Genomic DNA, 57,671 nt, shown 5'->3' on the forward strand with positions numbered 1-57,671 from the left:
CGTAAAGGTGCTACTCCGGCCGGTAAGGGAGTGATGGGTATCATTCCTGGCTCTATGGCTACTCCGGGGTTTCTGGTAAGAGGAAGAGGAGAACCGGAAGCCATTCATTCTGCATCACACGGTGCCGGCCGGTTAATGAGCCGCACGCAGGCAATTAAAACCTATACCAGAGGAACTTTAAATAAAATATTGAAAGAAGAAGGAATCACCCTGATCGGTTCGGGAATGGATGAAGTGCCGATGGCTTATAAAGACATACATACTGTTATGGCCGAACAAAAAGATCTGGTAGATGTTGTGGCAACTTTCCATCCGAAGATTGTTAGAATGGCAGATGACGGAAGTAAGGAAGATTGATCAATGAACTGTGAAGAATTAGAAAATATGAATTTGAGTGTATCATTCTGAAATGCTTTTTAATATGAATCAACAAAACCCATTAATAAATCAAGTGTTCTTAATTTATTAATGGGTTTATATTATAGCGTCTCTTACTTTTCACTCTTCACATTCCATTCAAGAAATTATCTTTTTAACGGAACTTCTCTGTTCATTTCAAGAATGTCAACGTCGTTAATTTTAGAGTCTCCTAATAAATGTTCTGCAAAGTAATCAGCCATTTTCCAGAAGAAATATTCAGTCATGTTGCCGAAGCCGTGTGCCTGACCAGGTAATAATAAGAAATCAAAACGTTTATTGGCTTTAATCAAAGCTTCAGCCATTCTGATGGTGTTAGCAGGGTGAACATTGTTATCAACATCACCGGTTGCTAATAATAATTTACCTTTTAAGTTTTTAGCCAGCTCAGTATTTTTTTCGATTGCATAAGTAAAAGTAGTGTCGCCTTTAGCACTTACTACTTCTTTTACACCATGGTGTCTTTCACTCCACCAGCGATTATAGATATTATTTTCGTGATTACCTGCACCTGATACTGCTACTTTGTAGAAGTCAGGATAAACAAGCATTGCTGCAGTAGACATAAATCCACCACCTGAGTGTCCGGTAATACCTACTTTGTTGATATCGATAAATGAATAACGATTGGCTAATTGTTCAACTGTTACTTTTTTATCATCCAGGCCGTAATCTCTTAAATTACCATATCCATAAGTATGATACCATTTAGAACGCGCAGGGTGTCCGCCTCTGTTACCTACAGTTACTACTACAAATCCTACTTGTGCTAAACGATCGATACGATCCATACTACGACCAAAAGCTTTGTTTACTGACTCTGTTTGAGGGCCTGGATATACATACTCGATGATCGGATACTTTTTAGTTGAATCGAAATCAAATGGTTTGTACATTACGCCATACAAGTCTGTAACACCGTCACCGGCTTTTACTTTGAACGGTTCCGGAAATTTGTATCCTGCAGCAAAAAGAAGTGATAAATCAGCCTCTTCCAGTTTCATGATTAACTGTCCTGCTGAATTATAAAGAGCAGATGCCGGAACTGTATTTACTCTTGAATAGTTGTCAATGAAAAATTTACCGCTTTCGCTTACAGAAACCTGGTGATCAAAGTTGCCTTTATTTAACAACTTCGGTTCTCCACCTTTGTACGACAGTGAATAATGGTGTACATAATACGGGTCTTCATTCTCTTCTTTTCCGTTTGCGGTGAAAGTGAATGTTTGTGTAGCATCATCGTGACCGGTAATTCTTTCTGTGTTATAAGAACCTCTGGTTAACTGGCCCACCAGACTTCCGTCTGCATTGTAAAGGTAATAATGTCCCCAACCGTCTCTTTGCGACCAATGGATGAATTGTTTACCATTATTGATGAAGTAAGGTGCGTTGATATCTAAGTATACATTTGAACGCTCTTCAACCACTGTTCTTACTTTACCGTCAGTGCTGATAGCAATAATGTCAATTCTCTTTAAATCTCTGCTTGCTCTTTGTGCGTAGAATTCGTTATTTGTACCTAACCAATACCAGATAGGAATTTTTCCAACGTAAGAATCTTTTTTGAAAGGCTTACGGAAGCTTCCGATAGTTTGGTTTTTGAAGGCACCCACATCTATTCTTTTAAAGCTATTGCCTGCTACATTATAAATATAGAATTCTATTTCAGTTGAATCAGACTCTCCCGGCATTTGATATTTGTAGGTTTCTAATGAAGGCCTTTTGCTACCTACATTATTGATTACCCATAATGGGCTCAAATGACGGCTGTCTTTTCTGGTAATGGTAAAATGTTTACCGTCAGGAGACCAGGTTACGCCGATACCTTTTCTTTTTTTGGTTTCATCTTCGGTATTGTCGCCGCCGGTAGTGATGCTGTAAGAGTCACCGCCCCATGCGTAGTTAAGAATACCGTCGGTGGTAATCTGATGTTCTATGATCGTACTGTCTTTTTCGTCTTTTAAAGCTTTTTCATAGTTTACTTTATCCATCCAATACAAATTATAATTCTTAGCGAAATATACTTTTGATGTATCCGGGTTAAAAGTTGCCCAGCTGGCGTGGCGACGATCTTTCAAAGAATCAGCAATTTCTCTGAGTTCACGTGTAGCAATATTATACTCTAAGTAGTAAGTTTTCTTTTTAATCGTATCGCTTTTGTTTTTCAGTTTTTCTATTTCTTCTTTGGTTTTAACAGTGTCTTTGGTGCTACGCACTTCAAAACGGATGCTTTTTTCATCATCAGTAAAAGTCAACCCATTAATCTCTAAATGTTGTGCATCAAAAGGGTTTTTTACGATATTGGTGATTTTAGCAGCAAGATCGGCATTGTCGAAAAGCGATTGTTTTGTTTTCGCAGCCGGATTTACTAAATACCAGTTTTTTCCTGCCGGTGTAGAATATACATACCAGAATTTGTCACCGTTGTTAATCCAGTTAGGAGAAACGGCAGTAGAGAAAATCAGGTTTTGCAGTTTGGTAGGGGAAAATTTAGAGGCCTGGTGGTAGTTGGCTTTTACTTCAGAGCCATTATTTTGTGCCACTAAGCCCATACTTAATAATAAGAACGTGCTTACAAGTAGGTGCTTCATGAAAAATGATAATTTTGGTTGATGAAATCTAAAAATAGACAAAAAAGAACAATTCCTTTTACCTCTTTTACAAGCGGTATCGAATAAAGGATACCTGAATCTGCTTATTTCCTTCTAAATATATTTTCGTGTTTCTGCTAACCGCACTAAGGCATTGAATCAGGTTGCAGACCAGCTGCAGGTATTTTTTTCTTCATTAGCGGTAACTGGGTATTTGTGAGATGTATTCTTATCATGATCTTTTCTTCATTTTTTTGTCAGAAATCAAATCTGTGTTATCGATTAAAAACTTTTAGATACATCAATTGTTATCATATTTTAAGTGTAGGAACGCTTTATTCACTATAAATCATTAGCATATGAAGTTTAGAAGAGCTGAAATGAAAGATGCCGGAATGCTTGCAGAGTTTATGTTGCTGGCAATGAAGGATATCGTATATAAGTTTATCGGCAAAGAGGATGATAAAGAAGCACTTCGTTTTATGACTCATTTTACTGCTCAGGAGAATAATCAATATTCTTTTAATAATTGTTGGGTAGTTGAATTGTCGGGAGATCCGGTAGCTGTTGCGAATGTGTATAATGGTGCAGACCTGATCTCACTGCGTCAGCCTGTTTTGAATTATATTGCTGCAAACTATACTGAGCTGTCTTCGCTGGAAGAGGAAACTACGGCAGGAGAGTATTATCTTGACACGATTGCTGTTTCTCCGAAAGCACAGGGTAAAGGCGTTGGTAGCAAATTATTACAGTCATTGATCAGCCATTTTGTAGCAGAAAAGCAGGCTGTGCTCGGACTATTGGTAGACGATGACAATCCGAATGCCCGGAAACTGTATGAGAAAATGGGCTTTCAATTTGTGCAGGCTAAAAAGCTGGTCGGAAAATCATTGGCGCATCTCCAGTATCATCCTGATTATCTTGTAAAATTATAAATCTTGTTTATGTATAACAGAATTGCATCTTTTGCGCTGGTGGTGAAAGATTATGATGAAGCAATCGATTTTTATGTGAATAAGCTTGGATTTGATTTGATTGAAGATACCGTGTTATCTCCTGCAAAAAGATGGGTTCAGGTAGCTCCGAAAGGTGCAAAGGAATGTACCATCTTATTAGCAAAGGCATCCTCAGAAATACAAGAGAAGTGTATCGGTCACCAAACCGGGGGAAGGGTAGGGTTTTTTATGTTTACCGATGATTTTGATCGTGAGTATACCCGTATTACCCAAAATGGCGTTGAAATTGTTCGGCCACCGGTAACGGAAACTCATGGTAAAGTAGCCGTTTTTAAGGATTTGTACGGAAATCAATGGGATCTCATCGAACCTACAGTTGTTAATAAAGGATTATCTATAGCTCCGTGACTTTAATTACTTCAAACGAATACGGCAATTAAATTATATTTGCAGGCTCCGTTAAAGGAGACAATTTTATGTTGTATTCCATCTTCGATCTGAAACAAAAGATTAATTATAAAAACGAAATTTTAGCCGGTTTAACCGTTGCAATGACAATGATTCCGGAATCATTGTCATTTGCTATTGTAGCCGGTTTACCTCCCCTCACCGGTTTGTATGCCGCATTTATTATGGGGATTGTGACAGCCATTTTAGGGGGGCGTCCCGGTATGGTTTCCGGTGGTGCAGGTGCTACCATTGTTACTATGGTAGCTTTAATCGCCACACACGGTATTCAGTACTTATTTGCTGCCGTTATTTTGGCCGGCACTATTCAGATATTAGTAGGCGTGTTGAAGTGGGGAAAGTTTATCCGCCTCATTCCACAACCAGTAATGTATGGTTTCCTGAACGGATTGGCTGTAATCATCTTTATGTCGCAGATAAGTCAGTTCAAAAATACATCCGGCGATTGGTTAACCGGAACTCCTTTGCTGATAATGGCAGGATTAACTTTGTTGACGATATTGATCGTGCACTTTTTTCCTAAAATTACTAAAGCGGTACCGGCTTCACTGGTGGCAATTCTTGTAGTGTTCGGAGTAGTAATCGGACTGGGTATTGAAACTAAAAAAGTAATCGATATTGCCGGCATCAGCGGCAGCTTACCTTCATTCAGTATTCCTTCTATTCCTTTTACATTTGAGACCTTACAAATTATTTTTCCTTACGCGTTGGTAATGGCAGGTGTGGGTTTAATTGAATCATTACTTACTTTATCAATGGTAGACGAAATCACTGAAACAAGAGGTAATACGAATCGTGAATCAGTGGCACAGGGAACAGCCAATATCTTCAATGGATTTTTCGGTGGTATGGGCGGCTGTGCAATGGTTGCACAAACTCTGGTAAACCTGAATGCCGGATCCAGGGCAAGGCTATCGGCAATCGTCGGAGCGCTTACCATTTTATTTATTATACTCGTAGGTGCACCCGTTATAGAACAAATTCCGATGGCTGCGTTAGTAGGAGTGATGATGGTGGTATCTCTCAGCACGTTTCAATGGATATCTTTCAGGATTACGAACAAAATGCCGAAGTCGGATATTATTGTGGGTGTTACTGTAGCATTAATTACAATCGTATTACATAACCTGGCTCTCGCTGTATTGATAGGGGTGGTAATTGCTGCGCTGGTTTTTGCCTGGGACAATGCAAAAAGGATTCGTGCAAAAAAAACAATAGATGATAAAGGTCGTAAAGTGTATTCCATCTACGGACCTTTATTTTTCGGTTCAACAACAGCTTTTTTAGAAAAGTTTTCGCCCAAAGAAGACCCTGATGAAATCGTTATTGATTTTAAAGAAAGCAGGGTGGTAGATATGAGTGCACTGGATGCATTACATAAAATCACTGCAAAATATATAAAGGAAAATAAAAAAGTGACTTTAATCAATCTGAGTCGTGACTCTATGCGTCTTATTCATACAGCCAAAGAGGTGATTCAGGTAAATATAGAAGAAATCAAATCATAATATATGTTATTTAACGTATGCAAAATGTTTGGTTAACGGTTTCTGAGATTGATGAAATTTAGGTAAATTGAAAATAAAATGTCTATTCAGTTATTAAATCCGACAGATGAACATTTTGAACTGATTGACGATTTGATACAGGCTGCATTTGACAGAAAGGCGGAGGCCGAATTAGTTCGAAAATTAAGACTGAACTCAAATGTTTACGATCCGTTATTAGAGTATCTCATACTTTCGAATAACACACCTGTTGCACATATTCTATATACACATAATAGAATTATACAGGGAGATTTTGTTCATTCAGTTTTAGTAATGGCACCTGTTTCGGTACATCCTGCTTTTCAAAGACAAGGCATCGGAACGAGAATTATTACAGAAACTTTACAGGATCTTGCCGATCGTAATTATGAAGCGGTTCTGGTATTAGGTCATGCTGGTTTTTATCCACGATTTGGATTTCAATCAAGTACTTTGTGGCAAATTGAAGCACCCTTTCCGGTACCGGAGGATGCATTCATGGCTTTAGAGTTGAGACCCGGATCATTAAGCAATAAATCGGGTGTGTTACAATATGCAGAAGAGTTTTATTCTACCGTAGCGTAAATAGTTGTAATAACAATAGTAAGCAGGCGAATGATGGTTTATGTAACTATCGTAACAGTACTTGCCGGATATTCAAGAAATACGAATAGGATTGATGAACATTAAATAGTTCAAGTGAAACCTGATTTTAGGCTCCATGCATTAACATCTTTGTATATATACGATAGTTACTGATATATTTGGTCAAAATGTGTTTCGATGCCGACCTATTATATCAATTCCAGACAACTGGTTTTTTCCAATAAACATGATGTACACATCAGAGCCTGTTATTTTTTTCCTACCGATTATGAATCTATAGGAGAATTCTTCCATTGTCAGCCCGCTTTAGAAAAAGCTACCAAACTCTTTCCCCGTTGGGAGGTGGTTCCCTGCCCGCACTGTTGCCAGGAATGTATTGGTACTTCTGAAAATTAAATGTTCCTGAACATTGTTTACATTTGATGTGAAAACTTTAGTTTATATCAAATTAGATTATTTCATGATGGAGATCGTACAGCTACCTGCAACTACTGTTGCTGTTATACCTGTTTCCTGTGGTTTTGAAGAGTTATCTGTATTGGTGCCGCCGGTTTTTCAAAAATTAAGTGCTCCCGATTATCTAAGTGGGCTAAAGAAAAACCCTCTCGAACTCATTTGTATTACCAAAGATATTCAAGAGGGAATATTTAACGAGGGTGTCGGCTTTTTGTTGAATGATTCAGCAACTTTACCGGTTGATATGGAGTTATGGACTATTCCTGCCGGAAGATTTGTTAAATACCGCCATGAAGGTTTAGATACGCCTGCTTCGTTTCATAAAATCTTTGTATGGATGAAGCAGCATCAGCTGGAGTTTACTCCCGATCATAATGATCATCCGCATTTTGAAATCTACGATTTAACCAGCCATCAGGCCGATTATTTCGTATTTGATATATATGTAAGGATATTAGAAGTAACCGGTTAAAGCGCAAAGTTCAATTTTAATAATCCCATCATTCCCCTCAGTTCATACACTGCGTGGTTTTGTACAATGGAATTTAGTGAATAGGTTTCGAATCTGCGAACATTTGTAAGATTATAAAGCATCAGTTCCAGTTCATATTTTTTATTCATTTTGTAACGAACAGATGCGTCCAGGAAATGATAGTTCCAGTTCATCTGGTTGCTTTGTTGCACATGGTGAAACTTCCATGACATGCTTGCCATAATTTTTCCCAGCGCAATGTAGCTTAATCTTGTATCCAAACGGTTTGCAGTAAAATTGGTAGCCGGAATTTTGTCATTCAATTCCCGTAATTTATTGCTGCTGTTTTGATGTGTCCAGGAACTGGTGAGTGTAGTTTTTGATCCAAACTCCTGGGTTATTTTGAATTCTACATTGGATGTACGTTGTATATACGCATACAGGTCGTTATTTAAAAACTGATTATAGAAAGCCCAGTTTGATTTTAAATTCAGATTAATATTAGTTTTTGTGCTATGTACAATTTTACTTGTGCCTGCACGAGCTTCCCAGTTGTCTACTTTATTATCCATAGGAATTGTAAAGTTTTCAATTCCATTTTCAGTAAGTCTGGATGAAATGATAAAATTGGCCGTTTGAGAAAAATAAGTACCACCGGCATTCAGATAAAATAAACTCATCGCTTCAGAGAATTTCCAGTCTAATATACCCATGTAAGCATTTTTATAGTTTAACGAGTTAAGCTTTTGCTCCATTGTTCTGTAATTGGTCAGAATAGGACTTCTGTACATGGTATTGATTCCTTCGAATCGCTTATTAAAGGCGCCTGTTAGTTGTATGTAATGATGATCATGGAAACTGTATTTTGCAAAGGCTCTCGGTTCGGCATACCATCTGTTTTCATTGTTGCTGTAACTGGCAATAGTATCTGTCAGGTTCCAGTTGCCATAGTTAAACGGTATTCCTATACTGAATTGCCATTTATCTTTTTTATAGAACAAATTGGGTTTTAATGAAGCTCTTTGTTCTCTCCATCTGAATTGGTTTAACCAAAGTGCATTAAACGTATTCTCATAATTTCCAAGTAATGAATGAAGGTTTTGATTCGTATATGTATAATCTCCACCTAATGAAAGATTAAAGTTTCCCACTTTCTTCATTAGAGATGCATTCACCGTGGTGTTCCAGTTCGGCAACTTCACAGATTGCTGAAGGTCTGCATTACTTAATTGTTCAATGGCAATATTCGGTGAAACGAATAGATCTTCCGTACCCTGGATGCTATTAAATTTCCAGCCGAAGTTCAGGGTATAACCTTTTTTCAGTGATTTATTGTACTCAAGGTTATTCGATAAATGCATATGACGGTTACTGTATTTCTGATCAACAGGCTGATCGTTCAATAAACTGTTAGAGGTTAAATGATGCTGCCGGTATAAAAACTGAGTTTTGTTTCTGAAGAAATGTGTAAACTCATTTGATTCAATAGTGGCACCAATATTTGCTGCTAAAGGTTTGCTTCTGAATGATTGTTGTTCTGTATAAGTGTAACTATCATTTTCAAGCAGGTATTTTTGTTGATTCTGACTTCCGAATATTTCTTTATCGGCAAAGAAACCTCCCTGAAGATTAAAGTCATATTTCTTTAAAAGTTTCTTTGAAAAAGCAGTTGAATTGGCCCACGACTGGTTATTGTAATAGCGATTCTTATCAATGGAAGGGGTACTGGCTGTAGAACCGTTAATCATATTGGTGAAAGTGTTCTCAGGTGCGATGTCTTTTCCGATATTATTGAAACTGGTACTGCTGATGAATTTGAAACGTTGATTAAAAGCGGTTAAGTCAGACTTTACATCGTAGAGTTTTGGATAACCAACCCCTAATTGGTGTAAACTGGTAAGCTTAACCGGAAGATTTTCTTTCAACCTTAAATTCACTGCAAGTTCTTCACTTTCCGTTTTTCCTTTCATCATTTTTTTATCATGATAATCGCTGATTACTTCCAGATCTTTTACCTGATCTTTACGAATAGCGTCACCTCCGAGTTTAGTATTGTTGCCCAGTATTTTGTCGCCTTCTACCAGCAAGTTGTTTACTCTTTGACCATTGTAAAATATTTTACCGTCATCAGTATATTGCATTCCCGGCATCCTGTTCATCACATCTCCGATACTTCTGTCTTCCTCTTTGGCAAAAGAGCTTACATTGTAACTCATGGTATCACCTTTTTGTTTTACCATTGGCCGGCTTTTAACCACTACCTGATCAAGCAGGCTTTTATTTTCTTCAAGTTCTATTTTGTAATCTTTTTTACTCCAGTCTATGGTAACCTGTTTTTTTTGATAACTAATATGTTGAATCTGCAAATATCTGGCAGTTTTTTTAAGGCTGTCAGATACGGGTATAGAAAACCTTCCCTGATCTGAACTGGAAACGGTTTTAATTACCTGCAGCTCTTCATTGAGCAGGTTGATGGTGGCAAAAGAGATCGCACTCCCTGTTTTATTGACAATGGAGCCTTCTATATTTTGAGAAAAAAGTGCAAAGGGGCCTAATAAAATGCAAATCAGCAGTATATTTATTTTCATTGCTATAGATTAAAGTTCTATCCGGTTATTGTTTCTTTTTTTGTCTTCTTCCGCACTTTGTTTCATTATTGCCTTCATCTCGTCTATTGAAATTTCACGACTGTCGCCGCCGTTTGGACTACTAATCATGATTTTAGAGTTAGGATTACCGCTGGTTAAACTTTCCAGGTAAGCGCCGGTATTATCCTGAAACTTTTCCTTGGTGGTTAAAAAAATCTTATAACTAACTGTTTTGGGAGTACCCTGGAAAATAGTTAAAGGACGCGGTTCGTCAAACATGTCGAATCCTTCATAGGTGATCGAAATGTCACCGCTTTTGTCGGTTACTTCAAGTACTAATCCCGGAAGGCCGGTGAATTTCCACGGACCGGTTGTGAATGGGAGCTCTTCCGTAAACCATACTTCATAATCACGCCCTTTCCAACTGATGGTGGCTTTCTTCGATTCATATCCACCAATTTCTTTCTTTTCTTCTGTTATATTCCATTTTGTAGGACGTTCATCTACTAAAGCTGTGAACTCTGAACCGAATTGTCCTAAAGCCATTAATTCATTAGACTTAAACTTGTAATAAAATGGTTCAACTATAGGACTACTGCCTGAAACAAATGCCATGCTTCTGCTGGTTACTATAGATGAATTTCCTTTATTTGGTGTAGGTTCTTTTTCTTTGGGAAGTATAAGCGTATAAAGACTAAATTCCTTACCAATAACGGTATAAATATTTGTTTCATAAAAGTTCGTTTTGTTGGTAGTGTCATTTACAAACTTTATATGATATTTTACATAAGCCAAACCATTTTCTACGGTTTGCGCTTTTAGTGAGTATATACAGAACAAAGCTGATGTTAGTAAAGCGATTCTTTTCATGACCTATCTTTTTACAAAATGACACAAAATGGAGTTACTAACTTTATTTCAAGTGTTAATTAGTGTTGCAGTTTTTGAATAATGTTAAAAACTGTTACAAATTGTGAAATTGTGTTACAGACTCTTTTGGTTCAGAATACTTACGCAGGTATGCTTAACTGTAAGTGTTCTGACAGTTGAATAACTTTTGTTGTTGTTCTAAAACAGGGTAGTTTTTTAAGGTTGGATTTTTATCAGTTGCCGGATGATTGGCAGTAAACAAGAGGACCATTGCTTTTTGTTAGCAATGGTACCTTCTATGTTTTGAGAAAACAAGCTGCCCGAAAGCAGAAGAATATGAACAGCAAACAGGCTTGTTTTCATGGCTATATCTTAGAATTCTACGGGGTTATTATTTCTTTTTTTACCATCTTCCGCACTTTTCTTCATCATTGCCTTCATCTCGTCAATAGACATTTCCTGGCCGTCTTTACCTTTGATGGTAATTTTTGCCCCCGGATTGCTGTTCAGCATATTGTCCAGATGACTGCCGGCATTATCCTGAAACTGTTTACGTGTTTTTACAAAATCTGTATAGCTTACCAGCTTCGGAGTACTGTAGTATAGCGTGAAAGGACGTGGTTCGTCAAATTTGTCGAATCCTGCATATTCTATATGAATATCACCACTTTTATCTTTTACTTCTAATACTAATCCCGGAAGGCCCACAAATTTCCATGGTCCGGTAGCGAAAGGAATCTCTTTGGTAAACCAAACTTCATAGTCTCTTCCCTTCCAGTGAATAGTTGCTTTCTGTGCATCATAGCCACCGATTTCTTTTGTTTCTTCGGTAATGTTCCATTTGGTAGGTACCTGGTCAACAATAGCCATAAAGTCAGAACCGAATCTGCCTATAGAGATTAATTCATTCGACGGAAATTTGTAAAAGAACGGTTCCATGATAGGTGGTGCTCCGGCAGCGTAAGAAACATTGCTGGTTACTCTGACCGTACCACCGCTGGATAGATTTGTTTCCGGTGCAGGCGGCTCAGGAAGACGCATGGTATAAACACTGTATTCCTTACCGATTACTGTGTATATATCAGTTTCAAAATATTTTGCTCTGTTATTGGTGTCGTTCGCAAATTTGATATGATATTTTACATAGGCCAGACCCGGTTCTGTAACCTGAGCCTGTAGGGTGGTTATACCGAATAATACTGCTGCAATTAGAACAATCTTTTTCATGAATCTTATTTTTTACAAAAAGAAAGAAATCCGCTAAGCCCGCTGAATTTCAAGTGTTAATTAGTGTTACTATTTTTCTACAGTGTTAAAAAGTGTTACAAATTGTGAAATTGTGTTATAGTGTTCTGTTCTTTTGTAGTTAAGTCATAGATTTGACAGATGAAAAAGGGTAATGACTTAAAACGTATCTATCTGCTGATAGGCGCCGTACTGGTGCTTCTATTGGTATATCAGGGATACCTCCTGAACCGTCAGTACCAGCTTTTGAAAGCGAAAGTGTATGAGGTCGTGTTGAATAATTTCAATGATTTGAACGCTCAGTACAGCGAGATGCAGCGAACCAGATTTTTCAGAACCGCCGGTACTACTAACCTGACTTTTGGAGAAGTGAAAGGAACCGGTAAAATAAATACTAAAACAAATATTACCATCAGAGGCATCACCAGCCCGGATACTATAAGAAAGATTTCTGCCGATAGTCTGAAGATCATTGGTACCAAATCTACTGCCAGGATTAGTTTTGATTATAAGTATGACTCCGTAGCAAAGCCGGATTCAGTTATTAATCTGGTATTGAATAAAAGTAATCCTGATATTAATTTGGACGGGCTAGACCCGCAACGGATAAAAAGCGTACATGTAAATAAGAACGTAAATAAAGACACCCCAAAGTGCGATACCTGTAGTGATAAAGGATCTGACAGAGACATCGTAATTCAGATTGTATATGATGATGAAGACTACCGTGATAAAATGAAGCGAATATATAAAAGTCTTGATACGGTACTTGAGAAACTATACACACCATATGAAGAAATTTTTGAGTATCAGTATGGAGTAGGAAATGTAAATGAAGATTCGGTGGTGTATTATAGTGGTGATTTTGTAGAGAGCGTTGATGATTACTTTTTTAAAAGAGAACTAGGTCAATCTGAGCCCGTCATCTTCTACCTGAATACTACCATGAAGTCGGGCTACTGGGCTAAACATATTCTGTTCGGTATATTTATTTCATTGTCAGTAGTGGCGGCATTGGTTTTATTGTTTTATCAGTTATTCAGAATTATCAATAAACAAAAAAGGTTAGACTCGATGAAAACCGATTTCATCAATAACATGACACATGAATTCAAGACGCCGATTGCTACCGTATCACTGGCACTTGAATCGATTCAAAATTTCGGTGTGCGCGACCAGCCTGAAAAAATGGATGAATATCTTGATATCGCACAAGGTGAGCTGAAGAAAGTTAACAGAATGATTGAGCAGGTGTTGAATATTTCGAAAGAAACTACTTTCAAGCTGAAACTGACACCCACTCATTTACCTGAACTCATCGGCAAATCGATCGATCAGATGAAAACATTGGGTAAAGCACATAATGCTCATTTTGATCTGCAGGTGGAGAATGATATACCAATGATCAATGTAGACCAATTCCATCTGAACAATGTATTTGTGAATTTGATTGACAATAGTTTTAAATACAAATCTGGTGATCCGGAAATAAGAATAAGAGTAACTAAAAACGAATCAAATGTTGTTATCACTTTCCGTGATAACGGACGAGGCATCAGTGAACAATATTTACCTTATATTTTTGATACGTTTTTCCGTGTTCCTTCCGGCAATGTACATAATGTGAAAGGTTTTGGCGTGGGTTTGAGTTATGTTTCTAAAATAATAGCAAACCACCAGGGAACTATATCCGTAGAAAGTGAACCCGATTCTTTTACTGAATTTACAATTACTCTACCTATTCTTTAAATATGAAAATATACGTATTACTGGCAGAAGATGAACCTTTGTTGGGGAAAATCATAAAAGAAACGCTTGAAAGCAGAGACTTTTTGGTGGAATGGACAATTGATGGTGTGAAAGCATTTTCAAAGTTCAAAAACCAAAAATTTGATATCTGTGTGCTCGATGTAATGATGCCCCTGAAAGACGGATTTTCATTGGCAAAAGAGATAAGGGCTGTTAATAAAGACATACCGATTCTTTTTTTAACGGCTAAATCTACTACAGAAGATGTGATTGAAGGTTTTAATGCCGGCGCAAATGATTATCTGAAGAAGCCGTTCAGTATGGAGGAGCTGATCATCAGAATGCGTCACCTCACTAAAAATTTAAGCTATCAGGAAATTCCGGAAACAGAAACTGTTGTACTAGGCGAGTACTCTTTTAATTTCAAAAAACAAACCTTATTAATAAAAGGCGAAACCATTGAACTTTCTTATAAAGAAGCGATGCTGTTAAAAATGCTTTATGAAAATAAAAATGATGTATTAGACAGAACCATTGCGCTTGAATTAATATGGGGAACAGCATCTATGTTTAATGCCCGGAGTATGGACGTATATATTACTAAACTCAGAAAATATCTGAACGAAGACCCGCAAATAAAAATTATCAATATCAGAGGAATAGGCTATAAACTTTTAATTGAAAGTTAAACCTGTTTTTTACTTTTCATTTACATTTCTCAATTTCCAATTCCGGAATTATTTAATTAATTTCAAGTATGAATTGGGAACATTTAGATAATCCGGTATGGTACGCGTTATGGGATGTACAAGATCAACAGGCTGCATTATTTCCGCACTTGCAGGCCTATTTACCTGAGTATGCAGACTTCGCGGCATCTTTGTATCCCAACAAAATTGCGAATTCATTGGAAATTTATTCCCAGTTAAGTCCTCATTTTTACTTTGTCGGAGACAAGCCTTCACTCCCCAAAAGTTTATCTATTAAAAAAGAACTTCCATGTGATCAGATGGTGTGGAAAGGTGCTCAGCCATTTGATAATATTGATCCGGTAGTTACTTTGTTAAATGATTCAAATCGTAAAGAAATTGTTGAGCTGATCAGCCTTGTTCAACCGGGTTACATAAAAGAACAAACCCCCGATCTGGGAAATTATTATGGAATTTTTGATCAGGGTAAATTAGTTTCGGTAGGCGGTCAACGGATGCAGACGAATAACTTCATAGAGGTGAGCGGATGTGTAACACATCCGGATTATCAGAAGCGCGGATTACAACGTAAAATTATTCAGGCAGTGGTAAATGATATTCTGCTAAAAGATAAAATTCCTTTTTTGCACGTTTTGTCGGCTAATACCGGCGCTATAGAATTATACAGGCAATCGGGGTTTGAGTTCAGAAGGCAAATCAGCTTTTGGGAGATTCAGTAATATTTCCGGCCAGCTCCGCTCCGTCCGTTTTCTTTAATCTCAGAAACAACAAACTCGATAATGCAGTAATGATACCCATGGTAAGAAATGTATCATGGAAAGGTTGTAGATTGGTGTAGCTTTCTACTCCTCTGATTTCTCTGAAAGTTGAAATAAGAAAAGCTCCTACGGAAATTCCTAAACTCATAGACAACTGTTGCATAACCATCAGAATACTATTGCCTCCTGAAGCTGTTTGCTGGTCAAGGTCGGATAGTGATAATGTATTCATTGCAGTTAACTGTATTGAATTTACTGCACCGAAAATTACCAGTAATGGAATCAGATTAGGCAGTGGGGTAGATGTATCAGTGAAAGAAAAGAGACTGATAACAACAGCTATAATAATCGTGTTTATTAAGAGTGTTTTTTTGTATCCGAGGAAACGTACAATCGGTACTACCCATTGTTTAATCAGTACTGCACTGAGTGCTACAGGTATCATCATCATGCCTGATACCATGGCGCTATGTTGTAATCCGACCTGAAATAATAAAGGAAGCATCAAGGGCATTCCCCCTATGCCTAGCCGGGTAAGAAGATTTCCGAAAATACCTATCCTCAATGTTCGGATACGTATCAGATGAAGATTGATAATCGGACTTTCTGTTCTTTTGTAATGCCAGTAGTATAAGTTCATTAATAAAAAACCTAATCCGATAATGGCGAGTAGCCACCATTTGGCAATTACCTTTTCACTTCCCAACTCAATGCCGACGGTTAACAAAACCAGCGATCCGCCGAATAGCAACATACCCGAAAAGTCAAATTTCTTCTTTGCCTGTTTATAGTCTGGCATTACTTTCCTTGCCCATAAAACTCCTATTACACCAATGGGAATATTGATTAGAAAAATCCAGTGCCAGGAGGCAATATCTACCAGCCAGCCTCCGAGGGTGGGCCCTACAATCGGCCCCACCAATCCGGGAATGGTGATAAAATTGATAACTGTTAAAAGTTTATCTTTTGAATAAGTATAAAGAATGGCTAAACGTGATACGGGCACCATCATCGATCCACCCACTGCTTGTAAAATTCTGGAAGCAACCAGTTCGGGTAGTGTTTGCGAAACGGCACAGGCAAATGAACCTAATGTGAAAAGTGACATCGCCAGTATGAAAACTTTTTGCGATCCGAACCTGTCAGCTAACCAGCCGCTTAAAGGAATCAGTAGCGCCAATGTCAATGTATAACAAACAATAACAGATTGCATCGACAATGCGGAGCGGTTAAGATCTCTGGCAATAGAAGGTAAAGCTGTATTGAGAATAGTGGCATCTAACGACTGCATGAACATTGCAAGCGCTGCAATCCAGGGTAGGTTTTTCTGAATCTTCTCATCGGGTAATGTAACACTGGTCAAGATATATCATTTCAAAAGTGAATACAATTATTATTCCTCCGGCAACAACATCAGGTGTGTAGAAATGGGTGGAGGTACAAATATAAAAAACCCCCAATGATCCTGGGGGTTATTGACTAAAACTTCTATTGATAATAGGAATCAAAATAAGTATTCAAATATAATTAAATTAGTTGTAATTTAAAATTATTTCTAATCGTAATTAATTTAAAAAAAACTCATCTTGAAACAAGATGAGTGGTGGATAAAGTTTAATGGCATTATTTAGAATAATAATAAACAAATGTTTCCGGTGCCCGTGCTTATTTAAATTTAAGCTAAACTGCTCAATAAAAATAGAATTGAATGAGGACAAAAGGCGGACATTTGATATTGTTTATTTATGAAATATAAAAAACATTAAAAGGCAGTGTTTTACGAAATGGTTTAAGAGATTTTTTTCAGCAATTCTTCAAGGTCTATCGGACCGTTTATCATAAGACGATGGCGCAGCCTGCGCTTACTTCGGGCCACACTGTCTTTACTGATGCCCAGTGCATTTCCTATTTGCTGATGGTCAAGGCCTAATACAATGAGCGATAATAACCTTTGCTCGGCAGGGGTTGGATGAGGGAGATGCTCTTTCACCACTTTTTGAAAGTGAGGGTATACTTTCAGAAATTCGAGCTTAAACCGCTCCCATTCTTTTTCTGTTATTAAGGTTTGTTCGAATAAAGATTGATTCAATTCTGTTTTCTGACTGATGTTAACTTTTGCGGATAGCTCCTCAATCAGTTTATTTTTTTCAATGATGTTATTCTTGAAGTTTTGTATTTGTGCTTCTGAAAAAGCCATTTCAATAGCAAAGGTTTCTTTTTCTTTTTTGCTCATTAACACACGGTGTTGATTTCTCATTCGCATACGTAAAGTAATAGCGACGGCGATGATGAAAAGAAAAAGAAAGAGGTATGTGATGTTGTTTCTTTTAACTTTTTCTTTCTCCAATTCGGCTTTTGATTCGGCAAGAGCTCCCTGTGTACGTTCAACTTGTTGAATCGCCTGCAGGCGGTTCAGGTTAATCAGATCGAGATATTGCTGATGTTCCTGAGTAAATCTGGTAAAAAGTTGTTCGTATTCAAGTGCTTTTTGATAGTGTTTTTGCTGAATAGAAAGATCTCTGAGTTTGTTAGCGGCATACGAAGCGTAAGCATGGGCCTGATTGAGCTGCGCTGATTCTAATGCGAGGCGGAAATATTTCTCTGCAGCGGTGTATTCTTTTTCCCGAAGATATAAATCTCCCAGCCTGTTGCCGGCAATGGCAATATTCAAATGATCTTCATATTTGAACGCTGTATCAAAGTGAGTAAAAGTTTTTTGAAGAGCCTGTTGATAATCGCCTTTCAGGTAATCTACCTGTGCTGCGTTACCGGTAAAAATACTGACCCATAAATTCCGTTCACGTGTTTCTGTAAATATTTTCGGAGTATATTCCAGACCAAGACTGAAATATTTTTGAGCGCTGTCTAATTCATTCAAATGTAAGTAATCGTTTCCAAGAATATCAAAAATGTAAACATAGATGCCGGTATCAAAAACGCGTTGGGTGGTCATTACCTGGCGAAGGCTTTCCATACCATAATAAATACTTTTCCGGTATTCTTTTGCATTTAATAAAGTTCTGCTGATATCGAAGAATCTGTTTTGTACATAGGTGAAATACTCGAGCCCGAATTTTTCCTGAATTTCCAGTGATTTTAAGCTATAAAACAAGTAAGTACCATCATGACCATAGAGTGTAGCATACACTGCATAAATTTCTGAACTGAGCATTTCATCACCCAATTGTTCTGCCAGCAGTGCTGCTTTATCAAGAAGCTGAACATCCGGAATATGTGTTAAACGAAGTAGTTTTGACCCAAGAACGTGATAAAGAAGAGTTTGTGCTTCAATTCTTTTGTCAGGATGATGACCGAGATAGTTATAAAGTGCAAGTATTTCTTTTTCAAAAAGAGCTGAGTCCTGACGGTTGATAAGATCGGCTACCACTTCATAGGTAATAATAGATTGGTCAATACCGGTTTTTTGCCATAGCCGGATATGTTTTTCTATGATCGGATCAACTTTTTCACTGTCACACCCAGCAAGTAACCCTACTATCAAAAGTGAAAAAAAATACAAACGCATCATCTGCCTCCTGTTAATGAGGGCGAAGGTACAAATTAGTGTTTTTGCCTTAGCATTTACCATTAAATGTTAGTGAAACTTTAATATTTAAGGGGTACTTGATAAACTTTTGTCTACTCAGTTTATTTTGAATAGATTTAGGCTAAACCTCCTTATTATGAACAAATTCGATCTAACCACCTCTAAGATTGTTAATACCCGGGCGAATCCGGTCTGGAAAAAAATAATCGATGCCGACGCCATTAAAAAGTGGTGGAATGGAGCCAGGGTGGCAACTGATTGGAAGGTGGGCAGTAAAGTAGAATTTATGTTTGTTGAACAGCCAACTCCACGATTCGATCATGGAAAAATAATTGAGTTGGTAGAAAATGAACGTTTGGTGCTAAACTTGTGGAGTGTGGATTATGGAAATCCTGATGAGGACGAGCCGTATAAAGTGGTGATCTATGATTTGAAATACCTGGGTAATGAGCAAACCAGGCTTACTTTATCGGTAGCTTCTTATGATAGCGAAGAAGAAATGGAAAAAAGACGCCCGCTCGTGGATACAATTGTTAATAAAATTAAGTTTTTAGCTGAGCATGAATAAATGGAATGCTATAAAAAAATGGATGATGGCCTGTATGGTAGCAAGTGTGGTATGGATGGGATGTGGAGAAGATACTCCGGCCAACTTACCGCAAAACCCCGTAGTAAGCAGTGCAACATTATATGACATGGGCGATGAAATTATCAGCGCCTTGAAAAAGTCTGATTGGGAAAAATTTGCTGCTTATTTTCATCCAACCGAAGGAGTTCGTTTTTCACCTTATGCTTATGTCAATACAGTTACCGATGTTTGTTTAACAAGAGATGAGTTTTTGAATTTTGCAAAGTCTGGAAATGTTATTGTGTGGGGAGAGTTTGATGGAACCGGCGATACGATCCGTTACAACTTAAATGATTATGTAAAAAGATTTGTAATGGATAAGCCGTATGATACGGTTACCGAACGAACATTGAATAACTATGTGCATCACGGCTCTTCACTGGATAATCTTCGTGAAATTTATCCCGATGTTGAGGTGGTAGAGTATTATGTTCCGGGCACCGAAGAATATGCCCAAATGGATTGGGGCCAGCTGAAACTTGTTTTTAAAATGGATGCAAATAAGTTTTATCTGATTGCTGTTATCCATAATGTATGGACCACGTAAATAATTAAGAATTAGTAATTGAGAATTAGGGATTAGCAGTGGTGATATGTGTTTCTCAGAAAATATGTTGAATGCCTGCTAACAGGTATTTATTAAAAAAGCGTTGAACTTTACTAATAAGAAAGTTCAACGCTTTTTTAGTTAAGTATACATACTAAATATTATACTATTAATTGTAGTAGGGGTCAATGGTTTCAATAGAACCGTCTGCATTGTGTTTGAGTTCGGTTACTTTAACGTTTCTCAACCATGTTTTACCTGATAATTGAACGTCATGATAGAATAAATACCATTTTCCGTTTACCTGGGTAATAGAGTGGTGATTCGTCCAGCCTGCTACCGGTTTCAAAACAACCCCTTTGTATACAAAAGGTCCGTAGGGATTATCGCCTACTGCATAACAGATCAGGTGAGTATCTCCGGTTGAATACGAGAAGTAATATTTTCCGTTGTATTTGTGCACCCAGGCTGCTTCAAAAAAACGTTTGTTATTATCCAGCTCTTTGAAGAGATTACCATTTTCATCTACTAATTGAACTTCACGTGGTGTTTCTGCAAATTCAAGCAGCGTACTATCCATTTTAGCGATTCTTGGTAATGCTGCTATTTCTTCAGGCTTTTTAAGTTGGTCACCGGCAGTGTAATTGTTTTGTGCGTCCCAGTTTTGTAGCTGTCCGCCCCAGATGCCACCAAAATACATATAGTACGATCCGTCGTCATCTTTAAATACGGCGGGGTCCATTGAGTAAGAACCTTTGATGGCTTCAGGTTGAGCTGTAAAAGGCCCTTCCGGTTTATCTCCAACAGCCACCCCGATTCTGAAAATATCCTGTTTGTCTTTTGCAGGAAAGAATAGATAATATTTGCCGTCTTTTTCTGCAGCATCAGGTGCCCACATCTGTCTTCCCGCCCATGGAACATCGGCTAATGTTAAACCTACACCATGTTCGGTTACTTTACCGCCGATACTATCCATTGATAAAATTCGATAGTCTTGCATGTCGAAATGGTCACCATTATCATTTTCAGAGTTGATACCGGTGGCAGTATCATGAGATGGATAAATATAAACTCTGTTGTTAAATACATGTGCTGACGGATCGGCTGTATATATATGTGAAACCAATGGTTCCGAAACAGGTTTTTTCCCTTCCAGATGTTGATAGTCTGGTGTTTTCTCGGGGGCAGCATCGTTACAGGCAATTGCTAATAACGCACCGAATATCCAATAGCTTGTTTGACGTGTTAGCATGACGTTTGGTTTAATTATTTACGAGTTGATGGGGGACCTAAGAAACTTGGTTTTTCTCCTCCCATATTTAAAACTAATTTTTGTAAAACAACACCGTTGTCTACCAACCAGTAACGGATGGTATGTTTTCCGGCTTTTTTAATATAATGTTTTGTTGTTTTCTGAATGATGTTTCTACGCATCCATTCTTCCCATATATCAGTATCGTGGTCTTCGGCATTAATGCCTACAATCTGTGGTGTTTCATGATCGATCTGTATAGCATATCTTAATCCTGTTTCAGCGTGATAGATGTTCAACGTAGGGGAGAAGTAGGCTGTTAGAGAAACCTGCCCTTTACCGGTAGTATGAATTTCATATTCCAGATAAGGCGATTTTTTAGTCAGCTGTGCAGGTGCCGATGTAGCCGGAAATGAAGTGATGGCATCGGCCGTTCTTCCTAAGTCAGGTAAAACTTTCCAGCTAAAACCCTGTGTTTCTTTTTTAGCCGTATATTCTGCGGCATCAATACTTACTACTCCTTCTACTTCTTTGTAGAGGTTTTTCGCCCGGTTGAAGTTTTCTGTAACAGGTTGATAAGTGGCAATTGTATCGTTTTTAAAACTTCCTTCCTGTAAAACTTTTACAGAAGGCATGATGTTTTTTTCAGGTTGTTGCCAGATGGTATAACCGATATGCGTCTGACTCATCATATGATTCCATTTGCCGTTGTTGATTGTATGATAGCGAACGGTAATGAGAGAGTCTTTTGTAAAAAGATCTTTTGCTTTAGCGGCAGCAATGTTTGCCCTTAGATCTCCTTTATCGGCATAATGGTGATTCAGTGCTACCTGGTAATAAAGTTCGTTCAGATTTGCACAGGCTATGATTGGGTGAAGTACCAATTGAAAAAATGACGATTCGTATTCTTCAGGTAATTGTGCATACAATTGTTCAGCTTTCTTCGCCAGTTGCTGATATTCGTGCACCACCTTTCCGAATTCATTGTAATGGGTGAGTGAATAGGTCTGATGGTCGAGCAGCTCAGGTTTTCTGCGGCCATTAATTTTGGCATAAGCCGCTAATAAACCGGCAATCTCTTCCCCATATTGTTGCCCGAATTGTTGAGTTGCCCATTGAACAGTAAAGTCTTTTACCTGATCAATAGAAATACGGGTAGGGTTCCAGGCCTGATGCAGGAAGAAGCTGATAGGAAGTTCCATTGGTTTTATATCTCCTACGTTTACTACCCATAATTCTTTTACCTGATGTTCCCAGGTAAGGTTCATTTGCTCCCATACTCTGGGAAGTGGATTGGTATTTAACCATTTATAGTTTCTTGGTCCGCCTACATAGTCAAAGTGATAATACATACCATAGCCACCTGTGCGGGCAGGATCGGTAATTTTTGGTAATCTGCGAACATTGCCCCAGTTGTCATCACAGATTAATAAAGTAACGTCGTCGGGTACGCGCATTCCTTTATCGTAATAATCTTGTACTTCTTTATAGAGTGCCCAAACCTGCGGACTTTTTTCTGCCGGTTGACCGCTAACTTCTTCAATAATTTTTCTTTGATCGGCAACAATCCGTTCCAGTAACCCGGTGGCAGTTTCGTTACTCATTGGTTCATCACCATCACCCCGCATTCCGAGGGTAATAATTTTTTCATTTTTGGAGCGGTATAAAGAAGAACGCCAGAAGGTACGAAGGGTAGAATCATTCGTTTGGTAATTCCATGCTCCTTTTCCATATCTTCTCCATTCGTCGTGTGCACGCATGAGTGGTTCGTGGTGTGAAGTACCGATTACAATACCCCAGTCTTCAGCTACGTATTGATTTTTCGGGTCATCATCATAAAAAGCAGAACCCCACATTGCCGGCCAAAGGAAATTACCTTTGTTTCTTAATATAAGTTCAAAAACTTTGGTATAGAAGAGGTGGTTAAAGCCGCCAAATTTTTGCCTGCTCCAGTTACTTAACGCAGGTGCTTCATCGTTAATAAAGATGCCTCTGTATTTTACTAAAGGAGCATCTTTAAAAATATCCTTCACTTCTACAAAAATGTTTTCCTGTTTCTTAACCGGAACATCTGCCCACCAGTACCAGGGTGAAACGCCCATTAATTCAGAAAGAAGTAATGTGCCATAAGCAGCGCCGCGTTTATTGAAACCAATAATAACAAGTGCTTGTTGAACATCGGGGAAGGGGTTGGCTACGATTTGAATCGAATATCCATCCCATCCGGCAGGTAAAGACTGTTGTGTTAGTTTTCCGTTTTTAAGTAAAAGTTGAATGTGTTTAGATTCGGTCGTTCCGATGATAACTAAAGGAGAATTGTTTTTCTCTGTGTAAATAGTTGATTCATTACCCGTCACAGATTGGATATCCTGCTGTAATAATTGAGCAGCAATTTTAATCAGTTTAGGTTCATTATCGTCGTAAAGAATCGAAGACCGGTTCAGGTGAAAAGTGTTCTGACCGGGGTTAGAAACAACGCTCACCTGGGCGAAAGTATATAAAGAGCTGATTGAAAAAATACAGCAAACAATCAAATTTTTTAACATGGCAATGAGTTTAGAATCCGATAGAGTTGCCTCCATCAACAGGAAGAACAACACCTGTAATATATTTAGCTTTATCAGTACATAAGAATAATGCGGCTTCACCAACGTCTGAAGGAGATCCTAAGAAACCCATCGGTGTTCTGCCTAGTACTTTTGCTTTTCTTTCGGGATCGTTATTCAGTGCTTTGGCAGACATGTCTGTAGCGATAAATCCAGGAGCAATAGCATTTACGCGGATACCATGGGGCGAAAGGTCTACTGCCATGCTATGTGTCATTCCATCAATTGCAGATTTACTGGCAGTATAAGCAATAACTTTAGGAATTCCGTATTGTGCAGCCATTGAACTGATATTCAGAATAACTCCTTTCTTATTTGGAAGCATCTGTTTTACTACTTCCCGGCTGAGAGAAAAAACAGCCTGTAGGTTTGTTTGAAGAATACTATCAAAGTCTTCATCCGTTACTTCCCAGAATTCTTTTTTAAGGTTAATGCCGGCATTGTTTACGAGAATATCTATCGGTCCATGGTCACTAACAATAGTTGTAATGAGTTGGGGGATGTTAGCGCGGTCGTTTAAATCAAAAGCATAGAAGCTTACATTTTTACCAATGCTTTCTGCTGCGGATTGTAATTTCTGAACGTCTCTTCCTATCAGAATCACATGGATATCGTTGTGGGCAAATGTATGTGCGATTGCCAGGCCGATACCGGATCCGCCACCTGTAATTATAGCATGCTGCTTCATATAGAACAATCTAAATAAGTTAAAAGAAAGGATAAATCTAGGCAAAAAAACAAAACAATGTTGCAATCGGTTGCATTATTTTTTTCATTTTCATGCTCTTGTGCGTAAACTAAGTTGCAAAATGCAAAAAGCCGGCAGAGGAATGGTACGGTTACATTAGTTTGTTGTGAAATAATTGTTAGTTAAATATATTTAATATGTATTTGCTTGATTGTATTTTATATATGTAACCTTTTGTGAACAAAGGTTTCCCTGATATACAGAAAAAGGCTGTTAACAACTGCTTATTAAAGGTTGGATAAATAAATGTATACAGGCCTGATGGTTAAATATTTGTCTTTGAAAAGGCAAAGAAAGCCGGAAAATGCAAAGACTTTATGTAAAATCAATCGTTTTTCAAAAAGGGTAGAAAAAAATGAAAAAAAATATGTAATCGGTTTCAAAAATCAAAAATTGGATTATATTCGCTTTACCAAGCACCTAAAATACGATTGCTGAAGCTTAGTGGGCTGTATGAAAAAGAGGTAATGAGAGTCGTAAAACCGATCTTATTACTCAACCATTCCTGTATATTATAATCTTCTACTCTTCTTTTTCTACAGGTATTCTACTAGTCTTCAACATTCAAACTAATTGCCAAAAAGATTTATATGAAACAAACTGTAGAACTACCAAACTACTGCAGGAGTAAATCGGCATTCAGTAAACCATTATTACTTATAATAGCTTTACTGTTTCAATGCACTTTGCTCACACAAACCTTATCTGCACAAAACATTTCAGTATCAGGCCAGGTTGTTGACGAGTCTGGCAATCCCGTTTCTTTCGCCTCCATAGTGGTGTCGGGAGCTACAGGCGGGGTTCAATCCGATGAAAAAGGAAATTTCACTTTAACGGTTGCTCCAAATGCAGTTTTATCTATATCTGCTGCAGGATTTGCTTCTCAGGATGTACGTGTTGAGGGCAAAACAACTTTAAAAATTACATTAAAACTACAGGCTGCCTTGGATCAGGTAGTAGTGGTGGGATATGGTACCCAACGTAAAAAAGATGTTACCGGTTCGATTGTTTCGGTAGATGAGAAAGTGATTCGTGAGGTTCCTGCTGCGAGTCTTGACAGAGCATTACAGGGTAGAGTTGCCGGTGTGCAGATTCAATCTTCTTCGAATCAGCCGGGCGGTGGCACACAAATCCGTATTCGCGGTATCCGTTCAATTTCAGGAAGTAACGATCCGTTTATTGTTCTGGACGGTATTCCTTATGAAGGTAATCTGAATGATATCAATTCTGAAGACATCGCCAGTTTAGATGTATTAAAAGATGCATCTGCTACTGCTATTTATGGTTCACGAGGTGCTAACGGTGTTATTCTGATTACTACTAAAAGAGGTAAAAGCGGTAAAGCCAGCATCTCTTATAACGGCTATCATGGTATCGGTAAGGCTTTTAATCCTTATCCGGTATATGATGCAACTGAATACCAGGCTATGCGTAATGCTTCTACCTGGAGTTTAGGATATCTGCCTGATGAAATTCAGGGAATGGCCGACGGTACCAATACCAACTGGCAGGATGTGATGTATCAGAATGCTAACCGTGCCGACCATAATATTTCTGTAACAGGCGGAGCGAATGGCAGTAATTATTCTTTAGGTGCCGGTTATTTTAATGAAACAACTTTAATGCCTGGTGAAGAATTTAAACGCTTCACAGCCAGAGCTACTTTAGATATTAAATTGAGTAACAAAGCAAAAATTGGGTTAACCTCTTTAACAAACTACAGCATCAACGAAGGAAGCCAGTTTGTTTCAGGATCTGCAATGTTCTCTTTACTGGCTATTACGCCACTTACCAAACCGCGTAATGCAGATGGTAGTATCAATAATATTCCATGGGGTAACGTAGATGACGTAAACGGTAATTCACGTTATAGCCCACTTTATTTATATGAAAATGAAGGAACATGGGTAGATGAAAACAGAAGAATTCGCAATTTTACCACCTTATATGGAGAATATGAATTTATTAAAGGATTAAAGTACAGAGTGAATGCCGGGGTAAACCTTGCCCAATCACGCATTGCTACTTTTGTTCCGGGTGATGAGCCTACTGCGCCTTCCTATTTCAGACCTGCTCAGGGAAATCAGGCTTCGGTTAATAATAGTGAGTTTTTAAGTTATACTGTTGAACATTTATTATACTGGGATAAAACATTTGGCGATCACCGTTTCAATGTAACCGGTATGACTTCTACTCAAAAAGATCACAGCAACAATACTTATATCAGAAAAGATAGTATTGATGCAAACTTCGTGCAGTGGTATAATCTTGCTATGTCACAACCGGTTTCATCGCTGAATACCTTGTTGGGCGGAGGTGAATCTACTTCAGGGTTGGTTTCTTACATGGCTCGTTTAAACTATGGTTATAAAGACAAATATATTTTAACAGGTACGATCCGTCATGATAAATCTTCAAGACTTGCACCCGGAAATCAAGGGTTCACTTATCCTGCAATCGCTTTAGGATGGAATGTTTCTGAAGAAGATTTTATGATGAATCTTACCTGGATTGATAACCTGAAATTGAGAGCTGGTTATGGTATTACTTCTAACCAGGCAATTGCTCCTTACTCTTCTCTCGGACGTGTTTCTAATAGCAGCGGAAATAATACGGTGATTTCTTATAACTGGGGGCAGGATCAGATTGTTACCGGTTATGGAATCACAGCACTTCCTAACAGTTCTTTGAAATGGGAGTTCAGCCGCAACTATAATGTTGGTATTGATTTCGGTTTGTTTAACAACAGATTGACCGGTAGTATCGATTGGTACGACGTTTATACCAATAATATCCTTTACAGTGTAACGCTTCCTGTAACGAGTGGTGTAGCCGGTGGTTATACCAGTAACGTAGGTGCAATGAGTAATAAGGGTATTGAATTTAATCTGAGCTCAGAAAATATTGTAAGTCCAAGCGGATTTAGCTGGTATACCGATTTCAATATTTATCATAACAAAAACAGAATTGAGCACCTTTCTAACAACGTTGAAAGAGATATTGCCAATCAGTTGCACAAAGGATATTCGATGACTGCTATTTTTGATTATAATAAACTGGGTATCTGGCAACAACATGAAGCACTGGAAGCTGCACAATACGGATCTATTCCCGGACAGCTGAAATTAGAGGATATCAATAAAGACGGTGTAATCAATGAAGCTGACCGTCGGGTTATTGGTGATGGTGATGCCAGATGGCAAGGTGGTTTAACCAACCGTTTCGCTTATAAAGGATGGGATCTCAGCATTGTAATGACAGGCCGATTCGGTGGTAATCTTGTATCCACTTTACACCAGCCTAACGCTGCTTATATCACAGCACTGGACGGAAGAAGAAATCAGTTAAAAGTTGATTACTGGACGCCAAACAATCCTACTAATTGGTTCCCTGCACCGCAAACACAAATTTCACCTGTTTCTGACGCCTGGAGAACTTTGGGTTACTATGATGCCTCTTACGTGAAACTTAGAAATATCAGCTTAGGATATACATTTAGCAAAGGAGTTGTTGACTATCTGAAAGTTCAATCAATTCGTTTATACTTTAATGCCGATAACCTGGCAGTACTGTATTCGCCTTTTTATAAGTTAACAGGTGTCGACCCTGAAGGTACAGGTACCGGTTACCAGGGAGTAGGATCAAACTATAACCTGAGAAACAATAACGGAGGAAACGGATTTGTAACGATCGGTTTATCTACACCTTCAAGAAAAACATTCACTTTTGGTGCTGTTGTAAAATTCTAACGATAAAAACTACTTGTTATGAAATTAATTAATAAGATATTTTTCGCTGCTGTAACAGTAGGTACTTTATCTGTTACGAGTTGTAATAATATATTGAAAGAAGAACCTAAAACAGTCTTCTCTACTGAGTACTTTAAAACTCCTGAAGGATTCGAATCAGGTATTGTAACACTATATTCTACCATGCGTTATTTATATGGGCCGGAAGGTGCTGTAAGTATCAGCGTTAATGGTACAGACGAATGGACGTATGCAGAACAACCACGTAATGGTGCAGGTGGTACAGCCGATCACCTGACGCTGGGCAATTATACACTCGATGCTGCAAATGGTGGTATCCTCACTCCGTGGAACAGAAGCTTTAACGCGATTAACATGGCAAACATGTTATTAAGTTTTGCCGAAGAAACCGGAATGGCAGAATCTATGCTCAACGAAAAAAGAGCAGAGATTCATTTTCTGAGAGGATTGTACTATATGAATCTTGTAGCGCAGTTCGGTGCAGTTCCTTTAGATTTAGGATCTGGTGAGCTGATGTTTAACGATAAACCTTTTCAGGGCTTCAATCGTGAAAATCTTGCAGAGTTACTGGTGAAAAATTATAATCTGATTATTGAAGATTTTCAATATGCTACTCAGTTTTTAGCAGAGAGACGCCCTAATAATGCATTCAGGTTATCAAAGTCTGCAGCTTATCATATGTTGGCCAAAGCTTATATCCACAGAGGATATTCAAATGCTGCTCAGCCGTCTGACTTCGAAAATGCTTATTTAGCGGCAAAAGAACTCATCGATAACAGATCACAGTACGGAACTGAACTGCAAACATATTATGAAGACATTCATGCTGCAGGGAATGATTACAACTCAGAAATTCTATTTTCAATCGAGCGGGTTGTTGGAAACTTCAATGCAAATGAAGTGAGCGATCCAACCAGTATCAGCGGTTCTAAAGGAATAGATGCACACAATGATTTTTGTGGCGATTACACTTCTGTTCGTTCACCTCGTTTGAGTTCCAGTACGAGACCAACTGCAACCAGAGCTGTACCATATGGTCGCCCGATTCGTCGTTTCTGTCCGACTCCTTATACTTATTTTACCGCTTTTGCCAATAAAAGAGAAGATAGCCGTTATGACGGGTCTTTCAGAAGAGTATACATGGCTACTGAAAATGCAGGTGATTTTGTAGCAGGAGAGGATACGGCATTTGTATTGGTGAATTCAGATTATGAAAGAGATTCTTTATATGCGTTGAACAAACCTTACAGAGCAATTCCTCCTTCTGAATATTACTTTATCAGCGGTAGTGTGGATGCAAGTCTGACTGCTAACTTTTACCCTTCATTAAGTAAGTATGAAGATCCGGGTAATATTCAGCCGAATAACTCTGCAACAAGACCTTTTCCGGTAGCAAAACTTGCTGAAACTTATCTGCTGGCTGCTGAAGCGGCTATGCAAACTAACCGTTTAACGGAAGCACGCGATTATATCAATGTTTTAAAAAGAAGAGCAGCTAACAGAAAGAACCTTGACGGAGCTACCATCTTGACCAATTATGAAGTATTAAGAGTTGTAAATGCGAATACCATAACTCTTGATTATATTCTGGATGAACGTACCAGAGAGTTGTGTGGTGAATCTATGCGCTGGCCTGATCTGGCAGTTAGAAAAAAACTGGTAGAAAGAGTTCGTGCTTATAACACTGACGGTGCAGGTAATATTCAGGATCATCACATGTTAAGACCGATCCCAAGATCGCAGTTAGACAATGTATCTGATCCGAATCCGTCCAGATTCCAAAATCCAGGTTATTAATCGGTAACTCTTTAAACACTTACACAATGACTAAAAATATTATTCGAAATACCTTTTATGCAGCTTCCGCACTGGTGCTGGTGAGCTGCACTAAAATGCAGGATATTGGTATCCTCAATACAGGAGGATATGAGAATCTTGATAAAAGTACTCCATTGAAAGATGCGGCTGCTTTTCCTATAGGAACGGCTATTTCTCCGACTCCTTTTAACAATGATGCGAAGTATAGAGAGGCCGTGTTACGCGACTTTAATTCTGTTACTTTTGAATATCATATGAAACATGGAGCTATTCAGAGAAGTAACGGTACTAAAGATTTTACAACAGCTGATAATATGATGAACGCATTGAATGGAATTCCGGTTTTCGGACATACATTGGCGTGGCATCAGAATCAGAATGCTTCTTATCTGAACACCGTTTTAGGCCTGTCCAGCGATGCTCCTGTAGTAGAATTGATCAATAACGGAACTCTGGAGTCTGGCGCGCTTGGTGACTGGGGTGTCTGGAACAGCGCCGGTGGTGCTGCTTCAGTTACGGTGACCAATAATGCTACATATGTTTTTCAGGGAACTTATGCGATGAAAGTAGTGAATCCGGTAAACGGAAATCCATGGAACGTACAGATCGCTTCGAATGCATTTCCTACTGTAGCCGGAAAGTCATATCGCGTAAGCTTTAATATAAGAACAGAAAGCGGTAGCGGTCAGATGCGTTTGTCAACCAGTGGTACTGATGCACAATACGGGCCAAATGTTGATGTTACTTCAAGTTATCAACCTTCCGTATGGACTTTTACCGGAATTACCGGTAATACCAGATTGATGATTGATATTGGTGCCGTACAAGGAACTTACTATATTGATAATTTTAGTGTAATTGAAGTATCCGAAGCTCCAACCGGTCCTGCATTGGTTCGCGCCGTAGACAGTTTACTGGAAGATTATATCACTGCAACCGTTAATCACTTTAAAGGTAAAGTAAAAGCATGGGACGTTGTGAATGAAATGTTTACTGATAATGGTGCTATCCGTAACTCGGTAAATACAACGATTCCGGAAGGAGCTACCGACTATTTCTTATGGAGCGGTTACCTTGGAAGAGACTTTGCCTACAATGCCTTTAAATATGCGGAAGCTGCCGACCCTGCAGCAGATCTTTACATTAATGATTTTAATCTTGAATATTCTCCTCAGAAGGTAGATTCTTTGATTAAACACGTGGCTGAGTTGAAAGAACGTGGTGCGAAAGTAGACGGTATCGGAACGCAGATGCATATCAGCTGGAGAACTGACCTGGGTAAAATGGAAGATATGTTCAGAAAGCTTGGTCAAACCGGATTGAAGATCAGAATATCTGAACTGGATATTAAAACCGTAATGGGCTCTCCTGCCGGTGCACCAACAGACCTGTTGAATAGCTATCAGGCTGCAATGGCTAAAAAAGTTGTGGAACTATATGTAAAACATATCCCTGCTCCGCAACGCGCCGGTATCACTATCTGGGGTATCAATGATGGTAATAGCTGGGTATCTGACGGTGGTAAAGAATTCGCTTTGTTCTACGATGATAATTATGAGAAAAAACCAGCTTATGGTGCATTTTTAGCCGCTTTGCTGGGTAAAGAATAAAAGAATGTTGAAAGGTGAATTAATTTAAGCATTCTTACTTTGAAATGTGAATTAGAAGCAGAGGGAGTTTTTACTCCCTCTGTCTTATTTTTGTATCATAAATACTTTTACAATGTTAATGCATCAAACAATGCGTTGGTATGGTCCGAACGACACGGTGAGTTTAGCTGATATCAGACAGGCTGGATGTGAGGGAGTCGTAACAGCATTACACCAGATTCCCGTAGGAGAAGTATGGCCTCTGGAAGCCATTACTGAAAGGAAAAAATTGATAGAAGCGGCTGGAATGACCTGGACAGTAGTAGAGTCGTTGCCCGTAAGTGATGATATAAAAAGAAGATCCGGAAACTTTTTGGTTCATATTGAAAACTATAAAACCAGCCTCGTCAATCTTGGTAAAGCAGGTATAAAAGTAATCACATATAACTTTATGCCTGTACTAGACTGGTTAAGAACAGATGTGAGCTATACGCTGCCTACGGGTGCCAAAGCTTTGTATTTTGAACGTCTGGCATTTGTGGTTTTTGATATCTACCTGCTGAAGCGACCTGGCGCAAGAAATGATTATGATCAATCTGAATTAGAAAAAGCTGACAAATATTGGTTGACGTTAGACGATGCTGAAAAGGAACGGATTTTCAAAAATGCTTTATTAGGTTTGCCAGGTAGCGATATACCCTTTACCGCTGAATTGGTATTGAGTGAGTTGAATAAATACGCTGAAATAGATATCGATCTTTTGCGGAAACATCTTTCGCTTTTTCTGGAAGCAGTTATTCCTACTGCGGCCGAAAATGGCCTGGTAATGGCTATCCATCCCGATGATCCGCCCTATCCGGTACTGGGGTTACCCCGTATTGTAAGTACGGCAGAAGATCTTCGGTTTATTACCAGTGCGGTCAATCATCCTGCAAACGGTTTATGTTTCTGTACAGGGTCGTTAGGCGCCCGCCCGGATAATGCAATTGTAGAAATGCTGAATCTGTTTGCCGACCGTATTCACTTCCTGCACCTTAGAAATACCAAAAGAGATGAAAATGGAAATTTTTATGAGGCGAATCATTTAGAAGGGGATACTGATATGTATGCTGTAATAGAAACTTTGCTAGAGATACAGAAGAGAAGAAACCTCTCGCTACCGATGCGACCCGATCACGGACATCAGATGCTCGACGACCTCAAAAAAACAACCTATCCCGGTTACTCGGCTATTGGCAGGCTAAAAGGTTTGGCTGAACTGAGAGGTGTGGAATATGCAGTTGCACAAATAAAAAAATAACGCCGGAGTAGTGTAGTTTGGCTACTGATTTTTGTTAATTAGTCTTATCAAAAGTTAAAATATCCCTCATTAAAAAAAATAGATTTTTTTTAATGAGGGATTCCTATTGTTATACACAAATAGAAAAACGGGATTCTTTTTTTGATAAATGGAAAGCCGGGAACTTGAAACTATCAAAAATCAAAGATTCTGCTAACAGTAGTTAGTGTTTTGCTGATACGCTTTAAAACCCTTTGTGGATAAGGGTTTTAGCTTAGTTCTATTGGTGAGTTAAATTGAATAAGCTTAGGAACCTCTCGATAAACCCATATAAATAACTTATTTTTGTTCACTTTGAATTCATCAGTTTAATTGTTTAAGAATGCATTTCAGATTATTTGCAGAAGAGGTGTATACCCAACGAAGAAAGTCTTTAATGGAATCAATGCAGTCAGGCATTTTACTTTTTTTAGGTAATGAGGAAGTGGGAATGAACTATGCGGATAATACCTATCCTTTCAGACAAGACAGTACTTTCTTGTATTATTTCGGCATAGATATTCCAGGTCTTGCTGCAATTATTGATGCAGATGCACAACAAACGATTTTATTCGGTGATGATATCTCGCTTGACGGTGTTATCTGGACCGGTCCTTTACCTACCATGGCTTACATGGCTGATCAGGTAGGTATTTCAAAAACTGCTTCTATCAGCGAGTTGGCCGGGTATCTGAGTAATAAAAAAAATATACAATACCTGCCTCCTTACAGAGCAGTTAATCAAATAAAATTATCTTCTTTACTGAATCAGCCTTTGGGTAAGATTAAAGAAAACTTTTCTTTAAAACTTATAAAGGCAGTTATCGGGCAAAGGTCTTTTAAGTCGGCGCTGGAGCTAACTGAGATGGAAGCAGCCTGTGATATATCGGCTGACATGCATTTAGCTGCAATGCAATATGCAAAGCCCGGTATGAAGGAATATGAGGTGGCAGCACAGGTGAGAAAAGTTGCTTATGAGCAGGGTGGGGCACTGGCTTATCCGATCATTCTTACGGTGAACGGCGAAACACTCCATAACCATTACCATGGTAATACACTGGCACCGGGCCATTTGTTATTAATCGATGCGGGTGCTGAAAACGACCTCCATTATGCGGGTGACCTTACCAGAACTTTTCCTGTAAGTTCTAAATATTCAGAACAACAAAAAGATATCTATAATCTGGTAATAAAAATGATGGATAATGCAATCGATGCATTGAAGCCGGGAATCACCTATAAAGAAGTACATGGTATTGCCGCAAAAACATTGATTGGTGGTATGCTGGATCTGGGTATACTAAAAGGGAACGCAGAAGAAGCATTTCAAAATGATGTGCATACGCTATTCTTTCAACATGGCCTTGGACATATGATCGGATTAGACGTACATGATATGGAAGACCTGGGTGAGTTGCATGTAGGTTATGAAGAAGGAACTCAGAAAAGTAAAGCGTTCGGGTGGAAATCATTACGCCTGGCCCGTACACTGCAAACCGGTATGACCTTTACTGTAGAGCCGGGAATATATTTCATTCCAACATTGATTGATCGTTGGTACAATGAAAGAAAACTGGAACAATTTATTAATTACGAAGAATTATTAAAATATAAAAACTTTAGTGGTGTCAGAGTTGAAGACAACTATGTTATCACTGATACGGGAGCCAGGAAACTCGGCAAATACCTGCCTAAGTATTTGTCTGAGATTGAAGCGATACGAGAATCATAAAAATTTATCTGGGAATTATGGTAGTGAGAATTTTTATAACAGGGGGAACTTTTGATAAGGAGTACAATGAGTTAAACGGACAGCTATTCTTTAAAGACACCCATTTGCATGAATTATTGGATATGGGTAGAAACAAAGTATCTGTCGAAATCCGTACTTTAATGATGATTGATTCATTGGAGATGACCGATCAGGATAGAGAGTTAATATCCCGGCAGTGCGTACAGTGTGAAGAAACAAGAATTGTTATTACTCATGGAACCGATACAATGACTGAAACAGCTAAAGTATTGGCAAAAGAAGTAAAAGATAAAACAATTGTTTTAACCGGTGCAATGATTCCGATTAAGTTTGGTAGTTCTGATGGTCTATTTAATCTGGGAAGTGCTTTAGCTTTTAGTCAGGTATTACCACATGGAGTGTATGTGGCCATGAACGGCAGAGTGTTTAACTGGGATAATGTGAGAAAAAATAAACAAACCGGCACTTTTGAAGAACTAAAATAATTCACCAGTATAGCAAAAGCTGTTCGTATCGAACAGCTTTTTTATTAAGGTTTATAGATGAGCCCTGCAATCAGGTAATTCATGTTATAGCGATTTATCTGCTGGTGTACAAAGTTTCCCTCCGATTGTATACTTAACCCGGTAAATGGTGTACCTGCGGCGTTTACCAGATGTAAAAGATTCCGGCCTTTCAGATAAATTTGCCAGGAGCCCTTTAATTGTAGCGTAGTTTTTAAATTTAGCAGGGGCGTTGTAAAATCTGTTTCTTTGTTGCTCAGTCTTAAAAATCCCCCTGACAGTTCAAAATCAAACTTGTTTTCTTTACGCGAAATTTCTGCCATCAAACGAACGCTCTTCTGAGTATTGATATTTTCTTTTTCTAAAAAAAGCTCTTCGGTTCTCCAGGTGCCGCCGATTGATATTTTACTGATTATCCATTCCTGTGGTTCAAATCTTACACTACCTGAATATTGACTGGCGTTGTTTTTGAAATTAGTAAAGTCATTTTGTACCAGTGTTTGAAATCTACTCTGATTAAATAATGTGCTTGCGGTAAAGTATATTTTATGATAAGCATTAGTAAAATAAAACCCTTTTCCGATGTTTGCATCTAATTGCTGCCAGCGACGCTTCGGAATGAACATGTTTTTATAATAAAATACATTGTTGCTCACAGATTCAAATACAGCTTCTAAATTGTCATAATTGACGCCATTTGAGTAAGATATTCCAAAGTTGTTTAATTGAGTAAGGTTGGAATGGTAATAACCGATTTGCCAGTTTGATGTAGATGAAATGGTATTATAAATAGGTTGCCTGTTAATTAACCGGTTATTGAAAGATAATATCAATGTGTCCAAATCATTGTAAATATCAGGCATATAGTTTCTTTGACTATAACTAACCCATACGTCGTTATTGCCATCCGGCATATAATGAAGAGACGATATTATTTCAGGGCGCTTTCTATTTTTTTCATTGCCCGGGATGTAAAAATGAAAGAGCTGCGGTGCCAGACGTGCATTGTATTCCCAGTAATTCCTTTTACCTCTGACAATGAGTGCTGGTTCCCATAGTAAAGCTTCTCTGGTTTTAGCAGTTTGCTTATAATCTGGAGATAGTGATTCGTAAATATACTTTGCCGAAATTCCTATACCGGCAGTAAATAAGCTGCTGTATCTCTTTTCAATTTCGCTGAAAATTTTGGAGTGTCGTATTCCAAAAGAAAATGATTGCCATACGGTGTCTACCGGAGGGTTAAATGCTACCTGAATCCGGGGCTTTGTATTTTCATTAAAAAATTGAATTCCGGTTGTTAAACGCGTAGACGGGTTGAGCATTGTTTTAATGTTCAGATTAGCATCTAATAATATAGTATTAGCTTTTTCCTGTTTTTGTTCATTGATAAATGCAGACGAGGGTATGTAATTTTGAATGTCAATCATGCCATTATTGGTGTTACTGCTATACCCCATTGTTCCTGAAAAATTTAATGCCGATTTATTATTCAGTAAATAGCCCCATTGAATATTTCCGGATATCATTTTACCCTTTTGTGTGAAAGTGGAAATTTCTTCTTTTACCTTTTGATTATCGATACTTGCATACGACAATAACTCTGTTTCCTGCGTTTGAGAAGCCTGCGTATGGTAGATGATAGTTCCCAAACGATATTTATTCCCCTCTTTTCTGATAGTGAAACTGTTATTTATATCCAGGGCTTTTTGTACAAGGTCATTTGGTTGAAAATAAAATGAATTTTTGCTTTTAAAGAAAGTGGAAGACGATTCAGTAAAAGAATTCGGCATGTCTTTTATACTGAAATCTTTTTGTCCGATATTATTAATGTTGTTTGTTAAGAAGCTGTTGAGGCGGTCTGAAAAATAGAATGCTTTGAAACGGGCTTCAAATTTATCACGGTGGCCGACTGCTCCTTCTCCTGTGAATTTTAAAACGCCTTTAAATTCTTTTTTGGTATTAATGTTAATAATAGATTCTTTAAAGTTACTAAAGTCAATGTTGAACTTGTCTCGATAATTATTAATCAGCTCTAAGTTATCCATAATGCCAAAGTTGAGGTTCTCTAAAGCTATCTTATTCTGATTGATGAAAACTTCTTTGTTATTGATCAATACTTTTGTGATTTGCCTCCCTCTGTATGCGATTGATCCGTCTTCAGAAATAATAAAACCATCTGTCTGATTGAGAATATCTTTTAGTGTTGAGCGCTCGTTTAATACTAATCTATCTGTTAACAACTTTACGGTGTCATCAATTTTATTAGCTTTAATGACTACTGTTTCGAGTTCTACAATTTTCTCTGATAATTCGGTATTGTAGGAGGTGGTACCGCCGGATAAAATCAATGTATCTTTTCTTGTTTCATAACCCAGCATTGAAACTTCTACAATGATTTTATCTCCGCTGTAACTAAATGTAGCATTAAACTCTCCTTTAACATCTGCGATGGCATAAGTAAGCAGCTTATTGTTTTCAATGGAATGAAGCATAACGGTTGCTCCGGATATTCCGGTTCCATTGGGTCTGGTAATTTTACCATGAACCTTTTTTTCCTGAGCAAACGCGTCAGAAGTGAATCCCAGTATCACAATAAATAACAGCAATCTTAACATGCAGTTTCTGTATTTAATAGAGGTGTTGGATTTTTTGAAGGAAGCAAATGGTACCACGCAGCTATGTTTAAGGCAATCATAATGGCAGCAAATATGAAAAGATGCATCAGGATGGCGATTCCTATATGCATGAGTATAATCATAACCAAAGCAATTAAACGGGTGTGTTTGATATACATCAAAACAGGATAAAAAACTTCAATCAAAATGGTAGTAATTCCTGCAAGTAAAAAGAAATAGGCAGGAAATGTCTGATAGTCATTGTAAACTGATACCAGCGCCTTCCACATTGACTTGCCAGTCCACCAGGAACTATCGAGTAGTTTTGGTAACCCCGCAAATACATATACAATACATAAATGTAGTTGAAGAATGCGGGCATAATTAAACGGAGATACAGGTCTTTTTTTAATAAGATGGTCAATACTGAAAGCCCTTCCAACAGGAAAAATAAAGCAATAGAATAACGAAATGGTTAAGAAGGTATCGTATCCATAGTTGTAGTCATCGAAAGACTTAAAAATAACAATTTGTGCAATTAATGCCATAAAAGCGGAAAATCTCGTGAAAAGACCAATCATCAGTAAAAAAAGCATTGATAAGTAGATCCACAGAGCATAGTTATAAAAGATACCGGTATAATTATTTGAATTCAGCCATTTATAAAATTCATGCAGATAACCGAAGTAAGAAGAAAAAACAAATGTGATTTCCTGAGGAATAATCGTATCTGATTTTGAAAAGAATAAATGAAAATCTGAAAACATTGAACATACATCAATAATTGCGATAGCACTGATACTGACTCTGAAAAAAGTCAGAAATTCAAGTTGCGTATGGGTGTTTTTTTGAGTAAAAAAATCCTGTAAATGCAACATGGCATTTTTTACTGGTTTAACAAATTGCATATGCAGCTGTTTTAGTTATTCATCATTTGTATCATACTCTTGATGAGGTTTGATTTCTCTAACAGAAGCTGTTTTTCCACAATAGCATTCCCTTTTTTATTTTTTTCATGTTGAGCAAGGTGAAGCTCGATGACTTTATCCCAGTCGGGAATATTAACATATTCTATTTTTTCGATTTCTGTAGTCCAGAAGAAATCTTCAGCACGAACTACCAGACCCGGAAGGTTGATGAATATACCCGGACCGCTACTGATGGCTACATCATTTGTGAACCAGACATTCATTAAGAAGTTTTTATTTTGTGGCTTTGCTTCCCTGCTTTTCATTCCATAAATAGTTTTCACATTATCTGTTAAGTTCCAGCTCAGGTCTGCAGATGTTCCTTCGGAATAAAAGTTTCTGTTAAAAACAGATTCAAACTTTACGAACTTGTTTTCTGTATGTTTTACCACATATGCCAGGCTATCATTCACCTGATAGTTGATGTTTTTCATATTAGCCGGCTTATCTCTATTTACAAATGAATCAATTTTGTAAATAGATTGTTGTGTTTCAGGATTGATCAACAGCGTATAATAATATTTGTAGGAAGCTGCTAATAGCTGGTCTGGATCAGTAGTCTGAGCTTTTCCTACACTACTTGCCGGTATCTGATACTGGCTCGTGGGGATCGCCAAATAGCTGACTTTGATAAATTTTCCTTTTCCCTGTATAGACTGCTGCGCAAAATTTTGCTGACTAAGGAGGAGGGTACTTAATATAAATAAAAAGAATGTTTTTGTCATAACAGTTAATTAGGTATTTGTATAGATATATTCTTTTAAAATAAAAATTGATTGTTCTTTATTATTGTTCTTGAATATGTTTTCAGGAGGAACGATTGTAATTAATTTTATTTTGAAAAAATTTATTTCTGTTTGTTCTTTAGGAGAAAGATTGATTCTTTTCGATATCTCTTCATTCACTACAGATCGGGCAATATATTTTAATGATTTTTCTACGTATTGTTCACGGGCTGAAATCATTTTTTGCAGCGCTACTGTGTCGCCCTTTTTTTCTCCATTTTTTAAGTCTTGTGTTTCAGTCAGAAAATTGTAAAGTTTAGAAGGCAGTGTCTCGAATCTGGATAATCCGTTACTCGTGTTAAATGCTTGTGCGTAATCAATAGTTTTTATACGGTTGCTGTCTTTATTATAAATTTCAATGATCAGGTATTTATTCGTAGCCACATTTTTGCCATAAAATCCGTATCCGGTTTCTATGCCCGAAATAACAAGATATGGACGAATGGCAGAACTGCTAAATAAAGCTTTTAACGGATGTAGTACAGATACCATCTTCTTCTCTTCAGATACTTTATTATTAGATGAAATCTGACTCCAGAATCCATAAATAGAATTAACAAATATTATGAAAAAATGGATCAGGAATAAGATTGTTAGTCTTTTCATGTTGAATATCAATAATGTATTGAAAATTGTTGTAAAAAAATATTTAATACAACATTTGTGGTATACCGTTATGATTAAACGAATATATGCAAAGGAGAGTAATTATTAAAAAATCAACCTGTCAAAAATACAGGTTGATTTTAATCGATTAATAAGCAGCTAAAACATTGGTGATTTCAGCAACTTTTTGTGGCTCAAGGCTTGTCCAGGTTTTGTGCCATTTTTGCCATACATTCTTGTCGCTGTCGTAGTAAGAAGAATGTGTTTCAGAGAATGATGCAGCTGCAGCGGCCATTAATGAAGCGTCAACGCTCTCAGCCTGAATTGCATCCATCATGTTGTTTTTGCTTTTGTTAGCAGTAAAAGACATAATGCTCAATGCTCCGATAAACAAAGCAGAAAGGAAAAATACTTTTTTCATAAATAAAATTTTTGAATAAAAGATTAATTAACCTTTCTAAACTAATTAGCATTATTTAGAAATTAATGAAATAAATACAATTCGTCATGATAATTTGAGTAAAACGAATTTTATTTAGTTCATTTTTTTTGTTTATGCTTATTTAAGTGTATTCGTAACGGTTATGTATATGTTTAATAAAGTTATGAAGAATTATTTATTGATATATGTCATATTGGTTAAGTAATTCAGTCATTAGTAAGTGTATGTGCGTTTAATCATTTATGTTGTTTATGTTGTGGTTTTTATACAAATACATGTTATTGATATAGTTAGCATCAGATACCGGCTCTTTGTAATTCATCTGATAAACTTCCGCTTCTGCTCTTCACTTCTTTTACTTTTTTTCCAAACCTGTAACTGAAATTGAATGTTACCATTCTACTATCTCTTTGTACTTTAAAATATTCTCCAAAGTATTGGAAATAAGTGTATCCCTCCATTGCCTGGGTATAAAATAAGTCTCTTGCGCCAATTTTTATCGTGGCTTTGTCTTTCAGGATATTCCGGGTAATGCTGATGCCAACTTGTCCGGTAGGAAACAGTACTTCCTGTAAGTCCATTTGATGTTTGGTTATATAGTTGCCGGCAATTTCTGCATTCAGTTTTTTAAATATTTTGAATTGCTGTGTTAAACTTCCCTGCCACTGTAATCTTGAAACTTCATAATTCGTCCATGAAAATCCTTTAAAGTCTTTATAAATCAGATTTGATTGAAATACGATATTCCACCAGTTCCGGATAGCTTTAATGTAACTTAAATTAAAACTGTATTGATGTAGTTTACCTACATTTCCCCTGGTGTATACAGCCTGTTTATCATCTTTACTATAAAATAGTTGTGAAAAATAGTCATTAGTGATACTGTACCCGATACTGGTAATAATACCTTCAAGGGGCATATAATTTGCTTCTATATTCCAGGTAAATTGTGGCAATATGTATGGATTACCTTCCACTGTTGTGTATTTGTTTACATCAAAAATAAAAGGATTCAGAAACGAAAATGGAGGACGGTCAATTCTTCTGGATACGGATAGGCCGATGCTTCTGTCATCACTCAACGCTCTTTGTAAATATAAACTGGGGAACAGGTTGGTATATTTTCTATTGAAAGTAGAATCATTTCCTTTTAAAGGAAATGTCTGGGCTTCATAATTAGTATGTTCAAATCTGAGTCCGGCTTTAATAGTCCAATCAGCTATTTTTTTATCAGTGCTAACATAAGCCGCATAAATTTTTTCATTGTATACAAACTTATTGGTACGCGTTGAATCTTCTATCCAGCCGTTATTGGTATAAGCGTGATAAATGGCATTGTTGTTGGTTTTTATCCTGGAATATTTCGCTCCCATCTCCAGATTCCATCCGGAAGAGGTTTTAACGGAGTAATCTGTTTTTGCAACATAAATATCCTGCATTAGCGGTAAGTAGCCATTACTGAAGGGGATAATGTCTGAACTTCCCCAAGGTCTGTGTGAAAAGAGATTGTTGTCAGTAAAACGATAATTCAATAAACTTAAATCAACACTGAGCTTCTTTTTGTCTGATATTGACCATTGATATCCAAGATTAGAGATCAGTGAATGCCAGTCATTTTCGAAATAACTTCTTACGTATACGATTGAATCTATTTTTTTGTTAGCATCCATCCATTCTGCAGGTCCTTCATTAGGGTTGTTCCTTCTGTTAATTGTACCGATAAAGTTGAAGTTTACTGTTGATTTTTTGGTTATTCTGTAATCAAGTCCGGTAGTCCATTGATGATTATTTGTAAAATTGTAAAACATAGTCGGTTGGTTAAGGTATGCTTTAATCGTTTTGCCATCTGCTTCGAAAAATTCTCTTAAACCGTATAAACTGGTCTCCGATTCATTGTACTGTTGGCGATATCCAAACTGAAGAGATAATTTTTCTGCACCGTAATTGAGCTGAATATTGTTGAATGATTTATGAAAGTTACTGTACAGGTAACTCAGATTGATCAATCCATTCCATCCCTGATTTGTTTTTTTTGTAGTAACGATGTTAATTGCACCGGCATTACCCGCTGCATCATATTTGGCTGGCGGATTATCTAAAAATTCTATTTGTTTAACGTCGCTGGCGGGGATGTTTGCCAGAAACTGTTTCAACGCTTCTCCATTCATGTAGGTGGGTTTGTCGTCGATTAAAACCAATACGTTGTTTTTTCCTTTTAGAGTAAAATTGCCGTCTTTATCAAAACCTATTCCCGGAGATTTTTCAAGAACATCTAATGTAGAAGCTCCGGTATTGTTCGGATTGGCAGCTATATTAATAACCAGCCGGTCTGCCAGTTGTACTGCTACACGCGGAAGCGCCTGCACCACAACTTCGTCGAGGAGATTTTTCTTTTTTATCAAAATATATTCCAGCTGCTGAGATTTATTTTTTTCTAAAATAACAGGTTCTGACTGATGGGTTTCATATTCAATATGTGATAAAAAAATTATAACTACACCCGACGCAGGTTTTACCCAGCTGTAGGTGCCGGTTTTAATAACATCGTTCAGCAGCAGATGACCTTGTGGTGATCTGATCGTAATGTTCACTTCCTGAATGAGCAATTGATCTTCATTCATAACTTTTATGTGTACCGTATCTGTGGCATAGATGCCCGTTACAGTAATCAGCATTACTGCAAGAAGGGTAAAAATTTTCATGACTATACTTTAGTGAAAAACGAATGGAAAGTTGTGGATACAAACATAAAAATTAGCCATTTCCAAAATGATTGAAAAGTGTTTTACGGTTGAATGAGCGGATGGATATTGCCATGTGCAGGACAATTGGTGAGGAGTGTTTTAAGGCTGTATAAACCGGTTTTAAGCTTAGTAAAAGGGCTTTGCGGTATGAGTGGCAGATTAGCTGTTTTGTTGGAGGCAGAAGCGTTTAAAAGGCTTAACAACTTCTTTAGTTGCGCAACAGTGTTGCGTTTTTGATTCGGGATAATATTTGGCTAAAGGTGGTTGAATATAGAAAAAGCCTGGGTTTGTTTTTAGAGAAGGGTTAAATTTGTACTGATATGTATACCCGACAAGAAATAGCAAAACATAAACAGGCTTTCTGGACCACCTTTGGTAAGTATATGCAACCCGTATTGTCTGCCAGCGGTGAGCCGGTTAACTGGATGAACTATAAAACCGGTGTGAATGGTATTCAGTTTAAAATGGACGGTGATCAGTGGGAGTCATCTGTTGGTATTCACCTGGTACATGCTTCTCTTGAATTACAAAAAGAAACCTATGAAAAGTTAGAAGGTTTTAAAGATATGCTCGAAGATGTACTGGAAGAAGAGTGGGAGTGGCGGCTGCTGAAACAGGATGAATATGGAAAAATAAAATCAACGGTTGCTACTCATTTATACGATGTTAATTTGTATGACCGGAAAAACTGGCCTGCATTAATTACTTTTTTCAAATCGGGGATCGTTAAACTCGATGAATGGTGGGTCAATGCAAAACCTTTCTTTGAATAAAAAAGAAAAGGTTGGAATTAATTCCAACCTCCTCCTAAACTTCTGTATAATATAATTGAAGAATTCAATAAATCTCTTCTGGTTTTAATCAGGTCGAGCTCTGTTTCCAGAGCCGATTTCTGCGAAGTGATTACTTCAAGGTAATTTGCATAACCTGCCAGATACAATTCTTTAGATGTGGTAATCGCAGCGTTCATTAAAGAGGATTCTTCAAACTTCAGTTGTACTTTATCTTTTAAGAATCCGATCTTATTGATTTGTGTATTTACTTCAGCAAATGAATTCTGAATGGTTTTCTGATATTGATAAAATGCTTCCATGGCAGAAGCATTATTTTGCTCGATATCTGCAATTAACGCCGATCTGTTTAAGAATGGCTGGGTTAATCCGCCCAATACACCGAAGGCCAATGAAGAGGGATTAAACAAAACACTTGCATTGAAGGAGGTAAATCCTACCTGTGGACTAATGGTAAGTCCTGGTAACAAAGCAGCACGTGCTGATTTTACACTTGCTTTTTTGGAGGCCAGTGCTAATTCTGCTTCCTGAATATCAGGTCTGTTTAATATCATGGAAGCCGGTAAACCGGTTGCCAGATTTTCTGTAAAAGTGATATTATCAAAGTTTTGGGCTCTGTCTATTTTTTGCGGAAAACGGCCTATCAATACATTCAGTTGATTTTCTATTGCATTGATTTCTGTTCTTACATCTTTTTCGAGTGCTTTTGTATTCAATAACTGGGCTTTGAACTGTTGAACGGCCAGTTCTGTAGCTCTGCCACCTATTTTTTGAACTTCAACAATTTCTGTAGCGGCTGTTTGTAATTCGATGTTTTTCAAAATTACTTCAAGTTCTTTATCCAATGAAATAAGGTCATAGTATAAAGTGCTGATTTCTGCTACCAATGCTGTTTGAAACAGTTGAACTGATTTTTCAGCAGCCATCATTTGTAAATGGGCGGCTACCTTTTGATTTTTCAGTTTTCCGAACAGGTCAACTTCCCAGATACTTCTGGCTCCTAAAAACATTTCGGGTGTAAAATCGGTATTTACTTTTTGGTTATCGGTAATGTTGGGAGACAGGTTGGTATCAAAGTTACCAACACCGGTCATGGTGTATTTACCGTAACGGTCACCCGAAGCGGAGGCTTGCAGGTTTACCGTTGGTGCCATTGCGCCTCTTGCTCTTCTGTATTGAGCGCGGGCAGCTTCAATACGCTGGTATGCCGATAGGAAGTCCCAGTTTTTTGCCAATGCAGAATCTACTAATCTGATTAACTTCTCATCCTGAAAAAAGTTTTTCCAGGAAATTTGAGCGATGCTGTTGGTATCAACATCGCTTTCTGCTACAAACTTTTCAGGAACTGCAGTTGTTTCGGGTATTACCAGTTTTTTAGCCGGTGTACAGCTTGCTATACCGATTAATGCAGCGCCTATCCAATATTTATATTGCATTTTCATTCTTAAATTTTGTTTACGCATTTTCAACTTTCTTTTTCTTCCCTCTTTCTCCGAGTGATGCAAACAGCACGTACAAGCCCGGAATGATGAATATTCCGAAAATAGTTCCCGCCAGCATACCTCCGGCAGCAGCAGTACCGATTGATCGGTTACCCATAGCTCCGGCTCCGGATGCGATACACAGCGGAATTAACCCGGCTATGAATGCGAAGGATGTCATTAAAATGGGTCTCAAACGTGAAGCTGCACCTTCAATCGCCGATTGTAAAATAGTGGCGCCCTCCGTTCTTCGTTGAATAGCGAACTCTACAATCAGAATGGCATTCTTACCTAATAACCCAATCAGCATCACAAGTGCTACCTGAGCATAGATATTATTTTCCAATCCTAATAAGTATAGTAATCCGAATGCTCCGAATATACCCGTTGGTAATGATAAGATTACCGGCATTGGTAATAAGAAACTTTCATATTGTGCAGCCAGAAGTAAATACACGAAAATTAAACAGATGGCAAAAATATAAACAGCCTGATCGCCCGAGATAATCTGTTCGCGGGTCATACCCGACCATTCGTGCGTAAATCCTCTTGGTAATTTCTCTTCGGCAATTTTGTTAACTGCTTCAATTGCCTGGCCGGAGCTAAATCCGGGTGCAGCATCTCCGTTAATCATTGCTGAAGTATACATGTTATAACGGGTGAGCTGTTCAGGTCCGAATACTTTTTCCATTCTGATAAAGTTGGCAAACGGTACCATTTCTCCATGAATATTTTTTACGAATAACTCCTTGATATCTTCAGGTGTTTTTCTGTATTCAGGTGATGCCTGTAACATTACTTTATACATCATTCCGAAACGGATGAAGTTAGTGGTGTAATAAGAACCCACTAATGTTTGTAGTGTACTCATCGCTGCATCTACTGTAACCCCGTTTTTCGCTGCCAGTTCCTGATCAACATGTAACAGGTATTGCGGGAAGTTCGGGTTAAAGCTACTGAAAGCGTTCACCACTTCCGGTGAGTTATTGATGGCATCAATAAAATCATTGGTCACATCAGCGGTTTGCTGCAAATCACCAGAACCGGATTTATCTAATATTCTTAATTCAAACCCACTGGCGTTACCGAATCCCGGAACGGTTGGAGGTGGGAAGAATTGAATACTGGCATCAGTGATACTGGCACTTTTTTGTTCCAGAATGCGGATTAAGTCAGCTACCGATTCTTTTCTGTCTGCCCATGGTTTAAGGTTGATCATACCCATGCCATAAGATGCTCCGGCCACCTCGTTCACAAGGCTATAACCTGCCAGTGTTGACATGGATTCATACGCATCCAGTTCGGCAGCGATTTTTTGGATCTGGTCCATCACTATTTCAGTACGTTCTACCGTTGCACCCGGAGGTGTGGTTACGTTTACATAGATCATACCCTGATCTTCTGTAGGAATGAAGCCCGATGGTAAAACTTTTGCAATACCAAAAGTGGCTACAACAAACAGTACCAGTAATCCTAAAGTAATACTTCTTTTACCGGCAATTTTTGCAACGGTTCCTTTATAATTGTTTTCAACTTTATCGTAGCGTTTATTGAAACCTCTGAAGAATTTACCGAAGATGGTTTTATTCTGATTGGGGTCATTGTGTTTCAACATGATTGCACACAATGCCGGGGTAAGTGTTAATGCGTTGATACCCGAAATAACAATGGATATGGCCAATGTTAAAGAGAACTGGCGATAGAAGATACCTACAGGGCCATCCATGAATGCTACAGGAACGAATACAGCCGACATAACAAGCGTAATGGCAATAATCGCACTACTGATTTCTTTCATCGCTTTAATGGTGGCGTCCATTGCATTCAGGTGTTCCTGAACCATTTTCACGTGCACGGCTTCTACTACCACAATCGCATTATCTACCACAATACCGATGGCTAATACCAGCGCAAATAGTGTTAATAAGTTGATGGAGAAGCCCATTGCCTGCATGAAAAATAATGTACCGATCAATGCTACCGGAACGGCCAGCGCCGGAATCAAAGTAGATCTGAAATCCTGTAAGAAAATAAATACTACAATTGATACGAGCAGGAAGGCTTCAATCAGCGTTCTTAATACCTCGTTGATCGAAGCATCCAGAAAACGTGATACGTCATAGTTGATATTGAAATCCATACCCGGCGGGAAGGAAGTTTCTTTCAACTCTGCCATTCTGTTTTTTACATTCTCAATTACTTCACGGGCATTTGAACCGGGACGTTGTTTCATCATAATAGAAGCACTCGGGCGCCCGTCGGTTTTTGAAACCATCTGATAACTCAATGAACCGAACTCAATCGTTGCAATATCTTTTAATTGTAACGTGGTACCGTCGGGGTTAGCCCGCAATACAATATTTTCATATTGATCAGGTTCGTTGAGTTTACCGGTATATTTTAATACATACTCAAGCGTTTGTGCTAATCTGTCAGAACTTTCACCGGTTTTACCAGGTGCTGCCTCTACATTCTGACCTCTGATAGCTGTAATTACTTCGTCGGCAGATATATTATATGCTACGAGTTTGTCGGGGTTTAGCCATACGCGCATTGAATAGTCTTTGGCTCCCATGATTTCTGCGAAGCCCACACCGTCAATACGTTTTAACTCCTGCAGTACGTTGATATCGGTGAAATTAAATACGAATTTCTCATCGGCATTCGGATCGGTACTCATGATATTGAGGTACATGAGCATACTGTTTACTTCCTTTTCGGTAGTAACCCCGGCTTTAATTACCTCTTCAGGTAATTCATCGAGTACGGTGGTTACTCTGTTCTGAACGTTTACCGCAGCAATGTCAGGGTCAGTTCCTACTTTAAAGAATACCTGAATAAGAGTGGTACCTGTATTGGATGTTACAGATTGCATGTAAGTCATGCCCGGTACCCCGTTAATTGCACGCTCGAGAGGAGTGGCTACTGCTTTGGCACTTACTTCGGCATTGGCACCGGTGTATCTGGCTGTTACCATTACTGATGGTGGTACAATGTCGGGAAATTGTGTAATGGGCAAAGTAAATAAGGCGAGTACCCCCATTAACGTGATCATCAAAGAGATTACCAGCGATAATACGGGTCGCTTAATAAATTTTTCAAACATAATCGGTCGCTACTTTCTGAATGGATTGATTTATTTGTCTTCTGAAATGTTCGTTGAGTCTGAGTTGTACACAGGTTGAATCTCCATACCATTTCTAATATTTTGTACACCCTCACATACGATTTTATCACCAGCCTCAATACCTTCGGCTACGATGAACTGATCACTTGTACGCTTTTCAGGGATAAAACTTTTCATCTCAACAGTATTGTCTTCTTTTAAGACATACACAAAACTTCTGTCTTGAATTTCAAATACTGCTTTCTGAGGAATTAAAATGGCATCCTGAACTTCTGTGTCAATCAAAACTTTACCGGTAGCACCGTGTTTTAAGAATTTTTGTGGATTATGAAATTTTGCTCTGAAGGCAATAGAACCGGTTCCTTTTTCAAAAATACTGGCTGATGTTTCCACATCACCCTGAATTGAATAAATAGAGCCGTCTGCCAATTGTAATGATACTTTACCAAAATCACCTGATTTTGCTTCTTTCGCAAATTGCAGGTATTCGCTTTCTGATAAATTAAAGTAGGCATATACATAACTTACATCAGATACTGAAGTGAGTAATGTTCCTTCCGCCAGCAATGAACCGGTTTTCATCGGAATTCTATTTACAATACCGTCGAAAGGTGCTCTGATGATTGTATAAGTCAATTGTTTTTCTGCATTACTCAATACAGATTGTGCTTCTGTGATTTTAGCCTGTAGTGCAGCACGTTTTGCTTTTGCTACTGCCAGATCACCTTCAGCAACAATATTCTTATTAACTAAGATCTGAATACGGTCTATCTCAAGATCTGCAGCTTCATTCTCTGCCACTGCAGAACTTAGCGTAGCTTTTGCTTTTGCTACTTCTGCACGATACTCATCGTCGTTGATCTGAAAAAGAGCCTGTCCTTTTTTCACTCTTTCTCCTTCGTCAATAAAAATTTTATCAAGATAACCGGCTACGCGGTTTCTGATTTCTACGTTTTGTACTGCCTGGATGTCGGCTACGTACGATTGTTGTAAGGTAGTGCTTGAGGTGGTTACTTCCTTTACCGGAATCGGTAGTATAGATGCCTGATTCAGGTTTTCGGCATTGGTTTGACAACCAACTGTTGCTATAACACCAGCCAGTGCGATAAATCCTTGAATGGAACTAATCTTCATGAGTTCTATGATTGAGTTTACTTGTTTATTATGTTAAAAGGCAGCCGCAAATCGTGCGTCGATTCGTTAGGATACAAGAACTTGTCTTGTGTGTTACTTCGATTGGGCGGTACATGCGGGTAATACGAAAGCAATTGAATAGTTCATTCAAAACTTACACGCTGATGTTGTTCACATCAGTATTCCAATCTTCACGTATAACCTTGTGGTGTTGTTAAATTACAGGAATAACAAAAACCTGCATAGTACATGCAGTAATGAATCAGAAAGGATACAATCTGAACAGATAGTGATAATAAGAAGGTTTCGGGAGTCGCTGTGCACGTATTTCGTATTGTGCATTGACAGCTTTTACTAAATTAGGAAACTGAATCTCCGTTTTGTCTATTTTTCTGCTTAAGCCCAGTGTCTGATATTGATTATTCTGTTGAAAACGAACGGCATCTATATCGATGTCCTGCTCAAAAAAGAGCTCATAATGTTCATCAGGATCAATATCTTCCGCATCTAAAGCAAAAGCAATGGGAATATTTGAGAAGTTCAGCTGAATTAAAAAGTCCTGAGGCGCAGCCACATCATCACAATAATTAATATCATTTGAAGCAAATGCTCCAAATGAAGTGATAAGTATTGAGAGTAATATGATGAACTTTGCTTTCAAGCGATACTTTTTTTATTAAGATGTTTTTTTCAGGGAATCAGTTGTACCCTCATATTATAACAATCCTAAATAAGATTTGTTAAAATTAATACATTCAGTTTACTTTTGGTATATGTTAAAGAAGATTGGATTAGATGGATTTATACTCGCGTTGGCTTTTGCAGTAATAATTGCTAAAATTTATCCGGCTGCAGGCCTTGATTATGAGTCGTTTTCATTGAGCAAAATCACTAATATCGGCGTGGCATTCATCTTCTTCTTTTACGGCTTAAAGCTTAATTTTGAGGAGATTAAGAAAGGATTAAAAAATTGGAAACTCCATGTACTCATCCATCTTACCACTTTTGTACTCTTTCCCGTAATTATTTTATTGTTAAAATATTTCTTTGCAGGCACTGATTATTATCTGTTATGGCTGGGAGTTTTTTTTCTGGCAGCATTGCCGTCTACGGTCTCTTCCTCTGTTGTAATGGTGAATATTGCTCATGGTAATGTACCCTCAGCAATCTTTAATGCCTCTATTTCCAGTTTTCTGGGAATATTTTTTACCCCTTTGTGGATGAATATTGAAATGCAGGCAGGCAGTAGTGATTTTGATATGCAAGACACGCTCTTCAAACTCATTTTGCAAGTGCTGGTTCCTGTAATAGCAGGTGTTGTATTAAATAGATTCTGGGGCAAATGGGCGTCAAAAAATAAAAATACACTCAAGTACTTCGATCAATCAATTATTGTGTTGATTGTGTATGCCTCTTTCGCAAAGTCTTTTGATCAGAATATTTTCTCACAACAATCGGTATGGGTAATTATTGCTCTATTTGCATCAATGTTGTGCTTGTTCGGATTAGTTTTCTTCATTGTGAGATATATCTGTAAGCTACTCAGGTTTAATCAGGCAGATACGGTTACTGCGATTTTTTGCGGATCAAAAAAGTCATTGGTACACGGTTCGGTGATGGCAGCAGTATTGTTCGGAGAAAGTACGATGGCTGGTTTGATGTTATTGCCCATCATGATTTATCATGCGCTGCAATTAATTCTGGCCAGCTGGATTGCTAATTACTGGGGTGCTAAATATTCAAAAGAATCAGCCCAATTGCCAGTATCATAAGAAAAAGTAGTATGTACAACAACTCCTGTCGTTGATTAAAACTAAAAGGCAGGGCAGGTAATGGCTCAATGGTGTGTAAGAATGGAACCTGTCGTTCCTGAAAACTGATAGTTTGTTGTAGCTTTGATTGAAAACTGTTCCAACAATCAGCATTGATATAGTTTGCTAAAACATCCAGCTGATGTTGAGGGGGGAAGTCATCATACTTCACACTACCGAAAAAACGTTTTAAATGTTGCGCTGATATTTTAATTTTTGTAGCTTTTAAAATGTCTTCTGACAATTCATCATAGGAGAGACCGGTAGATAAGGTAGCTTTTCTACTATCAAACCTACATAAAACCTCTTCTTGCAGAGATTGTAAATAATATCTTTGTAAAACAGCAGACACAAAAATTCCTTTCCATTAATATACGATTTTTTTCTTAAATCATGAAGAATTTGATTGTATTTTTATTAAAACTAAGCACATGAAATACCGTTTTTTTTTCTTTTTGTTGATTGTCAATATAGCTGCATTTGCACAGTCTGAAGAATTATATCCCGATAACAGGCCGAAAAAAGACGGTTTTTTGCGCGTTTCAGATAAACAGATGCGTACCGAATTGTCGAGCTTTACCATCAGTGGAATTGTTGAACGCATGAATTCAACTCCTTTAACGGAGCTGAATCCGATCGATTACGAGTCTACTTATATTAAGTTCGAAGGAGAAGGTTATCATGTTACCATCAAGAGTTCACCCTTTTATCAGGAAAATGCCAAACTGGTTTTTTATGATGAAAAATATCTTATAAAAATTAATGGTAAACCCTTTTACGGAAGTTACGGAGCTATTCCTAAAACGAAAATCGATACGGTGATTGTAACCAGGGGTAGCCAGAATATTGTCATTCCGGGTACAGCGTTTAATGATTTATATGCCCCCGTTTTTACTTATAGCGAAGGCGGTGAAATTCGCACTAATTGTAATGTATTGCTTTCAAATGACAAGAAACGTCTTTACATCTATATGCTGAACAATGAAAGAATCGGAAGATATGAAGTGACCTGGGTGATTGCAGACGGGCAGTATGTACGCCGTGTAGTAGACTCAGGAATTATGAATTAAAAAAAATATAATAAACTTATACAATTTAAATATCAAAGACCGCGTTATTAATTCGGTTTTTCATAGGATATTGGATTTAAAAATGGGGTTGGATTTCTATCCTGACCCTTTTTTTATTTATAACATCCTGTTGATGGTACAATTTCCTTTTTCTTCATGAATGCTGATATTACCACTGCTGATATAAAGTGTATCTGACCGGTCGTTCGCATTTACCAGCCTTAATTGAAACTTAGCTTTTAGCTGATTGGGAGAATACTTGGTGATTTTTAAAGTGTCGTTCAGCTGATAGGTAAGAATATAGCTCTGAAACTGAGCATTTACGAGTGTTATTTTTCCATCCGTAGTGTCTGAAAAAGTATATATTCCCTTTCCGTCAAAGTCTTGCAAACTGATCATAAAACCCTTTACAATATTGTTGGTGTCGTTACAGTCGTAACCTATAATCAATTGATTAGCAATGTGATTTGCGTGTAAGGTATGACAATGGCTTTTCCAATTCTTACCACTGATTACTGCGTTGATATTACATCCGTCATTAATCGTAGAAAAATTATCCTGATTGGGCTTCGGCGTTGAAGCGTTTCCACAACTGATCATCCCTATAGCGTAAATTGAGCCTACAACAAATTGGAAAAATCTTGAGTACATATTAATGGTTTCGAACAGCCAAAATTAAACTCTTTCTGAAAAAGATAAACCATAAACGCTAATCCTAATGAGACTTTAATTTTCAGGCAAATGGTTTTAATGTTTCTTATTTGATTGATAATTAGGTTCTTGTGGAAGAATCTCTAATGATTAATTCGAATCTCAGCAGTAATTTATTAGCATTGTTTAATGTATAACTGCCGTTCAGGGTACTAATCAGGTGATTGGCTGCCAGCCGACCCATGGTGTGCCCCGGGTAATGAATAGTGGTCAGATTTGGTTCTACTACGGTAGCAACGGGATCATTATTAAATCCTACTACGGCAATATCCTCCGGTATTTTCCAGCCGGCTTTTTTAAGGGCCACCATACATCCGACTGCGCAATTGTCGTTTGCAAAAAAAACACCGTCGGGCCGGGGATGCATACTTTGTAGTAATTCGGCTACTTTGATACCGGCTTCCTGGCTTAGGTTATTAGTCAGTACCATTTGCTCGTTAAAGGGAAGCTGGTGATGTGCCAATGCCCGTTGGTAACCTTTTAAACGGTCCTGGTAAACGTTTCGAACCGAGTGGGCAGTTACATGAACAATCCTTTTACAACCTTGCAGTATCAGATGCTCGGTGGCTGTGTAACCGGCCAGCTCATTATCTATTAAAATACTGGTAGCGTCAATGGTATCATCGGTACGGTCAAAAAATACCAACGGAACATTTTTATTCTGATAAGGTAAGAAGTGAGAATAATCGGTGGTGTCGTAAGCCAATGAAACCAATAAGCCATCTACCCGGTGGTTAAAAAGGTTTTGAGCAATCGATGCTTCCTGTAGCTTAGACTCAGATGACTGGCTGATAATCAGGTTATAACCTTTTTCATTGGCCACGCTTTCGATACCTGCGATAGCACTCGACATGAAATATGAATTCAGCCGCGGAATAATAACCCCTAATGTATTGGTTCTTTGCAAACGCAGGTTACGGGCAAAATGGTTGGTGCGGTACCCCATTGCCGCTGCAGCATCCAGAATTTTCTTCTTGGTTTTTTTGCTAACCACACTGTCATTTTTCAATGCCCTGCTCACAGTAGCAATCGAAAGATTCAGCTCACGGGCAATATCGTATATAGTAACTTCTTTTGATTTCATGCAAGTAAGAAAGGTAAGTAAAGCTATTAAATTTATTGATAATTTGTAAAGCCGGCATAGTAACTTAATGTTTTTTATTTGTTTATGCAAAGTGAAAGACTGAAATTTGTTAAGTGAGGTTGTTTTTAACCATAATGGCTTTTTATATCTTTGCACTGAGCGTGCATCCGTGTGAAGACATGAAACCCAGTTGTATTTCTGAGGTAACTACTGTTATGTCAGAACATGCAATGGTGTATGAACATGTGGTGCTGGAACAGGATATTTGTCCGCCTTTTTGTATGTGTTCCTGCTGTAGCATTTCTATAGAAACTCCTCTTGTACACTTTTTTCCTTTATTAGCCAATCAGTTTGACGAAGTTTTTGCAGTTTGGATCAGACCAAACACAGACCAGCCTTCGTTTGAAATTTTCCAGCCTCCACGACCTTCATTTAGTTAATTCCTGAAGATAGCACTCGCTATCACTTTTATTGTTTTTGACTAATCAGTGTTTAAATTGAATGAAGAATGCTAAATAAGATTATAGCATTCTCATTAAAGAATAAGCTAATGGTTATGCTATTCGTAGTAGCATTGATCATCGTTGGCGTATTTTCTTTAGTGAGATTGCCCATTGATGCTGTACCGGATATTACAAACAATCAGGTACAGGTGATTACTATATCCCCCTCAAACGGACCGGAAGATATTGAAAGATTGGTAACCTTTCCGGTTGAAATGAATTTATCTACCATTCCGGGAATCGTTGAAATAAGATCTTTTTCAAGATTCGGATTAAGTGTTGTTACAGTTGTTTTTGAAGAAGAAAGGGATATTTTCTGGGCACGTCAGCAGGTACAGGAGCGATTGGTACAGGTGAGAGAAATGATTCCGGAAGGAATCGGTTTGCCTGAACTCGCACCTATTACTACCGGCCTGGGAGAAATTTACCAATATGTTTTAGCCGTAGATTCAGCGCATACAGATCAGTATACCGCCATGGACTTACGAACGATCCAGGATTGGGTGATAAGGCGCCAGTTATTAGGTGTGCCGGGAGTAGCAGACGTATCCAGTTTCGGAGGTTTTTTGAAGCAGTATGAAGTGGCGCTCGATCCGGAGAAAATGCGTGCCCTCAACGTTAATATCGCAGACGTTTTTGATGCGCTGCAGGCAAATAATCAAAATACAGGTGGTGCTTATATCGATAAATATCCGAATTCGTGGTTTGTGAAAAGTATCGGTCTTATCGGTAGTATAGAAGATATAGAGAACATCGTGGTGAAATATTCATCCAACGGAACACCGCTATTTATCCGAACGGTAGGAACTGTTCAGTTCGGACATGCAATCCGTTATGGTGCCATGACTTATCGCGATCACGGTGAAGCAGCGGGAGGAATTGTAATGATGTTGAAGAATGAGAATTCTAACGAAGTAATTCAACGTGTAAAAGCCCGCATTGAAGAAATTCAGCATAATCTTCCGGAAGGAATTACCATCGAAGCTTTTATTGACCGCGCAAAATTGGTAAATGCAGCGGTTAAAACCGTTAAAACAAACCTGCTCGAAGGAGCTTTGATCGTAATTTTTGTATTAGTGTTAATGCTCGGAAATCTGAGAGGTGGTATCATCGTAGCCTCAGTGATTTTCTTGTCTATGCTGTTTGCCATTATTATGATGCGTTTATTTGGTGTTAGTGGTAACCTGATGAGTTTAGGCGCTATTGATTTCGGATTAATAGTGGATGGAGCGGTAATTATTGTAGAAGCCACTCTGCATCATCTCATGTTACGAAAAGGACAAAGGTTAACGCAGAAAGAAATGGATGGTGAAGTACAGATGGCCTCTTCACGGATGATGAATGCCGCTGCGTTCGGTCAAATTATTATCCTTATTGTTTATCTCCCGATTTTAACGCTGGTGGGCATCGAAGGAAAAATGTTTAAACCGATGGCGCAAACCATTTCATTCGCTATTCTGGGTGCAATGATTCTTTCTCTCACCTATGTTCCGGTAATCAGCTCATGGGTACTCAATAAAAAAATAAGTGATAAAGAAACTTTTTCTGATAAACTGATGAATCGATTGAATCACGTTTATCAGAAAGCTTTGAAATATGTAATTCATCACGGAAAAATTATTGTGGCTGCTGCGATTATTTTATTTGCCGTTGCTGCATGGACTTTCTCTAAGATGGGGGGTGAGTTTATTCCTAATCTTGATGAAGGTGATTTCGCGATTGAAACAAGAATTCTTACCGGTAGTAGTTTGAGTAAAACAGTAGAAGTAAGTACAAAAGCGTCTAAGCTACTGCTTGAAAATTTTCCTGAGGTAGAATACGCTGTAGGTAAAATAGGATCATCGGAAATTCCCGTTGACCCGATGCCGGTTGAGTTATGTGATCTCATTATTACATTAAGGCCCCGAAGTGAATGGAAGTCAGCCAAAACAAAAGAAGAACTGGGTGAAAAAATGAAAGCTGTTCTGGAAGAACATATTCCCGGGGTAACTTTCGGGTTTCTGCAACCAATACAAATGCGCTTTAATGAGCTGATGTCGGGAGCAAGACAGGATGTGGTAGTGAAGATTTTTGGTGAAGACTTGAATAAATTAGCTAAGTATGCAAAAGAACTGGGCAGAATTGCGGCCGATGTAAAAGGTGCGGAAGATTTATATATTGAAGAAGTTACCGGTTTACCCCAGGTTATCATCAGGTTTGATCGTGCCAGATTAGCACAGTATGGTCTGACCATCGAATCTGTAAACCGGGCCATCAGTGCCGGCTATGCAGGAGCAGTTGCCGGTCAGGTATTTGAAGGCGAACG

46 protein-coding genes (2 of these 46 cut by a window edge) are annotated in these 57,671 nt (G+C 38.1%); 23 read left to right on the forward strand and 23 right to left on the reverse strand.

Annotated elements, in window-relative coordinates:
• Positions 1 to 357, forward strand: partial view of an RtcB family protein gene (locus tag D9O48_RS11505; RefSeq protein WP_126973124.1) — the end only. 1,059 nt of this gene lie to the left of the window's left edge; 357 of the gene's 1,416 nt are visible here — the last part of the coding sequence; its start codon lies off the left edge, out of view; its stop codon occupies positions 355 to 357.
• A gap of 167 nt (positions 358 to 524) precedes the next feature.
• On the opposite strand, the gene D9O48_RS11510 is transcribed toward D9O48_RS11505, so the two are convergent.
• Complete coding sequence (locus tag D9O48_RS11510) at positions 525 to 3,008, reverse strand: S9 family peptidase (protein ID WP_126973125.1); 2,484 nt, start codon at positions 3,006 to 3,008, stop codon at positions 525 to 527.
• 359 nt (positions 3,009 to 3,367) lie between these two features.
• On the opposite strand from D9O48_RS11510, the gene D9O48_RS11515 reads away from it, so the two are divergent.
• The 6 genes from D9O48_RS11515 (at position 3,368) to D9O48_RS11540 (ending at position 7,495) form a co-directional block, all read left to right on the forward strand.
• The gene (locus D9O48_RS11515; RefSeq protein WP_126973126.1) at positions 3,368 to 3,943 is read left to right on the forward strand and encodes a GNAT family N-acetyltransferase; all 576 of its coding nucleotides are present in this window, start codon (positions 3,368 to 3,370) and stop codon (positions 3,941 to 3,943) included.
• A gap of 9 nt (positions 3,944 to 3,952) precedes the next feature.
• Positions 3,953 to 4,372: a VOC family protein gene (locus D9O48_RS11520; RefSeq protein WP_126973127.1), complete on the forward strand. Its 420-nt coding sequence runs from the start codon at positions 3,953 to 3,955 to the stop codon at positions 4,370 to 4,372.
• A gap of 68 nt (positions 4,373 to 4,440) precedes the next feature.
• Entirely contained in the window at positions 4,441 to 5,940 is a 1,500-nt protein-coding gene (locus D9O48_RS11525) for a SulP family inorganic anion transporter (RefSeq protein WP_126973128.1), read from the forward strand.
• 78 nt (positions 5,941 to 6,018) lie between these two features.
• Positions 6,019 to 6,546: a GNAT family N-acetyltransferase gene (locus D9O48_RS11530; RefSeq protein ID WP_126973129.1), complete on the forward strand. Its 528-nt coding sequence runs from the start codon at positions 6,019 to 6,021 to the stop codon at positions 6,544 to 6,546.
• A gap of 198 nt (positions 6,547 to 6,744) precedes the next feature.
• Positions 6,745 to 6,963 carry a hypothetical protein gene (locus D9O48_RS11535; RefSeq protein WP_126973130.1) on the forward strand — a complete coding sequence of 73 codons (219 nt, stop codon included), beginning with the start codon at positions 6,745 to 6,747 and terminating at the stop codon, positions 6,961 to 6,963.
• 64 nt (positions 6,964 to 7,027) lie between these two features.
• On the forward strand, positions 7,028 to 7,495 hold the full coding sequence (locus D9O48_RS11540; protein ID WP_126973131.1) for a GyrI-like domain-containing protein: 468 nt from the start codon (positions 7,028 to 7,030) through the stop codon (positions 7,493 to 7,495).
• Here the strand turns inward: D9O48_RS11540 and D9O48_RS11545 are convergent.
• From D9O48_RS11545 to D9O48_RS11555, 3 genes are all read right to left on the reverse strand, one after another.
• A complete protein-coding gene (locus D9O48_RS11545) occupies positions 7,492 to 10,083 on the reverse strand; it encodes a TonB-dependent receptor (protein ID WP_126973132.1) in 2,592 nt (863 codons plus the stop codon). The genes D9O48_RS11540 and D9O48_RS11545 overlap by 4 nt on opposite strands.
• Before the next feature lie 9 nt (positions 10,084 to 10,092).
• Positions 10,093 to 10,953 (reverse strand): GLPGLI family protein, encoded by an 861-nt coding sequence (locus D9O48_RS11550; RefSeq protein WP_126973133.1) that lies wholly within the window; start codon positions 10,951 to 10,953, stop codon positions 10,093 to 10,095.
• A gap of 372 nt (positions 10,954 to 11,325) precedes the next feature.
• Positions 11,326 to 12,180, reverse strand: a complete 855-nt coding sequence (locus D9O48_RS11555) for a GLPGLI family protein (protein WP_126973134.1) — start codon at positions 12,178 to 12,180, stop codon at positions 11,326 to 11,328.
• Between the two features lie 159 nt (positions 12,181 to 12,339).
• Here D9O48_RS11555 and D9O48_RS11560 point away from each other — a divergent pair, with 159 nt between their 5' ends.
• From D9O48_RS11560 to D9O48_RS11570, 3 genes are all read left to right on the forward strand, one after another.
• Complete coding sequence (locus D9O48_RS11560; RefSeq protein ID WP_126973135.1) at positions 12,340 to 13,947, forward strand: sensor histidine kinase; 1,608 nt, start codon at positions 12,340 to 12,342, stop codon at positions 13,945 to 13,947.
• A gap of 2 nt (positions 13,948 to 13,949) precedes the next feature.
• Positions 13,950 to 14,636 carry a response regulator transcription factor gene (locus D9O48_RS11565; RefSeq protein WP_126973136.1) on the forward strand — a complete coding sequence of 229 codons (687 nt, stop codon included), beginning with the start codon at positions 13,950 to 13,952 and terminating at the stop codon, positions 14,634 to 14,636.
• A gap of 68 nt (positions 14,637 to 14,704) precedes the next feature.
• Complete coding sequence (locus D9O48_RS11570; RefSeq protein ID WP_126973137.1) at positions 14,705 to 15,376, forward strand: GNAT family N-acetyltransferase; 672 nt, start codon at positions 14,705 to 14,707, stop codon at positions 15,374 to 15,376.
• Here D9O48_RS11570 and D9O48_RS11575 read toward each other — a convergent pair.
• Together D9O48_RS11575 and D9O48_RS11580 are read right to left on the reverse strand one after the other, a co-directional pair.
• The gene (locus D9O48_RS11575) at positions 15,354 to 16,778 is read right to left on the reverse strand and encodes a DHA2 family efflux MFS transporter permease subunit (protein ID WP_199750561.1); all 1,425 of its coding nucleotides are present in this window, start codon (positions 16,776 to 16,778) and stop codon (positions 15,354 to 15,356) included. The two genes, D9O48_RS11570 and D9O48_RS11575, sit on opposite strands and share 23 nt — an antisense overlap.
• A gap of 426 nt (positions 16,779 to 17,204) precedes the next feature.
• Positions 17,205 to 18,944, reverse strand: coding sequence for a tetratricopeptide repeat protein (locus D9O48_RS11580; protein WP_126973138.1), 1,740 nt, complete (start codon positions 18,942 to 18,944; stop codon positions 17,205 to 17,207).
• A 154-nt stretch (positions 18,945 to 19,098) separates the two neighbouring features.
• Between D9O48_RS11580 and D9O48_RS11585 the strand changes: the two genes are divergently transcribed.
• Both D9O48_RS11585 and D9O48_RS11590 read left to right on the forward strand, forming a co-directional pair.
• On the forward strand, positions 19,099 to 19,530 hold the full coding sequence (locus tag D9O48_RS11585; RefSeq protein ID WP_126973139.1) for an SRPBCC domain-containing protein: 432 nt from the start codon (positions 19,099 to 19,101) through the stop codon (positions 19,528 to 19,530).
• Complete coding sequence (locus D9O48_RS11590; RefSeq protein WP_126973140.1) at positions 19,523 to 20,137, forward strand: hypothetical protein; 615 nt, start codon at positions 19,523 to 19,525, stop codon at positions 20,135 to 20,137. The genes D9O48_RS11585 and D9O48_RS11590 overlap by 8 nt, the downstream gene beginning before the upstream one ends.
• A gap of 169 nt (positions 20,138 to 20,306) precedes the next feature.
• Here the strand turns inward: D9O48_RS11590 and D9O48_RS11595 are convergent, their stop codons facing one another.
• The 3 genes from D9O48_RS11595 to D9O48_RS11605 are packed head-to-tail and all read right to left on the reverse strand — an operon-like array spanning position 20,307 to position 24,683.
• Complete coding sequence (locus tag D9O48_RS11595) at positions 20,307 to 21,389, reverse strand: glycoside hydrolase family 43 protein (RefSeq protein ID WP_126973141.1); 1,083 nt, start codon at positions 21,387 to 21,389, stop codon at positions 20,307 to 20,309.
• Positions 21,390 to 21,403: 14 nt separating this feature from the next.
• Positions 21,404 to 23,935: a glycosyl hydrolase 115 family protein gene (locus D9O48_RS11600; RefSeq protein ID WP_126973142.1), complete on the reverse strand. Its 2,532-nt coding sequence runs from the start codon at positions 23,933 to 23,935 to the stop codon at positions 21,404 to 21,406.
• 10 nt (positions 23,936 to 23,945) lie between these two features.
• Complete coding sequence (locus D9O48_RS11605; protein ID WP_126973143.1) at positions 23,946 to 24,683, reverse strand: SDR family NAD(P)-dependent oxidoreductase; 738 nt, start codon at positions 24,681 to 24,683, stop codon at positions 23,946 to 23,948.
• 650 nt (positions 24,684 to 25,333) lie between these two features.
• Here D9O48_RS11605 and D9O48_RS11610 point away from each other — a divergent pair.
• The 6 genes from D9O48_RS11610 to D9O48_RS11635 all read left to right on the forward strand — a co-directional run bounded on the left by D9O48_RS11610 (position 25,334) and on the right by D9O48_RS11635 (position 35,476).
• Positions 25,334 to 28,492: a SusC/RagA family TonB-linked outer membrane protein gene (locus D9O48_RS11610; RefSeq protein WP_126973144.1), complete on the forward strand. Its 3,159-nt coding sequence runs from the start codon at positions 25,334 to 25,336 to the stop codon at positions 28,490 to 28,492.
• Positions 28,493 to 28,510: 18 nt separating this feature from the next.
• Entirely contained in the window at positions 28,511 to 30,310 is a 1,800-nt protein-coding gene (locus tag D9O48_RS11615) for a RagB/SusD family nutrient uptake outer membrane protein (protein ID WP_126973145.1), read from the forward strand.
• A gap of 26 nt (positions 30,311 to 30,336) precedes the next feature.
• Complete coding sequence (locus D9O48_RS11620) at positions 30,337 to 31,941, forward strand: endo-1,4-beta-xylanase (protein WP_126973146.1); 1,605 nt, start codon at positions 30,337 to 30,339, stop codon at positions 31,939 to 31,941.
• 112 nt (positions 31,942 to 32,053) lie between these two features.
• Positions 32,054 to 33,220 carry a mannonate dehydratase gene (gene uxuA, locus D9O48_RS11625; protein ID WP_317127863.1) on the forward strand — a complete coding sequence of 389 codons (1,167 nt, stop codon included), beginning with the start codon at positions 32,054 to 32,056 and terminating at the stop codon, positions 33,218 to 33,220.
• A 361-nt stretch (positions 33,221 to 33,581) separates the two neighbouring features.
• Complete coding sequence (locus tag D9O48_RS11630; RefSeq protein ID WP_126973147.1) at positions 33,582 to 34,970, forward strand: aminopeptidase P family protein; 1,389 nt, start codon at positions 33,582 to 33,584, stop codon at positions 34,968 to 34,970.
• A 17-nt stretch (positions 34,971 to 34,987) separates the two neighbouring features.
• Positions 34,988 to 35,476, forward strand: coding sequence for an asparaginase domain-containing protein (locus D9O48_RS11635; RefSeq protein WP_126973148.1), 489 nt, complete (start codon positions 34,988 to 34,990; stop codon positions 35,474 to 35,476).
• Between the two features lie 44 nt (positions 35,477 to 35,520).
• Here D9O48_RS11635 and D9O48_RS11640 read toward each other — a convergent pair whose 3' ends face one another.
• The 7 genes from D9O48_RS11640 to D9O48_RS18755 all read right to left on the reverse strand — a co-directional run bounded on the left by D9O48_RS11640 (position 35,521) and on the right by D9O48_RS18755 (position 43,857).
• On the reverse strand, positions 35,521 to 38,109 hold the full coding sequence (locus tag D9O48_RS11640; protein WP_126973149.1) for a peptidase associated/transthyretin-like domain-containing protein: 2,589 nt from the start codon (positions 38,107 to 38,109) through the stop codon (positions 35,521 to 35,523).
• Complete coding sequence (locus D9O48_RS11645) at positions 38,103 to 39,017, reverse strand: HTTM domain-containing protein (RefSeq protein WP_126973150.1); 915 nt, start codon at positions 39,015 to 39,017, stop codon at positions 38,103 to 38,105. The genes D9O48_RS11640 and D9O48_RS11645 overlap by 7 nt, the downstream gene beginning before the upstream one ends.
• 11 nt (positions 39,018 to 39,028) lie before the next feature.
• Positions 39,029 to 39,802 (reverse strand): GLPGLI family protein, encoded by a 774-nt coding sequence (locus D9O48_RS11650; protein WP_126973151.1) that lies wholly within the window; start codon positions 39,800 to 39,802, stop codon positions 39,029 to 39,031.
• Between the two features lie 9 nt (positions 39,803 to 39,811).
• Positions 39,812 to 40,468 (reverse strand): hypothetical protein, encoded by a 657-nt coding sequence (locus D9O48_RS11655; RefSeq protein ID WP_126973152.1) that lies wholly within the window; start codon positions 40,466 to 40,468, stop codon positions 39,812 to 39,814.
• 148 nt (positions 40,469 to 40,616) lie between these two features.
• Positions 40,617 to 40,889, reverse strand: coding sequence for a hypothetical protein (locus D9O48_RS11660; RefSeq protein WP_126973153.1), 273 nt, complete (start codon positions 40,887 to 40,889; stop codon positions 40,617 to 40,619).
• A 317-nt stretch (positions 40,890 to 41,206) separates the two neighbouring features.
• Positions 41,207 to 43,612, reverse strand: a complete 2,406-nt coding sequence (locus D9O48_RS11665) for an outer membrane beta-barrel protein (protein ID WP_126973154.1) — start codon at positions 43,610 to 43,612, stop codon at positions 41,207 to 41,209.
• 83 nt (positions 43,613 to 43,695) lie between these two features.
• A complete protein-coding gene (locus D9O48_RS18755; RefSeq protein ID WP_158624877.1) occupies positions 43,696 to 43,857 on the reverse strand; it encodes a hypothetical protein in 162 nt (53 codons plus the stop codon).
• Positions 43,858 to 43,974: 117 nt separating this feature from the next.
• Here D9O48_RS18755 and D9O48_RS11670 point away from each other — a divergent pair, with 117 nt between their 5' ends.
• Entirely contained in the window at positions 43,975 to 44,427 is a 453-nt protein-coding gene (locus tag D9O48_RS11670) for a DUF4268 domain-containing protein (protein WP_126973155.1), read from the forward strand.
• A 17-nt stretch (positions 44,428 to 44,444) separates the two neighbouring features.
• Here the strand turns inward: D9O48_RS11670 and D9O48_RS11675 are convergent, their stop codons facing one another.
• From D9O48_RS11675 to D9O48_RS11690, 4 genes are all read right to left on the reverse strand, one after another.
• Positions 44,445 to 45,908, reverse strand: a complete 1,464-nt coding sequence (locus D9O48_RS11675; RefSeq protein ID WP_126973156.1) for a TolC family protein — start codon at positions 45,906 to 45,908, stop codon at positions 44,445 to 44,447.
• Positions 45,901 to 49,032 (reverse strand): efflux RND transporter permease subunit, encoded by a 3,132-nt coding sequence (locus D9O48_RS11680; protein WP_126973157.1) that lies wholly within the window; start codon positions 49,030 to 49,032, stop codon positions 45,901 to 45,903. Before D9O48_RS11680 ends, D9O48_RS11675 begins: the two co-directional genes overlap by 8 nt.
• A gap of 30 nt (positions 49,033 to 49,062) precedes the next feature.
• Positions 49,063 to 50,187, reverse strand: coding sequence for an efflux RND transporter periplasmic adaptor subunit (locus tag D9O48_RS11685; protein ID WP_126973158.1), 1,125 nt, complete (start codon positions 50,185 to 50,187; stop codon positions 49,063 to 49,065).
• Between the two features lie 262 nt (positions 50,188 to 50,449).
• Positions 50,450 to 50,848 carry a hypothetical protein gene (locus D9O48_RS11690; RefSeq protein WP_126973159.1) on the reverse strand — a complete coding sequence of 133 codons (399 nt, stop codon included), beginning with the start codon at positions 50,846 to 50,848 and terminating at the stop codon, positions 50,450 to 50,452.
• 112 nt (positions 50,849 to 50,960) lie between these two features.
• Between D9O48_RS11690 and D9O48_RS11695 the strand changes: the two genes are divergently transcribed.
• The gene (locus D9O48_RS11695) at positions 50,961 to 51,959 is read left to right on the forward strand and encodes a bile acid:sodium symporter family protein (RefSeq protein WP_126973160.1); all 999 of its coding nucleotides are present in this window, start codon (positions 50,961 to 50,963) and stop codon (positions 51,957 to 51,959) included.
• Here D9O48_RS11695 and D9O48_RS11700 read toward each other — a convergent pair.
• Positions 51,919 to 52,350 (reverse strand): hypothetical protein, encoded by a 432-nt coding sequence (locus D9O48_RS11700; RefSeq protein ID WP_126973161.1) that lies wholly within the window; start codon positions 52,348 to 52,350, stop codon positions 51,919 to 51,921. The genes D9O48_RS11695 and D9O48_RS11700 overlap by 41 nt on opposite strands.
• Positions 52,351 to 52,429: 79 nt before the next feature.
• Here D9O48_RS11700 and D9O48_RS11705 point away from each other — a divergent pair, with 79 nt between their 5' ends.
• Positions 52,430 to 53,068, forward strand: coding sequence for a hypothetical protein (locus tag D9O48_RS11705; protein ID WP_126973162.1), 639 nt, complete (start codon positions 52,430 to 52,432; stop codon positions 53,066 to 53,068).
• A gap of 117 nt (positions 53,069 to 53,185) precedes the next feature.
• Here the strand turns inward: D9O48_RS11705 and D9O48_RS11710 are convergent, their stop codons facing one another.
• Together D9O48_RS11710 and D9O48_RS11715 are read right to left on the reverse strand one after the other, a co-directional pair.
• On the reverse strand, positions 53,186 to 53,719 hold the full coding sequence (locus D9O48_RS11710) for a hypothetical protein (RefSeq protein ID WP_126973163.1): 534 nt from the start codon (positions 53,717 to 53,719) through the stop codon (positions 53,186 to 53,188).
• A 121-nt stretch (positions 53,720 to 53,840) separates the two neighbouring features.
• Complete coding sequence (locus tag D9O48_RS11715) at positions 53,841 to 54,863, reverse strand: LacI family DNA-binding transcriptional regulator (RefSeq protein ID WP_126973164.1); 1,023 nt, start codon at positions 54,861 to 54,863, stop codon at positions 53,841 to 53,843.
• A gap of 134 nt (positions 54,864 to 54,997) precedes the next feature.
• Between D9O48_RS11715 and D9O48_RS11720 the strand changes: the two genes are divergently transcribed.
• On the forward strand, positions 54,998 to 55,303 hold the full coding sequence (locus D9O48_RS11720; RefSeq protein ID WP_126973165.1) for a DUF6660 family protein: 306 nt from the start codon (positions 54,998 to 55,000) through the stop codon (positions 55,301 to 55,303).
• A gap of 68 nt (positions 55,304 to 55,371) precedes the next feature.
• Positions 55,372 to 57,671, forward strand: partial view of a CusA/CzcA family heavy metal efflux RND transporter gene (locus D9O48_RS11725; protein ID WP_126973166.1) — the 5' portion only. The gene runs 2,047 nt beyond the window's last position; 2,300 of the gene's 4,347 nt are visible here — the first part of the coding sequence; its start codon is at positions 55,372 to 55,374; its stop codon lies off the right edge, out of view.

The sequence above is a fragment of the Gynurincola endophyticus genome, from assembly GCF_003991195.1.
Lineage (GTDB): Bacteria > Bacteroidota > Bacteroidia > Chitinophagales > Chitinophagaceae > Gynurincola > Gynurincola endophyticus.

Bases quoted from the DNA above. Each gene is read 5' to 3' on its own strand.
- D9O48_RS11510 (WP_126973125.1), bottom strand. From the start codon at position 3,008: ATGAAGCACCTACTTGTAAGCACGTTCTTATTATTAAGTATGGGCTTA.
- D9O48_RS11515 (WP_126973126.1), top strand. From the start codon at position 3,368: ATGAAGTTTAGAAGAGCTGAAATGAAAGATGCCGGAATGCTTGCAGAG.
- D9O48_RS11520 (WP_126973127.1), top strand. From the start codon at position 3,953: ATGTATAACAGAATTGCATCTTTTGCGCTGGTGGTGAAAGATTATGAT.
- D9O48_RS11525 (WP_126973128.1), top strand. From the start codon at position 4,441: ATGTTGTATTCCATCTTCGATCTGAAACAAAAGATTAATTATAAAAAC.
- D9O48_RS11530 (WP_126973129.1), top strand. From the start codon at position 6,019: ATGTCTATTCAGTTATTAAATCCGACAGATGAACATTTTGAACTGATT.
- D9O48_RS11535 (WP_126973130.1), top strand. From the start codon at position 6,745: ATGCCGACCTATTATATCAATTCCAGACAACTGGTTTTTTCCAATAAA.
- D9O48_RS11540 (WP_126973131.1), top strand. From the start codon at position 7,028: ATGATGGAGATCGTACAGCTACCTGCAACTACTGTTGCTGTTATACCT.
- D9O48_RS11545 (WP_126973132.1), bottom strand. From the start codon at position 10,083: ATGAAAATAAATATACTGCTGATTTGCATTTTATTAGGCCCCTTTGCA.
- D9O48_RS11550 (WP_126973133.1), bottom strand. From the start codon at position 10,953: ATGAAAAGAATCGCTTTACTAACATCAGCTTTGTTCTGTATATACTCA.
- D9O48_RS11555 (WP_126973134.1), bottom strand. From the start codon at position 12,180: ATGAAAAAGATTGTTCTAATTGCAGCAGTATTATTCGGTATAACCACC.
- D9O48_RS11560 (WP_126973135.1), top strand. From the start codon at position 12,340: ATGAAAAAGGGTAATGACTTAAAACGTATCTATCTGCTGATAGGCGCC.
- D9O48_RS11565 (WP_126973136.1), top strand. From the start codon at position 13,950: ATGAAAATATACGTATTACTGGCAGAAGATGAACCTTTGTTGGGGAAA.
- D9O48_RS11570 (WP_126973137.1), top strand. From the start codon at position 14,705: ATGAATTGGGAACATTTAGATAATCCGGTATGGTACGCGTTATGGGAT.
- D9O48_RS11580 (WP_126973138.1), bottom strand. From the start codon at position 18,944: ATGATGCGTTTGTATTTTTTTTCACTTTTGATAGTAGGGTTACTTGCT.
- D9O48_RS11585 (WP_126973139.1), top strand. From the start codon at position 19,099: ATGAACAAATTCGATCTAACCACCTCTAAGATTGTTAATACCCGGGCG.
- D9O48_RS11590 (WP_126973140.1), top strand. From the start codon at position 19,523: ATGAATAAATGGAATGCTATAAAAAAATGGATGATGGCCTGTATGGTA.
- D9O48_RS11595 (WP_126973141.1), bottom strand. From the start codon at position 21,389: ATGCTAACACGTCAAACAAGCTATTGGATATTCGGTGCGTTATTAGCA.
- D9O48_RS11600 (WP_126973142.1), bottom strand. From the start codon at position 23,935: ATGTTAAAAAATTTGATTGTTTGCTGTATTTTTTCAATCAGCTCTTTA.
- D9O48_RS11605 (WP_126973143.1), bottom strand. From the start codon at position 24,683: ATGAAGCAGCATGCTATAATTACAGGTGGCGGATCCGGTATCGGCCTG.
- D9O48_RS11610 (WP_126973144.1), top strand. From the start codon at position 25,334: ATGAAACAAACTGTAGAACTACCAAACTACTGCAGGAGTAAATCGGCA.
- D9O48_RS11615 (WP_126973145.1), top strand. From the start codon at position 28,511: ATGAAATTAATTAATAAGATATTTTTCGCTGCTGTAACAGTAGGTACT.
- D9O48_RS11620 (WP_126973146.1), top strand. From the start codon at position 30,337: ATGACTAAAAATATTATTCGAAATACCTTTTATGCAGCTTCCGCACTG.
- uxuA (WP_317127863.1), top strand. From the start codon at position 32,054: ATGTTAATGCATCAAACAATGCGTTGGTATGGTCCGAACGACACGGTG.
- D9O48_RS11630 (WP_126973147.1), top strand. From the start codon at position 33,582: ATGCATTTCAGATTATTTGCAGAAGAGGTGTATACCCAACGAAGAAAG.
- D9O48_RS11635 (WP_126973148.1), top strand. From the start codon at position 34,988: ATGGTAGTGAGAATTTTTATAACAGGGGGAACTTTTGATAAGGAGTAC.
- D9O48_RS11640 (WP_126973149.1), bottom strand. From the start codon at position 38,109: ATGTTAAGATTGCTGTTATTTATTGTGATACTGGGATTCACTTCTGAC.
- D9O48_RS11645 (WP_126973150.1), bottom strand. From the start codon at position 39,017: ATGCAATTTGTTAAACCAGTAAAAAATGCCATGTTGCATTTACAGGAT.
- D9O48_RS11650 (WP_126973151.1), bottom strand. From the start codon at position 39,802: ATGACAAAAACATTCTTTTTATTTATATTAAGTACCCTCCTCCTTAGT.
- D9O48_RS11655 (WP_126973152.1), bottom strand. From the start codon at position 40,468: ATGAAAAGACTAACAATCTTATTCCTGATCCATTTTTTCATAATATTT.
- D9O48_RS11660 (WP_126973153.1), bottom strand. From the start codon at position 40,889: ATGAAAAAAGTATTTTTCCTTTCTGCTTTGTTTATCGGAGCATTGAGC.
- D9O48_RS11665 (WP_126973154.1), bottom strand. From the start codon at position 43,612: ATGAAAATTTTTACCCTTCTTGCAGTAATGCTGATTACTGTAACGGGC.
- D9O48_RS11670 (WP_126973155.1), top strand. From the start codon at position 43,975: ATGTATACCCGACAAGAAATAGCAAAACATAAACAGGCTTTCTGGACC.
- D9O48_RS11675 (WP_126973156.1), bottom strand. From the start codon at position 45,908: ATGCGTAAACAAAATTTAAGAATGAAAATGCAATATAAATATTGGATA.
- D9O48_RS11680 (WP_126973157.1), bottom strand. From the start codon at position 49,032: ATGTTTGAAAAATTTATTAAGCGACCCGTATTATCGCTGGTAATCTCT.
- D9O48_RS11685 (WP_126973158.1), bottom strand. From the start codon at position 50,187: ATGAAGATTAGTTCCATTCAAGGATTTATCGCACTGGCTGGTGTTATA.
- D9O48_RS11695 (WP_126973160.1), top strand. From the start codon at position 50,961: ATGTTAAAGAAGATTGGATTAGATGGATTTATACTCGCGTTGGCTTTT.
- D9O48_RS11705 (WP_126973162.1), top strand. From the start codon at position 52,430: ATGAAATACCGTTTTTTTTTCTTTTTGTTGATTGTCAATATAGCTGCA.
- D9O48_RS11710 (WP_126973163.1), bottom strand. From the start codon at position 53,719: ATGTACTCAAGATTTTTCCAATTTGTTGTAGGCTCAATTTACGCTATA.
- D9O48_RS11715 (WP_126973164.1), bottom strand. From the start codon at position 54,863: ATGAAATCAAAAGAAGTTACTATATACGATATTGCCCGTGAGCTGAAT.
- D9O48_RS11720 (WP_126973165.1), top strand. From the start codon at position 54,998: ATGGCTTTTTATATCTTTGCACTGAGCGTGCATCCGTGTGAAGACATG.